Source organism: Desulfosporosinus sp. BICA1-9 (genome assembly GCF_000802135.1).
The window spans coordinates 1-57,671 of the sequence record NZ_JUEE01000145.1 but is presented as its reverse complement, the minus strand read 5'-3'; the positions used below and the strand labels follow the sequence as shown (position 1 = coordinate 57,671).

55 protein-coding genes and 10 pseudogenes (1 of these 65 running past the window's edge) are annotated in these 57,671 nt (G+C 43.0%); 57 read left to right on the top strand and 8 right to left on the bottom strand.

The features are described from left to right. The 9 genes and pseudogenes from JL57_RS34760 to JL57_RS17990 form a co-directional block, all read left to right on the top strand. On the top strand, positions 1 to 283 hold the 3' portion of the coding sequence (locus JL57_RS34760) for a hypothetical protein (RefSeq protein WP_291299651.1). It extends 53 nt beyond the left edge of the window; only the last 283 of its 336 coding nucleotides appear in the window; its start codon lies off the left edge, out of view; its stop codon occupies positions 281 to 283. 12 nt (positions 284 to 295) lie between these two features. Beyond that, positions 296 to 1,255 (top strand): annotated as a pseudogene (locus JL57_RS18025) (formylmethanofuran dehydrogenase subunit B); the annotation flags it as partial. Further along, positions 1,224 to 2,876 (top strand): formylmethanofuran dehydrogenase subunit A, encoded by a 1,653-nt coding sequence (locus tag JL57_RS18020; RefSeq protein WP_034140682.1) that lies wholly within the window; start codon positions 1,224 to 1,226, stop codon positions 2,874 to 2,876. The pseudogene JL57_RS18025 and the gene JL57_RS18020, both read left to right, overlap by 32 nt. Further along, a complete protein-coding gene (fhcD, locus tag JL57_RS18015) occupies positions 2,867 to 3,772 on the top strand; it encodes a formylmethanofuran--tetrahydromethanopterin N-formyltransferase (protein WP_034140681.1) in 906 nt (301 codons plus the stop codon). The genes JL57_RS18020 and fhcD overlap by 10 nt, the downstream gene beginning before the upstream one ends. Before the next feature lie 26 nt (positions 3,773 to 3,798). Further along, positions 3,799 to 4,683 (top strand): formylmethanofuran dehydrogenase subunit C, encoded by an 885-nt coding sequence (locus tag JL57_RS18010; protein ID WP_045691472.1) that lies wholly within the window; start codon positions 3,799 to 3,801, stop codon positions 4,681 to 4,683. Then, positions 4,668 to 5,657, top strand: a complete 990-nt coding sequence (mch, locus tag JL57_RS18005) for a methenyltetrahydromethanopterin cyclohydrolase (protein ID WP_034140680.1) — start codon at positions 4,668 to 4,670, stop codon at positions 5,655 to 5,657. The genes JL57_RS18010 and mch overlap by 16 nt, the downstream gene beginning before the upstream one ends. Positions 5,658 to 5,676: 19 nt before the next feature. Continuing rightward, the gene (locus JL57_RS18000; protein ID WP_291299650.1) at positions 5,677 to 6,585 is read left to right on the top strand and encodes a RimK family alpha-L-glutamate ligase; all 909 of its coding nucleotides are present in this window, start codon (positions 5,677 to 5,679) and stop codon (positions 6,583 to 6,585) included. A gap of 13 nt (positions 6,586 to 6,598) precedes the next feature. Beyond that, positions 6,599 to 7,558, top strand: a complete 960-nt coding sequence (locus tag JL57_RS17995; protein WP_045691473.1) for a triphosphoribosyl-dephospho-CoA synthase — start codon at positions 6,599 to 6,601, stop codon at positions 7,556 to 7,558. Positions 7,559 to 7,578: 20 nt separating this feature from the next. Beyond that, positions 7,579 to 8,334, top strand: a complete 756-nt coding sequence (locus JL57_RS17990; RefSeq protein WP_045691474.1) for a (5-formylfuran-3-yl)methyl phosphate synthase — start codon at positions 7,579 to 7,581, stop codon at positions 8,332 to 8,334. Here the strand turns inward: JL57_RS17990 and JL57_RS17985 are convergent. Further along, positions 8,282 to 8,959, bottom strand: coding sequence for a hypothetical protein (locus JL57_RS17985; protein WP_291299649.1), 678 nt, complete (start codon positions 8,957 to 8,959; stop codon positions 8,282 to 8,284). The two genes, JL57_RS17990 and JL57_RS17985, sit on opposite strands and share 53 nt — an antisense overlap. Before the next feature lie 127 nt (positions 8,960 to 9,086). On the opposite strand from JL57_RS17985, the gene JL57_RS17980 reads away from it, so the two are divergent. From JL57_RS17980 to folE, 7 genes are all read left to right on the top strand, one after another. Further along, positions 9,087 to 10,121 (top strand): ATP-grasp domain-containing protein, encoded by a 1,035-nt coding sequence (locus JL57_RS17980; RefSeq protein ID WP_034140679.1) that lies wholly within the window; start codon positions 9,087 to 9,089, stop codon positions 10,119 to 10,121. Positions 10,122 to 10,172: 51 nt separating this feature from the next. Beyond that, a complete protein-coding gene (locus JL57_RS17975; protein WP_291299648.1) occupies positions 10,173 to 11,234 on the top strand; it encodes a hydantoinase/oxoprolinase family protein in 1,062 nt (353 codons plus the stop codon). Between the two features lie 21 nt (positions 11,235 to 11,255). Then, on the top strand, positions 11,256 to 12,044 hold the full coding sequence (locus JL57_RS17970; protein ID WP_034140678.1) for a HisA/HisF-related TIM barrel protein: 789 nt from the start codon (positions 11,256 to 11,258) through the stop codon (positions 12,042 to 12,044). A 58-nt stretch (positions 12,045 to 12,102) separates the two neighbouring features. Continuing rightward, positions 12,103 to 14,139, top strand: a complete 2,037-nt coding sequence (pabB, locus tag JL57_RS17965) for an aminodeoxychorismate synthase component I (protein WP_034140677.1) — start codon at positions 12,103 to 12,105, stop codon at positions 14,137 to 14,139. A 24-nt stretch (positions 14,140 to 14,163) separates the two neighbouring features. Continuing rightward, on the top strand, positions 14,164 to 15,414 hold the full coding sequence (locus JL57_RS17960; protein WP_291299647.1) for a methyl-accepting chemotaxis protein: 1,251 nt from the start codon (positions 14,164 to 14,166) through the stop codon (positions 15,412 to 15,414). 21 nt (positions 15,415 to 15,435) lie between these two features. Further along, positions 15,436 to 16,284: a Cof-type HAD-IIB family hydrolase gene (locus JL57_RS17955; protein WP_034140676.1), complete on the top strand. Its 849-nt coding sequence runs from the start codon at positions 15,436 to 15,438 to the stop codon at positions 16,282 to 16,284. A 271-nt stretch (positions 16,285 to 16,555) separates the two neighbouring features. After that, positions 16,556 to 17,128, top strand: coding sequence for a GTP cyclohydrolase I FolE (folE, locus tag JL57_RS17950; RefSeq protein ID WP_291299646.1), 573 nt, complete (start codon positions 16,556 to 16,558; stop codon positions 17,126 to 17,128). A gap of 79 nt (positions 17,129 to 17,207) precedes the next feature. Here folE and JL57_RS17945 read toward each other — a convergent pair whose 3' ends face one another. Next, entirely contained in the window at positions 17,208 to 17,492 is a 285-nt protein-coding gene (locus tag JL57_RS17945; RefSeq protein WP_034140675.1) for a molecular chaperone TorD family protein, read from the bottom strand. Positions 17,493 to 17,526: 34 nt separating this feature from the next. On the opposite strand from JL57_RS17945, the pseudogene JL57_RS17940 reads away from it, so the two are divergent. The 10 genes and pseudogenes from JL57_RS17940 to JL57_RS17895 form a co-directional block, all read left to right on the top strand. Next, a pseudogene (locus JL57_RS17940) lies at positions 17,527 to 17,778 on the top strand (ABC transporter permease); the annotation flags it as partial. Continuing rightward, entirely contained in the window at positions 17,747 to 18,034 is a 288-nt protein-coding gene (locus JL57_RS36485; RefSeq protein ID WP_366556974.1) for a hypothetical protein, read from the top strand. The pseudogene JL57_RS17940 and the gene JL57_RS36485, both read left to right, overlap by 32 nt. Next, complete coding sequence (locus JL57_RS17935) at positions 17,965 to 18,162, top strand: hypothetical protein (RefSeq protein ID WP_034140673.1); 198 nt, start codon at positions 17,965 to 17,967, stop codon at positions 18,160 to 18,162. Before JL57_RS36485 ends, JL57_RS17935 begins: the two co-directional genes overlap by 70 nt. Continuing rightward, positions 18,149 to 18,700: a type II toxin-antitoxin system VapC family toxin gene (locus tag JL57_RS17930; protein WP_034140672.1), complete on the top strand. Its 552-nt coding sequence runs from the start codon at positions 18,149 to 18,151 to the stop codon at positions 18,698 to 18,700. Before JL57_RS17935 ends, JL57_RS17930 begins: the two co-directional genes overlap by 14 nt. A 485-nt stretch (positions 18,701 to 19,185) precedes the next feature. Then, positions 19,186 to 19,425, top strand: a pseudogene (locus JL57_RS17925) (DUF6144 family protein); the annotation flags it as partial. Positions 19,426 to 19,608: 183 nt separating this feature from the next. Beyond that, positions 19,609 to 19,851, top strand: a complete 243-nt coding sequence (locus JL57_RS17920) for a hypothetical protein (RefSeq protein WP_034140671.1) — start codon at positions 19,609 to 19,611, stop codon at positions 19,849 to 19,851. A gap of 413 nt (positions 19,852 to 20,264) precedes the next feature. Beyond that, positions 20,265 to 20,816 carry a TRAM domain-containing protein gene (locus JL57_RS17910; RefSeq protein ID WP_034140669.1) on the top strand — a complete coding sequence of 184 codons (552 nt, stop codon included), beginning with the start codon at positions 20,265 to 20,267 and terminating at the stop codon, positions 20,814 to 20,816. A 444-nt stretch (positions 20,817 to 21,260) separates the two neighbouring features. Next, complete coding sequence (locus JL57_RS17905) at positions 21,261 to 21,539, top strand: type II toxin-antitoxin system Phd/YefM family antitoxin (RefSeq protein ID WP_034140668.1); 279 nt, start codon at positions 21,261 to 21,263, stop codon at positions 21,537 to 21,539. Beyond that, positions 21,536 to 21,955, top strand: a complete 420-nt coding sequence (locus JL57_RS17900; protein ID WP_291300236.1) for a type II toxin-antitoxin system RelE/ParE family toxin — start codon at positions 21,536 to 21,538, stop codon at positions 21,953 to 21,955. Before JL57_RS17905 ends, JL57_RS17900 begins: the two co-directional genes overlap by 4 nt. Continuing rightward, the gene (locus JL57_RS17895; protein WP_291300237.1) at positions 21,843 to 22,709 is read left to right on the top strand and encodes a DMT family transporter; all 867 of its coding nucleotides are present in this window, start codon (positions 21,843 to 21,845) and stop codon (positions 22,707 to 22,709) included. The genes JL57_RS17900 and JL57_RS17895 overlap by 113 nt, the downstream gene beginning before the upstream one ends. 125 nt (positions 22,710 to 22,834) lie before the next feature. Here JL57_RS17895 and JL57_RS17890 read toward each other — a convergent pair. From JL57_RS17890 to JL57_RS17880, 3 genes and pseudogenes are all read right to left on the bottom strand, one after another. Next, positions 22,835 to 23,674, bottom strand: a pseudogene (locus JL57_RS17890) (hypothetical protein); the annotation flags it as partial. Positions 23,675 to 23,680: 6 nt separating this feature from the next. Continuing rightward, entirely contained in the window at positions 23,681 to 24,808 is a 1,128-nt protein-coding gene (locus tag JL57_RS17885; protein WP_034143372.1) for an ATP-binding protein, read from the bottom strand. Positions 24,809 to 24,820: 12 nt separating this feature from the next. After that, positions 24,821 to 25,738, bottom strand: a pseudogene (locus tag JL57_RS17880) (hypothetical protein). Positions 25,739 to 26,085: 347 nt separating this feature from the next. Here JL57_RS17880 and JL57_RS17875 point away from each other — a divergent pair. The 6 genes and pseudogenes from JL57_RS17875 to JL57_RS17855 all read left to right on the top strand — a co-directional run. Then, positions 26,086 to 26,376: pseudogene (locus tag JL57_RS17875) on the top strand (DUF3102 domain-containing protein); the annotation flags it as partial. A gap of 511 nt (positions 26,377 to 26,887) precedes the next feature. Beyond that, the gene (locus tag JL57_RS17870) at positions 26,888 to 27,067 is read left to right on the top strand and encodes a hypothetical protein (protein WP_034143371.1); all 180 of its coding nucleotides are present in this window, start codon (positions 26,888 to 26,890) and stop codon (positions 27,065 to 27,067) included. Positions 27,068 to 27,252: 185 nt separating this feature from the next. Then, positions 27,253 to 27,411: pseudogene (locus JL57_RS34755) on the top strand (molybdopterin biosynthesis protein); the annotation flags it as partial. Continuing rightward, a pseudogene (locus JL57_RS34750) lies at positions 27,408 to 27,560 on the top strand (AAA family ATPase); the annotation flags it as partial. The pseudogenes JL57_RS34755 and JL57_RS34750, both read left to right, overlap by 4 nt. Positions 27,561 to 28,034: 474 nt before the next feature. Beyond that, positions 28,035 to 28,670, top strand: a complete 636-nt coding sequence (locus JL57_RS17860) for a hypothetical protein (protein ID WP_034143369.1) — start codon at positions 28,035 to 28,037, stop codon at positions 28,668 to 28,670. An 8-nt stretch (positions 28,671 to 28,678) separates the two neighbouring features. After that, positions 28,679 to 30,514 carry a diguanylate cyclase gene (locus JL57_RS17855; RefSeq protein WP_034143368.1) on the top strand — a complete coding sequence of 612 codons (1,836 nt, stop codon included), beginning with the start codon at positions 28,679 to 28,681 and terminating at the stop codon, positions 30,512 to 30,514. A 116-nt stretch (positions 30,515 to 30,630) separates the two neighbouring features. Here JL57_RS17855 and JL57_RS17850 read toward each other — a convergent pair whose 3' ends face one another. Then, entirely contained in the window at positions 30,631 to 31,206 is a 576-nt protein-coding gene (locus tag JL57_RS17850) for a helix-turn-helix domain-containing protein (protein ID WP_291300235.1), read from the bottom strand. 148 nt (positions 31,207 to 31,354) lie between these two features. On the opposite strand from JL57_RS17850, the gene JL57_RS17845 reads away from it, so the two are divergent. Together JL57_RS17845 and JL57_RS17840 are read left to right on the top strand one after the other, a co-directional pair. After that, a complete protein-coding gene (locus JL57_RS17845) occupies positions 31,355 to 31,555 on the top strand; it encodes a helix-turn-helix transcriptional regulator (protein ID WP_034143366.1) in 201 nt (66 codons plus the stop codon). Positions 31,556 to 31,677: 122 nt separating this feature from the next. After that, on the top strand, positions 31,678 to 31,851 hold the full coding sequence (locus tag JL57_RS17840) for an aspartyl-phosphate phosphatase Spo0E family protein (protein WP_034143365.1): 174 nt from the start codon (positions 31,678 to 31,680) through the stop codon (positions 31,849 to 31,851). A gap of 172 nt (positions 31,852 to 32,023) precedes the next feature. Here JL57_RS17840 and JL57_RS17835 read toward each other — a convergent pair whose 3' ends face one another. Further along, entirely contained in the window at positions 32,024 to 32,296 is a 273-nt protein-coding gene (locus JL57_RS17835; RefSeq protein ID WP_034143364.1) for a hypothetical protein, read from the bottom strand. A 546-nt stretch (positions 32,297 to 32,842) separates the two neighbouring features. On the opposite strand from JL57_RS17835, the gene JL57_RS36480 reads away from it, so the two are divergent. The 21 genes and pseudogenes from JL57_RS36480 (at position 32,843) to JL57_RS34745 (ending at position 55,102) form a co-directional block, all read left to right on the top strand. Continuing rightward, complete coding sequence (locus JL57_RS36480) at positions 32,843 to 33,637, top strand: amidohydrolase family protein (protein WP_366557048.1); 795 nt, start codon at positions 32,843 to 32,845, stop codon at positions 33,635 to 33,637. Further along, positions 33,606 to 34,259, top strand: a complete 654-nt coding sequence (locus JL57_RS36475; RefSeq protein ID WP_366557047.1) for an amidohydrolase family protein — start codon at positions 33,606 to 33,608, stop codon at positions 34,257 to 34,259. Before JL57_RS36480 ends, JL57_RS36475 begins: the two co-directional genes overlap by 32 nt. Before the next feature lie 35 nt (positions 34,260 to 34,294). Beyond that, complete coding sequence (locus JL57_RS17825) at positions 34,295 to 35,302, top strand: BMP family protein (RefSeq protein WP_291300234.1); 1,008 nt, start codon at positions 34,295 to 34,297, stop codon at positions 35,300 to 35,302. 83 nt (positions 35,303 to 35,385) lie between these two features. Then, positions 35,386 to 36,284 (top strand): annotated as a pseudogene (locus JL57_RS17820) (ATP-binding cassette domain-containing protein). Further along, positions 36,281 to 37,303, top strand: coding sequence for an ABC transporter permease (locus JL57_RS17815; RefSeq protein WP_034143362.1), 1,023 nt, complete (start codon positions 36,281 to 36,283; stop codon positions 37,301 to 37,303). Before JL57_RS17820 ends, JL57_RS17815 begins: the two are co-directional and overlap by 4 nt. A gap of 12 nt (positions 37,304 to 37,315) precedes the next feature. Beyond that, the gene (locus tag JL57_RS17810; RefSeq protein WP_034143361.1) at positions 37,316 to 38,254 is read left to right on the top strand and encodes an ABC transporter permease; all 939 of its coding nucleotides are present in this window, start codon (positions 37,316 to 37,318) and stop codon (positions 38,252 to 38,254) included. Between the two features lie 460 nt (positions 38,255 to 38,714). Beyond that, on the top strand, positions 38,715 to 40,175 hold the full coding sequence (locus JL57_RS17805) for a sigma-54-dependent Fis family transcriptional regulator (protein ID WP_034143360.1): 1,461 nt from the start codon (positions 38,715 to 38,717) through the stop codon (positions 40,173 to 40,175). A 493-nt stretch (positions 40,176 to 40,668) separates the two neighbouring features. Beyond that, the gene (gene panB, locus JL57_RS17800; RefSeq protein WP_291300233.1) at positions 40,669 to 41,517 is read left to right on the top strand and encodes a 3-methyl-2-oxobutanoate hydroxymethyltransferase; all 849 of its coding nucleotides are present in this window, start codon (positions 40,669 to 40,671) and stop codon (positions 41,515 to 41,517) included. A gap of 111 nt (positions 41,518 to 41,628) precedes the next feature. Next, entirely contained in the window at positions 41,629 to 42,855 is a 1,227-nt protein-coding gene (locus tag JL57_RS17795; RefSeq protein WP_034143359.1) for an NAD/NADP octopine/nopaline dehydrogenase family protein, read from the top strand. A 100-nt stretch (positions 42,856 to 42,955) separates the two neighbouring features. Continuing rightward, on the top strand, positions 42,956 to 43,858 hold the full coding sequence (locus JL57_RS17790; RefSeq protein WP_034143358.1) for a branched-chain amino acid ABC transporter permease: 903 nt from the start codon (positions 42,956 to 42,958) through the stop codon (positions 43,856 to 43,858). A 30-nt stretch (positions 43,859 to 43,888) separates the two neighbouring features. After that, a complete protein-coding gene (locus JL57_RS17785) occupies positions 43,889 to 44,884 on the top strand; it encodes a branched-chain amino acid ABC transporter permease (protein ID WP_034143357.1) in 996 nt (331 codons plus the stop codon). 86 nt (positions 44,885 to 44,970) lie between these two features. Then, positions 44,971 to 46,290 (top strand): ABC transporter substrate-binding protein, encoded by a 1,320-nt coding sequence (locus tag JL57_RS17780; RefSeq protein ID WP_291300232.1) that lies wholly within the window; start codon positions 44,971 to 44,973, stop codon positions 46,288 to 46,290. 101 nt (positions 46,291 to 46,391) lie between these two features. After that, complete coding sequence (locus JL57_RS17775) at positions 46,392 to 47,114, top strand: ABC transporter ATP-binding protein (RefSeq protein ID WP_034143356.1); 723 nt, start codon at positions 46,392 to 46,394, stop codon at positions 47,112 to 47,114. A 47-nt stretch (positions 47,115 to 47,161) separates the two neighbouring features. Further along, on the top strand, positions 47,162 to 47,869 hold the full coding sequence (locus JL57_RS17770; RefSeq protein WP_034143355.1) for an ABC transporter ATP-binding protein: 708 nt from the start codon (positions 47,162 to 47,164) through the stop codon (positions 47,867 to 47,869). A gap of 262 nt (positions 47,870 to 48,131) precedes the next feature. Next, complete coding sequence (locus tag JL57_RS17765; protein WP_034143354.1) at positions 48,132 to 48,923, top strand: aspartate/glutamate racemase family protein; 792 nt, start codon at positions 48,132 to 48,134, stop codon at positions 48,921 to 48,923. A gap of 49 nt (positions 48,924 to 48,972) precedes the next feature. Next, positions 48,973 to 50,415, top strand: a complete 1,443-nt coding sequence (locus tag JL57_RS17760) for a trimethylamine methyltransferase family protein (protein WP_034143353.1) — start codon at positions 48,973 to 48,975, stop codon at positions 50,413 to 50,415. A 39-nt stretch (positions 50,416 to 50,454) separates the two neighbouring features. Then, positions 50,455 to 51,090 (top strand): B12-binding domain-containing protein, encoded by a 636-nt coding sequence (locus JL57_RS17755; protein ID WP_034143352.1) that lies wholly within the window; start codon positions 50,455 to 50,457, stop codon positions 51,088 to 51,090. Positions 51,091 to 51,195: 105 nt separating this feature from the next. Next, a complete protein-coding gene (locus JL57_RS17750) occupies positions 51,196 to 52,614 on the top strand; it encodes a trimethylamine methyltransferase family protein (protein ID WP_034143351.1) in 1,419 nt (472 codons plus the stop codon). Between the two features lie 90 nt (positions 52,615 to 52,704). Further along, positions 52,705 to 54,132 carry a trimethylamine methyltransferase family protein gene (locus JL57_RS17745; protein ID WP_034141661.1) on the top strand — a complete coding sequence of 476 codons (1,428 nt, stop codon included), beginning with the start codon at positions 52,705 to 52,707 and terminating at the stop codon, positions 54,130 to 54,132. A gap of 57 nt (positions 54,133 to 54,189) precedes the next feature. Beyond that, positions 54,190 to 54,702: pseudogene (locus tag JL57_RS17740) on the top strand (dihydropteroate synthase); the annotation flags it as partial. Between the two features lie 238 nt (positions 54,703 to 54,940). Further along, positions 54,941 to 55,102: a hypothetical protein gene (locus JL57_RS34745; RefSeq protein ID WP_291299866.1), complete on the top strand. Its 162-nt coding sequence runs from the start codon at positions 54,941 to 54,943 to the stop codon at positions 55,100 to 55,102. Positions 55,103 to 55,771: 669 nt separating this feature from the next. Here the strand turns inward: JL57_RS34745 and JL57_RS17730 are convergent. Next, positions 55,772 to 55,981 carry a type II toxin-antitoxin system RelE/ParE family toxin gene (locus tag JL57_RS17730; RefSeq protein WP_291299867.1) on the bottom strand — a complete coding sequence of 70 codons (210 nt, stop codon included), beginning with the start codon at positions 55,979 to 55,981 and terminating at the stop codon, positions 55,772 to 55,774. Between the two features lie 214 nt (positions 55,982 to 56,195). On the opposite strand from JL57_RS17730, the gene tdh reads away from it, so the two are divergent. Next, on the top strand, positions 56,196 to 57,227 hold the full coding sequence (gene tdh / locus JL57_RS17725) for an L-threonine 3-dehydrogenase (RefSeq protein WP_034141683.1): 1,032 nt from the start codon (positions 56,196 to 56,198) through the stop codon (positions 57,225 to 57,227). Between the two features lie 16 nt (positions 57,228 to 57,243). Next, on the top strand, positions 57,244 to 57,671 hold a 428-nt coding region (locus tag JL57_RS17720; protein WP_034143350.1), incomplete at its 3' end, for an aminotransferase class I/II-fold pyridoxal phosphate-dependent enzyme.

Sequence of the window (57,671 nt, the reverse complement as noted above, 5' to 3'; positions counted from 1 at the left end):
CCTTGAAGTCGAAGTGGCAAACAACAAAATTGTAAAAGTGAAACGGGCTTGCCTAATTGGTCGAAACAAACTTATGCACGCCCAATCAGATTTGGCTTCGGTCCGTATCAACGGTCAACCCGCTACCCTGGATGGAGCATTGAATGAAGCGGCACGGATATTATCAAAAGCCAAATCCCCGCTTGTCTACGGTTTATGTAGTACGACAACCGAAGCGCAGCGTGAGGCTGTCGTCTTGACCGAACTGATCGGGGGAATCGTGGATAACCCTTCGTCCTACTGACACGGTCCGGGCGTTGTTGCCCGCCAGTCAGTTGGACTGGCTTCATGTACGTTAGGCGAAGTAAAGAATCGGGCAGACCTCTTAATTTACTGGGGTTGCAATCCTATGGAAGCCCATATGCGCCATCTTAGCCGCTATTCTGCGTTATCAAAAGGGCTTTTCGTTCCGGAAGGCCGCAAAGGTCGGAAAGTGGTCGTGATTGATGTACGACCGACAGCAACATCAAAACAGGCCGATATATTTTTACAGGTCACTCCTGGACAAGACTTTGAGATTGCCACAGTCTTACGCGCCTTAATCAAAGGTTTACCTTTAGAGGGGCTTAGTGAATCCAGTACCGTCGCTGGTGTACCTTTGTCCAAGTGGCGGGAATTGGTTGCCTTAATGAAGGAGTGCCATTACGGGGTTGTCATGTTTGGAATTGGTCTTACGCAGAGCCGGGGGAAAGAGTTAAATTTGGAACAAATTAATACACTGGTCGGGGAAATGAATGAGTTCACTCGCTTCTATGCTATTCCAATGCGTGGTCACGGTAATGTCAATGGCAGCAATCAGGTTTTGACCTGGCAAACTGGGTATCCCTTTGCTGTGAATTTGAGCCGTGGGTATCCGCGTTACAATCCGGGAGAATTCAGTGTTATGGATCTGTTGGTTCGACGGGAGGTAGATGCCGCCCTAATCATTGCTACAGACCCTGGGGCTCATCTTCCTAAAGCTGCAGTTGAGCATCTTAAAAATATTCCCATCATTGTCTTGGAACCCCATGAAAATTGGACTACCTCATGGGCCAACGTAGTGATCCCTGTAGCACCTGCAGGGGTAGGGGCTGCAGGTACGTTTTACCGGATGGATAGCGTGGCTTTGCATGTTAAGAAGTTGGTGGATTTCCCGTTTCCTTCCGATCTAGAGGTGGTAAAATCCATAAAGGAGAGAATAACGGATGTTAAAGATTATCAACGGGCAAGTTTATGATCCAGCAAACGGGGTCAGAGGAGAGCTAAAAGACATCTGCATTGAGGGCGGTAAAATTATCGCAGAGCCTCACTTTCCTCAAAACCACAAGGGCGATATTGAGGTGATCGATGCCGCTGGATGTGCCGTGATGCCGGGTGGCGTCGAGATTCATAGCCACTTAGCGGGCCCGAAGGTAAATACCGCACGCATGATGTGTCCGGAAGACCACTATGATCATGTTCATTCCAAGACGCTCGCCACGCGCTCGGGAACGGGATACACAATTCCAAGTACATTTTTAACGGGCCAGTTATACTCGAGGCTTGGTTATACGACAGTCTTCGAAGCGGCTGTTCCGGCCTTGCTGGCCCGTCATGCGCACGAAGAACTTCAAGATACACCCTTACTTGACGCGGGTTTTTTTACGCTCATGGGCAATAACTACATGATGATGAAAGTCCTTGGTGAACCTGAGTCTGAGAAACGAAAAGAGCGACTAAGGGATCTTGTAGCTTGGCTTTTACGGAGCAGCAAAGGATATGCTGTGAAAATTGTGAACCCGGGTGGCATCGAAAGCTGGAAATGGAGCCAGGGTTCGGTCAATCTCGATACCCCCGTTCCTCCGTTTGGCGTGACGCCGCGACGGATGCTCTTGGAATTGGTTGACGTGGTGGAGGAGTTGCATCTGCCCCACCCCATACACCTTCATTCCAATCACCTCGGCGAAGCCGGAAATGTGCAGACGACGTTGGAAACCATGCGTACGCTTGAAGGCCGCCGCGTACATTTGACCCATATGCAGTTTCACTCGTATGGCGCAACAAAAAAAGGGGGCATTGCATCAGGAGCGCCCCAGATAGCGGAGTACCTAAACCAACACCCTGAATTTACGTGTGACGCTGGGCAGATTGTTTTCGGTCCAGTGACCACGATGACTGCGGATTCTCCCATGCAATTCCACCTTCACCAGTTAACCGGCAACAAGTGGGCGAATGCAGACGTTGAGATGGAGTCGGGGGCAGGCATCGTTCCCTTAATCTATCGCCCGAGCAATCTGGTAAATGCCATCCAATGGTCCATTGGCTTAGAACTTCTCCTGTTGGTCAAGAATCCGTGGCAGATTTTCCTGACGACTGATCATCCCAATGCGGGACCGTTTACAGCTTATCCACAAATCATCCGCTTACTTATGGATGCAGACTATCGCAGGGCACGGATGGCAGAACTAAACCCGAAAGCTGTTCGTTATACTTGCTTGGCGGAATTAGACCGAGAATACACGCTCGATGAAATCGCCATCATTACCCGTGCCGGTCCGGCAAAAGCTCTGGGACTTTACCGTAAAGGGCACTTGGGGGTTGACGCTGATGCGGACGTGGCCATTTATCGGCTTCAACAAGATAAGGAAGCGATGTTTTCTCGCCCAGCCTATGTCTTAAAAGATGGAGAGGTTATCGTTCGCGAGGGACAGGTGATCAAGAATGTTAGGGGCCGGACACTATTTGTCCAGCCTGAGGGCTCACAGAAATTGCCTCCAGATCTGGCTGATGATTTTGCGAAATTCTACTCGATTGCGCTCTCGAATTTCGCCGTCGAAGAAGAGTATGTTGAGCGCCCGGAGGTGATCCCATGTATTTAAATGGTGTAGAAATCGAAGAAACGTTCGCCGAGGCGTTTACGATGCGTGGCACAAGAGTGACAGTTACTGCGGTAAACGAACGATGGGCTCGCTACGCCGCCTTGGCAGCCACCGGCTTTGCGACGTCAGTTATCGGATGTGGGGTCGAAGCTGGGATTGAGGGACCTACAGCGAGTACGCCGGATGGCCGGTTCGGCTTGGATTGCCTCTTTTTTGCCTTCTCGAAAGAAGACATGGAAAAACACCTTATCAAACGTATCGGTCAGGCGATTATGACCACCCCGACTTCAGCCTGCTTCGACGGAGAATTACCGGAATTTCAGGGGCAAGGGGATACCTTGAACAAAGTCAATATCGGAGGAAAGCTGCGTTTTTTTGGAGATAGTTATCAAGCGAGTAAAGTTATTGGAAATCAGCGCTATTGGCGGATTCCAGTTATGGATGGCGAATTTTTAGTCCAAGAGGAGTTCACCGTAGCCAAAGCGATTGGCGGCGGGAATTTCCTTATCTTGGCTGAAAGCGCGGAGGCAGCCCTTCTGGCCGCGGAAGCTGCGGTAGAGGAGATGCGTACCATTCGTGGTGTTATCCTTCCCTTCCCGGGCGGTGTGGTCCGCAGTGGGAGTCAGGTTGGGTCAAACTACAAATTTCTTTCCGCCTCGACGAATACAGCCTATTGTCCAACGATTCGAGGACGCCTTGATAGCCTGCTTCCCGATGGAGTCAATGCCGTGCTGGAGATTGTCATCGATGGACTTACCTTCGAGGCTGTGAGCCGGGCGATGCAGGTGGGGATCAACGCAGCGACTCAAGTGCCGGGCGTCCAGAGGATTACCGCAGGCAATTACGGAGGACGTTTGGGTAAACATCATTTTCATCTCCAAGAGATCTTGATTTAAGAGTTAAAAGGGATAGGGGGTAAGGCATGAAAACGCAAGTGACACTGGTTCTGAAAAAAATCCCCTCTGTGCCGGTGGAAGCAGAAAGTATCAACCCCGAGAATGTCACCGAAAAAGGAATTCAGGAGATCGAAAGTATGCTCCTGTGGTGTGGAAATCGCCAAGCAAGGGTCGGCGACTACTTTGATGTCGAGATTGCATCGCTCGAAGAGACTAAGAACGGTGTTGCTGATCCTGTGTTTAATTCGTCTAACAAAGGCCAAAAGAATTTGGCAAAGCTTGTGTTACAGGGAGACCTTTCCAAATTCAAGCGGCTTGGGCAAGGCATGGCCGCAGGGGAAATGGTGATTCAGGGGTCGGTGGGTTTCCACGCCGGAGCGCTTATGCGTGGAGGAACCCTTGTGATTCAGGAAAATGCCGCTGATTGGCTGGGTGCCCATATGGAAGGCGGGCACATTCGGGTGAAAGGTTCAGTGGGTCATTTTGTCGGATCCGCTTATCGAGGTAAAACGAAAGGAATGACAGGTGGCACGATTCTGATTGGGGGTAATGCTGGGCAAATGCTTGGAGCGCGCATGGCCCGAGGGCTCATCGCGGTCGAAGGAGATTGCGGAGACGTGCCGGGATTTGGCATGATGGCGGGCACGATTCTCATTCAAGGAACTCCAGGGATTCGGGTCGGTGCGAAAATGCACCGCGGCACCGTGATTCTTTTTCAGCCGAAAGTTCTTCTGCCCACGTTTTATTACAATTGTACCTATAAGGTTCCCTTTTGGAGTTTATTGTATAATCAACTTATCCGGGAAGGCTTCTCGCTGCCAGCTTCATCTCAAGACGTGTCCTTTCGCCGCTACAGTGGTGACGCTAATGAAGGGGGAAAGGGGGAAATTTTAATATGTCTTTGTCATTAAAAACAGTGCCTGAACTTAGCCCCAATCAACAAGCGCTTCCGATCGTCCAAGACCTCATCGCTCGCCGTGAACAGCTTCAGGTGGCAGTCCACCTAGTCAGTGGGACCACGGTGATTGACTGCGGGATCAATGCTCCAGGGGGGTGGGAAGCAGGGGTCGCCTTCGCTTCGATATGCCTGGGGGGCCTCGCACAGGTGAAGATGCACTGGGCAGATTTTGGCGGGTTGCGCTGGCCTGCGGTCGAAGTAGTAACCGATCATCCCATCCGTGCTTGCCTGGCCTCCCAATATGCCGGCTGGTTTATTAAAAAAGACAAGTTTTCGGCTATGGGATCCGGGCCTGGGCGAGCTGTGGCTCATACAGAAGAGCTGTTTGCCAAGTTAGGCTATGAAGATCCCTCCCCGGTTGCCATCCTTTGCTTAGAAAACCGCAAACTTCCTACTGAAGCGGCTGTGGAGATGATCGTTGAGAAGTGCGGGTGCGAACCGTCTAATCTCTATATTTTAGTCGCGCCTACAGCGTCGCCGGTTGGTTCGGTCCAAATCGCGGCTCGTGCGGTGGAAACCGGTTTGCATAAGCTCATGGCGCTGGGGTATGACCTGGGAGCTATTGAAAGCGGATGGGGCATTTGCCCGATTCCGCCGGTTGCTGCCGATGATCTCAAAGCTTTGGGTCGAACAAACGATGCCGTGCTTTATGGCGCTACCGTTCATTATCATCTGCGCGATGACGACGAGAAGCTGGCCTCTCTAATTGGGCAGATCCCGTCACTGGCCTCGCGTGATTACGGCGAACTGTTTGGGAAACTGTTCGAGCGGTATGGCTCGTTCTATGACATCGATCCGCTCTTATTTAGTCCGGCGGAAGTGTGGTTGAGTAATCTGCAAAGCGGTCGTTCCTTCCATGCCGGTTCTGTCCGTTCAGACCTGCTAACCTCGTCTTTTGGGCTTGAAGCGCAGGACAAAGATAGTTAAAGCAAGAGGGGACAAAAATATGCGTCAAAGAGTGCGGATGGGGATCATGGGAACAGCAAAAGGACCTCACATACAAGCTTTAGCCACAGCCCTGCAAAACAGAGGTGCAGAAGTTAGCTTCGTTTCCCCTCAGCGCCTGACATCGTTTATCCCGGAGCCCGCAACCATCATCACGGGCTCGGATGGGTCTCGAAAAAACCTCGGGGATCTGGATGCCTTGCTTGTCCGTTCGCTGCCTGGCGGATCCCTGGAACAAGTGATTTACCGGGTCGATGTACTGCATCGGTTGGAAAAACTCGGCTTAAAAGTCATTAATCGGGCTGCAGTCTTGGAAAAAACAGTTGACAAGTTCTATACGTCTGCTTTGTTAGCCGATGCGGGCTTGCCGGTACCCAAAACCGTCGTGACCGAAAGCTTCGATCAGGGGATGGAAGCTGTGAGGAAGATGGGGGCAGTGGTTGTGAAACCCCTTTTTGGCTCCCTCGGAACAGGCATGGTCATGGTCGAGGATCCGGAGGTGGCTTACCGCGTTTTTCGAGCCCTGGAGATGGGGCGCTATGTATATTATTTACAAGAATTTCTACCGCATAATAATGAAGATTACCGACTCTTTGTTGTCGGTGGGGAAGTAATCAGTGCGATGCGTCGCCGTGGAGAAAATTGGAAGACTAATATCGCCTGCGGTGCGATTGCGGAATACGTAGAACCGGATCCCGTCCTGAGCCAGTTAGCCCTTAAAACGGCAGAGCTTTTAGGAGCAGATTACGTTGGTGTAGATATACTAATCAGTCACGGGCAACCCTATATTATTGAAGCCAATGGGATTCCAGGCTGGACTGGCCTGCAATCGGTGACTAATGTCGACATTGCCGGGGTTCTGGCAGAGTATGCCATTCGTCAGGTGCAATTGGTGATTAATAAAGATTAGAAGGCGAGAAAGAATGCCAAAGGATGATTTTTGTTGGGATATTGCTTGGGCTGCGCAAGCGGCCTGCATCTTAGAAGCCAATGCGCCTAAAGTGGGGAATGTAAACCGTTTGAATGATTTTGCGGACTGTTCCCTGGAAGATTTCCAGATGAGTGCGGTGGCTATTGCCGAGCCGTTGGGTCGGGTTAAAGCGCTTGGGGTTGGACAAACCATCCGAGCGGCGATCCAGGCAACGCGCCAGGCGGTTCCGACGAATACAAATTTAGGGATGGTCTTACTTCTGGTTCCTTTGGCGATGGCCTGGAGCCTGATGGAACAAAGTTGCGAGGAAAAGAATGGCGCTGGGGAGAAAAAAGAGCCGCAGCGTGAGGGCTGGGCGAAGGAGATAGCCAATGTCCTCACGGGGCTTACGGCGGAAGATACCCGCTGCGTCTATGAAGCCATTCGCCTAGCTACCCCTTCAGGCATGGGGCACTCGGAAAGCCAGGATGTTTACCAGGAAAATTCCCCGGATATTACATTATTGGAAGCCATGCGTTTAGCTGCTGGCTGGGACATGGTTGCCCTAGAATATGTGAACCAGTTTCATACGGTCTTAGAGGTGGGGCTTCCGGCCTTGGAACGGGCTCTGAACGCCGGTCTATCTTTACCCCATGCGACTGCCCATACACACCTCTTCCTTTTGAGCCAATTCCCGGATACACTAATTGCCCGCAAAGTGGGTTTAAGCTTAAGTGAGACAGTTCAAGCGAGGGCTCAAATGATTTGGGAAGAAGGAGGGTGGCGGACAGATGCCGGACGGGCGCAGGCCGCAGAGTTTGATGCCTGGTTAAGAGAAGATGGGCATCACCTGAATCCTGGCTCGACAGCGGACCTAATTGCAGCCATCCTTTTTGTTTTATTTCTAGAAAATGGGCTCGGGCTTTGGAAGAAAAACCGCCGGGGCAAGGTGAACTTGCAAACGAGTGAATAAATAACAAGGAGTGGGTTCCTATGGGCATATTTTTAGACTCTCCTTTTTTGGCATCGGCCCCTTTGCTCTTGGTCAGTGTGGTTAATCTGGCGGAGGCGAAGGTTGCGTTCGAGGGAGGTACGGATGTCCTTGATATCAAGAATCCGGCAGAAGGAGCTTTGGGTGCTCCACGTCCCGGGGTTATTGCAGACATATGTCGAGTATACAAAGGTAAAAAGCCAATTAGTGTAGCCCTAGGCGAATTTCCGGGAAAACCCAGTGCAGCGGCTTTGGTCGCTATGGGAGCCGCCCAGTTCCAACCGGATTACCTGAAAATAGCATTTCTCGCTGATGCAACGCGCGCGGAGATCGTTACAACCCTTCAGGAAATAAGGCTGGGGGTGGCGTATGTTCAGCCGGAAGAGATACCCGTGGTTGCCGTGGCTTATGCGGACACCCTGCCTTCCGCGTCTTGGACTTTAGAGGAATTTACTACTTTCGCTCAAGATGGCGGTGCTCAGGGCTGTCTTGTGGATACCTGGGAGAAAAACGGAACGTCTCTGCCGAATTTTTTATCCAGGCAACAAAGCGCAGAATTTATCGCTAACTGTCACGATCGCCAGCTTTTCTGCGGTTTGGCCGGATCTTTAAAGCCTGAAGAAATAGGTTCTTTGCTCACCTTAGGTCCGGATATTATTGGGGTGCGTTCGGCTGCGTGTGGAGGAGATCGCTTGCGGGGGGAGGTTACTTCTCAACGGGTGACTGGACTAAAGGCACTTTTTTCCCAAAAGAAGTAGGGGTCTTTGGCCCCAGATAGACGCCCTGCGTGTGACCGGTCTCTAAAAGTTCAGCAAGTCGTTCCGGATAAAGACCATTCAGAAACCAAACCGGAAGATTGGGCGAGAGAGCTTCATGAAAATAAGCGTCGACGTCCGGTTCTTTGACCTCTGGATCAATATCAACGCTCTTTAACAAGACGAGGAGCGCAGCATCCAGCCGTTTGGCAAGATAGGCCGCGATGGAATCTGAGGTGACGCTCCATGACCGGGGTAGGTCCTCCGGTGGTACGAGGCTTATGTAACGGGAGCACAGGAGGATCTGGGGGCTAGAGGGGAAGCTCGATTGCTGAAAAGACACTGGAGCGGCGAGGTCAGTTAATCTGCTGCCGGGAATAAACGACTGAAGGAGGTAAGCAAACTGATCCATGGCTAACAAGGCCATAAAATGACAGGTCGGCTCACTGAGGTTTAATCGTTCTCCATAGTCGCGGACACTGTCTGCAAAGGGTCCTCCGCCGGGTACGATGAGCAAAGGGTGTTTTGCGGAAAAACATTGCAGGATGTTTCCGAGTGGCTTGAGGGCTTGGCCGTCTTCCTGGTAAACCAAACTTCCCCCCAGTTTGATGATGATGGGTTTTTGCAATAAAATCATCCTCCTGTCATTTTTTTTAAGAGATGCGTTATTATTAAATATGTTTAAATCTTTTACTTATTGTAAAGGAATTCGTGTGTTTTGCCAAAGCCAAGAGTTTTTGAGGAGGTAGGGATTTTTGCGAGTCTTAATCTATGAGTTTTTTTCTGCTGGTGCAATGGACGATAACGAAGATTTGTTTTTATTGGGATTTTCTATGCTCAATGCGGTTCTGAGCGATTTTATTGAGCTCCCTGGCTTGGAAATTTCCACGGTCCTTCAGTCTCGCGTCAAGGATCTCATGGTCCAAGTCCCTTATGCCAGTCGGATACACATTTCTTGGACTGGGGAGGGGACTGGAACATGGCTTGATCAATATGAGGAAATGTTGGAATGGTGTGATATTGTTTTAGTGATTGCTCCTGAGACCGACGGGCTTTTGGCCAGGCTCATCGGTGCAGCCGAAAGGAAAGGAAAGAAGGTGCTGGGTTCAACCGCCAAAGCGGTGGCCCTGGTCAGTGATAAAGCGGAAACCATAAAATTATTGGCAAGCCAGGGCTTACCCGTTCCGTACACTGAGAGGTTGACATGGCCTTTGCCTTCTCACTGGCAGGCCAGGATTGTCGAACGTTTTCCCATGCCGATCGTGCTTAAACCAGTGACCGGGGCCGGAGGGCAGGGGGTTATGGTTATCAAAGATCCTGTTCGCCTAGACCGAGCCGTGAAACAATTTGAAGGGGTATCAGGCCCCACACCTTTTCTGGTACAAGAGTATATCTCAGGAGAGGCGGTGAGCGTCAGTTGCTTCGTCACGGCCGGCCAGGTGCTGCCATTAAGCTTGAATCGTCAACACATAGCTCAGGATGAAGAGCTTTATTTCCAAGGGATTACGATTCCCTATCAGCATCCACAGGCCCAGGATGCCCTTGACATTGCCAAGCGTGCCTGCGAGGCGGTAGATGGACTTGCGGGATTTGTTGGGGTTGACCTTGTCCTCGGCGTAACGGGGCCTGTGATCATGGAGATCAATTCCCGAATTTCTGTGGCCTATGTCGCGTTGAGAGAAGTTGTTAAACGGAATTTAGCCCAGGATCTTTGGCTTACCTGTCTGGAGCAGCGCTTACCGGCTCCACCTGAGCTAAGCGGAACATTTACATATCGAGTGGGTTCATAAGGCGAAACGTACGCAAATCTGAAAACCCATTGTGAAGGTGAGGGGTAAAGAGTGTCTATTTTTATGGGTTTGGACATTGGCGGAGCCAATACCAAGGTGTGTTGGTTGGAGATGGAGAGTGGTCGGGTTGTGCGAGCCAAAGGCGATTCTGTTTACCATGAGGTGTGGAGAGACCCAGAAGGATTGCGAGGCGTATTAGAGGACTTCAAGTACAACTGGAAAATGGGAGATGGCCAGACGCTTCAGGGCGTTGCTCTAACTATGACGGCAGAACTGTGTGATATTTTCAAGTCCAAAGCGGAAGGCGTTATCACAATTCTTCGTTTGGTTGAGCAAGTTTTTACCGATGTACCCATCTACGTTTGGACAACACGCGGGGTTTTTGTTAGCCCGTCTCAAACGAGAGAGAAACCACTGGAGGTGGCGGCAGCGAATTGGCTGGCCAGTGCAACCGCCTTGGCCCGAAGCCCACTGGTCAACGATGAAGCTACGTTACTTGTCGATATGGGCAGCACGACGACAGATATTCTGCCGCTGGTTCGAGGGGAGGTTGTGGCCAAAGGGCGTACAGATCTCGAACGTTTATTATATGGGGAACTGGTCTACACAGGGGTGCTGCGAACCCAAGTCCAAGCGATCGTTGATTATGTACATGTAAATGGCATGCCATGCAAAGTGACTAGTGAATATTTTTCGATTACCGCGGATGTGTATCGATTGTTGGGCTTGATTAGGGAGGAGGATTATGATGTCGCTACCCCAGATGGCGGGGGACGGGATCTTACAGCCTGTGCCCAACGTCTTGCGCGTGTGGTTGCTGCCGACCCCGAGGAATTCGGTCGAAATGGCGTTTATGCGCTGGCTCGATTTATTCAAGAAAAACAGATCCAGCAAGTGCTGGATGGGATCTGGCAACTCCTTTCACGAATGGAGCAACCATGGCCAAAACGGTTAATCATGGCCAGTCAGGGCGCATTTCTTCTGAAAGAAGTAGCCAGACGTTTAGAGTGGGAAGCGATTCCCTGGTGGGAGTGTATCCCGGGTGCACAGGAAAGCTATGCGTTGACAGCCTTTGCGGTGGCTCGGCTATTGGCTACCCAACTGGCAGCTTAATTCAAAAAAAGGATGTTGAATATGAATAAAAAGCCATTCCGAATCATTCCCGCTTTGGACCTCAAGGCTGGAGTGGTTGTGCACGGGGTTCGGGGCGAGCGGGAAAAATATCAACCAATAGAGAGTGTTTTGAGCAGATCGTCGGAGTTCTCTCCCCTTGTGGACGCATTTGTTCAGCAGTTGGGGCTTCGAGAGTTTTACGTTGCAGATCTTGACGCAATCATGTCTTCCCTGAAGAAGGATCATTTGCATTTTGTGGCGCGGAAAAATGCTGAAAGGGTAAATCCTCTCGAACAGCTTTCGTTTATGGTGGATGCGGGAGTTTATGACGTTGACGGGGTTGGAAAAGTATTAGAAGCCGGAGTTGACTATGTCATTATTGGCACGGAGACTTTGCCTTCGCTTGAGATATTACATGAGATCATTAACCGCTATGGAGCAGAGCGACTTGTGGTTAGCCTGGATATTAAGGATACCAAAATTATGAGTGCTGCCTTGGAAATTACCCGTCTTACCCCTCCACAAGCTTTAAGGGAACTTAGGGAGTTAGGCATTCAAAATTTTATATTATTAGAACTAAGTAAGGTGGGCACGGGTACGGGGCTAAACAAAAGGCTAATTAAAGAATGCTTAACCGTCTTGGGTGCACAGCCCCATAAAACGATAGGTTCTTTAATCCTGGGCGGAGGAGTTTCCGGATCTGAGGATTTGCGCTGGTTAGCACAGGTGGGCGTTGCGGGAGCGATTGTGGCGACCGCTCTGCATGATGGCCGACTTACAAGAGAAAAACTAAACCAACTAATTAATTAATTGTAAACATAACCCAAAAGTATTAATGAAACTGTCCGGGTTTAAAGGGGAAACAACGATGATATTTTTGCTGGACAATCATGATTCTTTTACCTATAACCTCTACCAATACTTCGGGGAACTTGGAGAGGATATCATTGTCAAACGCCAAGACGCAATTACGATAACAAATATCGAAGCTATGCATCCTGATTTGATTGTGATCTCGCCTGGGCCCTGTACTCCGAGTGAATCCCCACTTTCCTTAGCCATCATCGAACACTTCAGGGGGCAAATTCCTATTTTGGGAGTATGTCTCGGTCATCAAGCTATCGGACAATTTTTCGGAGGAAAAGTGGTTCAGGCCAAAAGGCCTATCCACGGAAAAACTGCACCCATCCTTCATGATCAGCAGGGGGTCTTCACTGACCTTGTTAATCCATTGGAAGTGACCCGCTATCACTCACTGGTCATAGAGCGATCTACCCTTCCGGAGGAATTACTAATTACTGCCGAGTCAGCTGATGGAGAGATCATGGGCATACGTCATAAAACCCTCCCCATTGAAGGAATTCAATTTCATCCGGAAGCGATCTTAACCCAATCCGGACATCATCTGTTAAAAAACGCCCTCCAAAATGCCAAAATGTGGCGACTGCAGCATGCTGCAGCTCCATGGATTGTCAAGCCACTCTTCGTTTCAATTCCCCCTTATCTCTTATTTTCAGTCTTTAAAGAAAAATCATCTCCATTTTTTTTGGATAGTGGAAACGATTACAAAGAGCTTGGCCGTTATTCCTATCTGGGATCATCCCCTTTTTTAGAAGCGACAGCCTATCCCGATCAGCTTGAGCTATTTTGGACGAACCGCTCACACCGGGAAATAATTCCACTTCATAAATTCGAAAGTTTGAACTTTCTTAACGATGCACAGAGTAAATACCACGTGCGTCGTTCCCCTTTTCCCTTCTCCGGTGGCGCCGTAGGTTTTTTAAGCTACGATCTTAAAGACGAGCTTGAATCGCTTCCCAATGATACCGCCGATGACCTAACCCTACCCCTTTGGCGTTTTGCCTGGTATGATGGAATTGTGATTTATGATCACTTTCAGGATAAATATTGGATCACAGCCTGCGGTATTGACGAAGACGGGACATGTCATGCCGATTTAGCGCAGGAACGTGTCGAAAGCTTAGAACAGCTCCTCTACCCATTTGTTCCAGAGCAACTTGGCGAACCAGAGGACCTCATGAAGATGACAAACTCTTCCCTCTCACCCTTTTCCCCCATTACCCCCAGCGTCTCCCATGCCCAGTATCTAAATGATTTGAAACGCCTCATTGACTACATCTATGCTGGGGATATTTATCAAGCCAATCTAACCCAACGTTTTTCCATGACTTGGACAGGGGATCCTTGGGATCTTTATTCCCAACTTCATAGACAAAACCCCGCTCCCTTTGCTGCATTTCTGCCTTACTCGGATTTTCAAATACTTTGCAGTTCTCCCGAGCGCTTTATCCGAATTCAACCGGACGGACAAATCGAAACGCGCCCGATTAAAGGGACTCGCCCCCGCGGAAAATCAGAGGCAGACGATCAGGCTCAAGCCTTTGAGCTTCAAAATAGTCCAAAGGATCGTGCGGAGCTGACCATGATTATTGATCTGGAACGAAACGACCTCGGGCGAATTTGCGAATTCGGAACCGTTAAAGTTCCCGATTTAATAAAACTTGAAAAATATCCGACCGTCTGGCATCTAGCCTCGACCATTACCGGGCAACTAAGGCGTGGTCTCGAGCCCAGTGATATTATCCAGGCTGTTTTCCCCGGTGGGTCGATCACCGGAGCTCCCAAAATTAGGGCGATGGAGATTATTGAAGAATTAGAGTTATACAAACGGGGGCTGTATACAGGAAGCATCGGTTATATGGGCTTTGATGGCGCGTGGGACTTTAATATTGTCATCCGAACGATTTTGTTAAAAAACGGCAAGGCTTATATTCAGGTTGGGGGAGGGATTGTGGCAGACTCGATCCCCGAAAGTGAGTATAACGAAACGCTTGATAAAGCTAAAGCCCTGTTCAGGGTTCTGAAAGGACGATTAGATAGTTAAAGTTAAAAGGGGGAAATATAAGTTGTGAAAATAACAGTAGAAAGGCGGTTAATGCTGTTTGTGGCTTTAATTGCAGTATTAAACGTCGGAATCACGAGTGTAATTTTTTACTATAAATCCAATGAACTTTTTCTGTTAATACTGATCGTGTTTTCCTGTCTCTTGGGGTTTGTCTTTGCCAAAATGATTTCTAGGCCTTTAAACTCTTTAACAAATCTTGTTATTCAAACGGCCAGTTTGGATTTTACGACAGAAGAAAGTTTGTTTAAAAAATTAAATAAAAGAAAAGACGAAATAGGCTCAATGTCCAGCGCCTTATATGAAATGGGCGGTGTATTACTGGACATGATTGATCAATTGTTAACATCATCCAATAGCATTAATGAAAATGCCCGGTTATTGCATGTTTCGGCAGAACAAGTAGTAGAGCATGCCAATGAAAATTCTGCGACGACGCAGGAACTCTCAGCCGGATTGGAGCAGTCGGCTGCATCTGCAGAAGAGATTTCGGCCGCTTCAGAGGACGTTAAACAAAAAATGGATTCCATCACGGATAAGGCTAAAAATGGAGCCGACATTTCGAAAGAAATAACCATTAAAGCATCTATACTGAAACAAGATGCTTTAAATTCCAACGAAACAGCTCAAACCTTGTACCAAGATGTTAAAACAAAAATGGAGGCTGCTCTCCAACAAGCTCAGACAGTTTCTAAAATCAATCTTCTTACTGAGACAATTCTGAGAATTGCGGAGCAGACGAATTTGCTTTCGCTTAATGCGGCTATTGAAGCTGCACGGGCAGGGGAGGCCGGACGAGGTTTTTCGGTAGTCGCTGATGAAATCAGGAAATTAGCCGGACAATCATCGCAAACGGTTGTGGATATTCAGAAAATGATTGAATTGGTTACGACTTCTATAGATAGTATGACGCTTGGTTCCCAAAAACTACTCGAATTTGTTGACAAGAATGTAAAAAGCGATTACCAAAAGTTCATTGATGTTAGTGAACAATATAATCACGATGCGGTAGTTATTAACGACCTCATGGCAGATATCAATGTAACTGCTGAACAATTGGATCTTATTGTTACCGGAATTACGATGACAATCGCCGAAGTCGCCCGGACCATCAATGAGGGAGCGAGCGGTGTGCAGGAAATTGCCGGAAAAACGGGCGAAATTGTTTACCAAATTAATGATGTAAAAACAGCCGCGAATAAAAATCTTGAAAATGCTATGATCCTAAAGGGAATTCTAAACAAATTTAAGATTTAATAACCTCGGAGGTGTTACATCTTGTTTCGATTGGTCTGTCTCGATGTCGACGGTACATTAGTTGATACAAATATGAGGATTCCTCCTCAGGTTGTTAAAACATTAATACGTCTTCAAACGCGTGGAACTATAATAACCCTTGCTTCAGGAAGACATATTCCTTCTCTACAAGAATATGCCCGTCTCATTGGGACAAAAGCGCCGCTCATCGCGTTCAATGGAGCCTGGATCCAATGTTATAAGCAAGATGGACAAAAGAATAGGCGATACTGGCCACTCAACAGGTATCGTATTCTATCCATTATTGAATGCGCAGAACAAATGGGAATGGAGGTAACTCTCTACTATGCCAATGGCATAGTCTTAAAAAGGAATCGTAAAAGCAAAGAACAAAACCTATGGGCAGAGTTCCTCCGACGGATGGAAAAAGTTCCTGTTCAGGTAGTACAATCGTGGCCATTGATTTCTTCAATCTCTAGCAACGAAACAGACGGGTTGGGATCCCTCATGAAAATACTAATTGCGGGTCAGCCAGAAAGTGTTATTGAGTTATTGGGATACTATAAAGAGCATTATCCGGCAGATTATCAATTTGTTCTAAGCGGGGATCGATATCTTGAAGTCGTCGACAAGCATGCCACCAAAGGACTGGCATTGCAAACCGTTGCCCAGCATCTCGGAATTTCAAGGAGTGACATTATGGCCGTCGGTGACCATTATAATGATGTGTCCATGCTGGAGTATGCCGGCTTTGGGGTTGCTATGGGCAATGCGCCAGTGGTTGTTCAGCAGAAGGCTGATTGGGTTACTGCCAAGAACACAGAGATGGGTATTCTTAATGCATTGGCCTGTGCCTTTGGTCAGATCTGAAGCATAACTTTTCATCCGCTTAACATCAGGGTGTAAAGTTTCTTTAAAAAACTTTTACTCAACTCCGATCATCTGTGAATTAAAGGTTTTAGGACCGATCCATTTAGAAATTGCGAGAGCGGGTATAGACCTAAAGCACTGGAGACGATATGTTAGCGAGTATCACATGTTCGGCGATAAACAAGTCTTTGGTTCTCGCTTAGCCTATTTTATCTCATACTAAAAAACAGAAATTCGTTACTGGAGGACCATAGTAAAGGAGAAAGAGATTATGGGGATGGATTTAGAAAAGATTGAGCAAGCAGTTTACATGATTTTGGAGGCTATAGGAGAAGACCCTGACCGCGAAGGGTTAAGGGATACACCGAAAAGAGTAGCCAGAATGTATGCCGAAGTTTTTAGTGGGTTACAAGAAGACCCTAGTCGGCATTTGAAAGTGCAATTTTCAGAAGTACATGAAGAGATGGTCATTGTTAAGGATATACCGGTTTATTCCATGTGTGAACATCATCTGGTACCATTTTATGGCAAGGCACATGTCGCCTATATCCCGCGCAAAGGAAAAATAACCGGCTTGTCAAAATTCGCTCGTGTCGTTGAAGGGTTTGCGCGTAGACCACAGCTGCAGGAACGCTTGACGTCACAAATCGCGGATGCAATTATGGGCGAACTTGTTCCACTAGGGGTTTTGGTGGTTATTGAAGCAGAGCATATGTGTATGACCATGCGTGGGGTCAAGAAAGCGGGATCACAAACATTAACCTCAGCAGTACGGGGGGTATTTAATACTAATCCCATTACAAGATCAGAAGCTTTTTCACTGATTCAAGGTCATAGACGCTAAGAAAGAGGAGATCATGGTGGATGATGATTAAAGCCGTCGGTGTCATAAAGCCAAATACTATCTGCATAGTTTATCCCTTCTACGAGAGTTCAGCTTGTCTAAACAATTCGGGGCTCCTGGCTTGATCCAATTTTACATAACTCTCAGTCAGTAGCGCGAGGGCTTGATAATACATGCTCTGAGCGTGGGTTCTGACATCTTGACAAAAGGCCGGAACCCAATGCGCCAAATGTTCCTCAAGCAAGCGCTGTTCGAATTGCTGAGCGGCTAATACAGAAGATTTGTTTTCCTTCCCCCAGGCCTCAACTTCCATACTGGTAAAAAGAGCCATGCCTTCCGGTTCTGCACTAATATGATCCGGCATTTGGTAATTCCAGACCCCGAAGTCGTATTTTTAGATAGCAAGTGTCTTAGCCAGTGTATTGTACTTTCCAATGCTCATCTTCTCAGGTGCTACTTTGCCTTACGAGGTTATGCCTGGGGCTCTTCAAAAAGCAGCCGATATATTACCGCTGACCCAGGGCATTAAACTGCTGAAAGCCGCTTCACTTGGCTTGCCGATCGATAGTGTTTTACTGCCCGTCATTGTGATGATTGCACTTGTAGTGACATGTATTGGTGTTTCCATTCACTTTTTCAGATGGGAGTAATCCAAGCGCGCAGATCTTCGCTACCAGCATTGCCCCCTATTCCCTGAGAGCAAGGAACGGGGCCGGGGTGTCCATGCCCATCGCCTCGGCTGAACTGGACACGGTGGCTCCCGACGTGTTGAATCCAAACATATTAGCCTCATTTGGGCATACTATATTGAACAACCAAATGGAGGGTGGTATAATATGGACAAGAAGATCAGTCGTGATAAAGAATGTACGAAGGGGGAGAAAGATATGTCTCCTATTGTATTAAATAAACTTGAAAATAAAGGTTTAAATGAATCTAAAAAAGCCATATTAAAACAACTTATGGGTTCCTATTCGGGAAAAGTTGATTTTAATAAGGTGCGTGACGAGTGGAAAAAGGATGAAAAGCGTTAATTTTAATGATCACTTTTTAGGTTTCGAAGAAGATGAGGATATCTTATTAGATACCAATATTATTTATGCGTTTCTAAACCCATTTGATGCTTGGCACACTACAATCAAAAACTTGTTTAATACCCATATCCTTACAAGTAATGTTAAATTATATCTTTATACTCATTCGAGTATTGTAAATGAAGTGACTTATTTATCTAGAGATCCTCTTAATAATTATTCTAAACATTACGGGACGATTTTTTCTGAACAAGATATTACTCAATCTGTGAATGATATTTTAGATAAAACGAAACAATTGATTGAACAGGATGTAGTTTTACTTTTAGAGAGCAATAAGGAAAGTATATATCAACAAGTAGATTATGCTATGTATTTTGGCGCGATGGATTCTCTTATTATATCTTTGGTAAATGAATATGGAATAAGTTTGCTAACAACTGACACTAGGTTGCTCAATAATCTTACGAGTAAACAAAATGAGTTTCCAAACATACGAAATGTTTATTACACAAATGGTTATCATAGGTCTTACTGAGGCTTCCCTTTTTGGAGGCCTTTTATTTTATAGTGTTTTATTTAGCCGTAATTAAACTGAAACCTAACGTTAAAATGATGCTAGAAGTTTTCATAGTGATTTGGCAAATATTTCTGTATAATGAAATAGAAAGTTCTAGAACTGAAAGTCAACCTTTCAGTTCTTTTATTATAGGGGGTCAACATTGACGAAGGCCAAACAGATTAAAATGTATAGCTTTGGAAGCGATAAAAGTCTATTTGCGCAGAGCATGGGACAAACCTTTTAAATGGATGAAAGATATGGATTAGATATTTATCGGACAGTTGACAGAGAAAAAATGCAGGTCGTAATGGATCTATGCATACCGATTAAATAGAGCAAGAATTCAGAAGTAAATAAACAGACTTCTTACTATAATGAGAACTGTTCCAGGGATATAGTTCGATTTGAAAGGAGTCTGTTTTGTGTTTTTAGAAGTAATAGAAAAAATGGAGGGTGTTAAAATGTTTGATATAAGAAAAATTCAGGAGCAGGTAATCTATGGAGCTGTCAAAAGGGCGAGCAATGCTGAAACAGCAAGAGAAATAGTCTATGGAAAAGATGAGTTGGCTAGAACAGAGAATAATCCGACTTGGGTGAACTCTACAATGAAGAGATTAGAAAACCATTTTGATAAGTCGGCTGTTAATCAGATTAGAATGAACTGTCAGTGTGGATATGGAATGGATGAGAAATTAGCGCTGTAGCTATCCCCATGGGGTAGTTTTTTTGTTATAATCAAAACAGCTTAGAAATATAAGGTTGAAAATAGTCGCAACAGAGAATATAGTGGAAAATTTTGTACTATATTAACCAGATAAATAATTAGGTTCGTTCTAACAAATCATGGTATGATTTGATTAATCCTTTGTTTAGGAGTGATTATTATGAAGGCAATTAAAATTCAAAATAAAGATGTCCTAGAAGCAGTTAATTCAGGTTTACCATATATCGAAATTGGTAACCGGAAGTTTTTATTATTCGAAGTTGAACAATATCCTGATACTAATGTTTATGAGGTGACTGATACCGAAGAAGAACAATTGTTATTAGAGGCTTTAGAAGGAGATAACCCAATCCTTTCTGATTTAGAAATAGACAAAATTTTGGGTTATACTAGAGAAGCATGAGAATACATTGGAGAAGATCGGCAGTTGATTCACTTATATCCCTTGATAAATGGAGAAGAGAAATAGAACTTAAACCTATAGCATCATTCTTGAGGGAGCACATCAATAATTATTTCCAAGGACAGGACTTTTCCGTATATGTCCCTGGAAAAGCCGTTGTTCTTAAAGGTTACCCCGTTAATTTAAGGATGCTGCTCATATCTGTTGGAAAATCTGATCCATATAAGGTTTTTTATCGTATTACAAAAGATGACATTGAGATATTCCTGGTTCGTCATCCACGGCAAAATCAAATGTTTTAACGCTAAGCGCATATTATAAATATTGGGTATGGATTTAACAATATATAAAAAAGGCAGAACAGGAGGGTTACTCATAGGCTAATCCAAGCTAGAGAAGGGGATTCATGCCCTATGCTTATGCAATGGGAAGCTGTTGGACAGGAGGGAGGCCTTGGTTACAATGAACTGAAATATTTTTGGGAGGAAAAAGCGGTACAATTAAAGTATCCGGCCAATGGGAAAAAAAACACTGCCGGCGTTATTAATAGGGTTAGTAATTTGGAAGGACTCCGTCTTACCTCGGAGGGAATGGCTATGGGATATCATGAGGGCAAAGCCACCTTTGTACCCGGCTTGCTGCATGGGGAAATTGGTCAGGTTAAGACTGTGGAAGTGAAAAAGAACTGGCAAAGAGGAAAACTGCTGGGAATTCTGAAAGCATCTGCAGACCGGGTCAACTCGCCTTGCAGTATATTTCCTGTTTGCGGCGGCTGCCAGCTGCAACACCTGAAATATGAGCAGACCTTGGTTAGGAAAGAAGCAGTGGGTGACAGCCACAGCCCTCGACCCATTGAAGCATCCGACGCGGGGTCCTATGTCAAGTCTCGACACAAGAGTATCTCTCTACCCATAGGCCATTCACGTAGTATGATTCGCTTAATGATGCTCCAGATTTCCATATGACTTTTGTCTAAAATTTGGAGGTCAATTCAAACAGTGGCTCAACCTGGTCCGAATTATTCAATAGAGGCTTAGCTAATATGTATTCGCAAATATCTTTTCGTTCCAGGCCGTTTGGTCTGGCTTTTTTGTTGTTCAGGAAAGTATAAAATTTTTGATTTGTGGATAACTGATTTGAAGCGCGTGCGACAGCACGCTTTTTCTATATACCCGATGGGTACATATGATTATTTCATCAGTCTCAAATTGGTTTTGCGATGGACTAATCTAGATTAGTCCATCGCAAAACCGGCAATTTTTTAATTTTTTTCGCTGGGAACTCATTCCCTTAATCTATAGTGTAATAAACCGTCCATAGTGAATCTGTCTGGAATTATCTGGTTGATGACGTAGTCGTATTATGATATAATATGACTATTAGAAAGTATATTGGAAAGAGGTGATACCATGGAGAAAATAATCCGGCCGTCAGCAGATTTAAGAAATCATTACAGTGAAATATCAAAACAGTGCAAAGAAACGAGAGAAGCTGTTATTATTACGGTAAATGGAAGAGGAGATACGGTAGTTCTTGGATTACAGGATTACTATCAGCTGAAATCAGAGTTAGAGCTGTTGAAAACGTTAGCTGAAGCAGATGATGATGTGAAATCTGGACGAGTGGCACCGATGAAGGATTCGTTTGACGAACTTCGGGCATCTTTATTGGAAAGGAAGAATGTATGAAGTATAAACTACTGAGAACGGATAAGGCAGAGGAGCAACTCCGTGAAATCATATTTTATATAGCAGATGATTCAGGAGACGTCGATATTGCACTGGGATATCTGGACAAAATTAAAACAGCAGTCAATCGTCTGCAAGATTTTCCGGAGTCAGGAAATATACCAAGATATTCAATTTTGAAAAAGCAGGGTTATAGAGTAATTATTGTTGAAAGGCATCTGATATTTTATAAATTCAATAAAGATGAGAAGACAGTTATTATATATGCCATTGTGGATGGAAGTTATGATTATATGGGGAAGTCTGGGGGTATTTACAAGATCCATCCCCTTGTCCGCTTTAAGCTTAGCTTTTCTGAGGGCCTTAATTGCACTGCCGGTCCTTTTTGTAGTAATGAAAATGAAAAAATCGGATAAGGTGAAATGGACGCTTTTAAAACCCTATCTTATTTCAGGTGTACTCCTAGGTTTTGGCTGGTTAACTTTGTTCTATGGGTTTAAACATACCAGTATTTCATCTGCCGTTATGATCTACAATATGTGCCCGGTATATGTCATGATAGCTGCACCGCTGTTATTGAAAGAGACTATCTCAAAGATTCAAATTGCAGTGATTTTCGTCTCTTTTCTAGGTCTCTTACTAATTGTTGGTCATGATTTATTAGAAGGTTATGGATCCATGGGGCTGGCACTTAGTGCCATTTCAGGGATGCTTTACGCAACCATTGTGCTTATTAACCGCAGTATTAAAGTCAGGGTGGATAATCAAACGGCCACCTTTGTGCAAATATTTACAGCGATGATTGTTTTACTGCCCTTTGTCTTGATTGATGGAACTATTTTAACGGTTGTAGACTTGGATTCTAGGGCAGTTACTTATACCATTCTATTGGGTATATTACATACAAGTGTGGCCTATACCATGTTCTTTTCCCTCTATACACATATGAAATCTGTTGAAATAGTGTCCTACAGTTATTTAGAGCCTTTATTTGGTATTTTATTCAGTGTGATCTTTGTCGGAGAGACATTAACACTCCCTCAGATTATTGGCGGGATTTTAATATTGGGTTCAACCTATCTTGGGGAAATGCTTAAGGATAGAAAATTATTTAAAGAAAAAAGATCCTACTCAAATGTAAGCGTCAACGCGCCTGATAATAGGTATTAAACCGGAGGTATTTCCGGAATTGTGTGCAGTTGGACAGTACAATTGATCGGAGCCGTGGCGGGCTAGGGTTAGGCTTGGCTATTGCACTGCTCGTTTTTGTCACTTATGCATCATATAAAAAAAGAAGGCAATTCACCCTTGCTGTTTTTAAGGGATGAGATCATACTTTCTAAATAATTTGGAATGCTGCCTTTTTGAGCATTATTAATAAACTTCTCAGTAAATTCTTGAAGTGTTTTTTCATCGATATCACTGGAATCGTCCCAAATGTCATGGGTTTTTTCAGGATTAAAAGCTGTTTCTATTTTTTCGTCTTGATTACGACCATCATCTTTATTATTGTCTGCTTCATCTTCATTATCATCGGCCGCATCCTCATCCGCTTCCAGCAAGTCCAGGGCAGTTTGAATCTCTTCTAGATAATATTCAAAAGGTTTAAAGGGCAGGAGTTTTAAAGAATAATTTAGATTTACCCATTCTAAAGTAATAGAATAGGGGGGCAGATGATCCAAATAGGTATTGACGACGATATTCATTGCCATATTGATAGCTAATCTGCTGTAGTCAGCCTTAAATTCCTTTGCTCTTATTAAATGCATGGATAATACATGGAGTATTTCGTGTTTAATGGTACTTTCCATTTGTTTTAGATTAAGATTTAAAAAAATGATGGGGTTAAAATATATAACATACTTTGCCCCTTTAAAATTCACAGCAGTAGGACTGCTGATATCAAAGCGTATTTCTCTGGACATTTGCATCAGAAAATAGCCATAGAAATTATCTTTGTCTTCCATAAGGCTTAGATTAACTTGATCGACAAGGCTGAAAAACTCTTCTGTAAACGCTTTGGGTATATTTAGCTTGGCATGTTCATCGTTGCGTTTTGCTTTTAAATAATTATTGAGAATGATATCTGCTTTTTCATAAAGCCCTTGAACCTGGTTATCAAAAAAAGTTTCCATAGCTTATCACCTGATTAAACGATAAGATTCAAAATAGGATTCGAAAAAAGCTTCATTTTCTATGGCGTGTTTGTATACTTCTGGATAACTGTTTTTAATATCCTTCATGAGTCCTATCTTTAAATCGACAGGATATAGTTTCAAAAACTCAATCAGCCTGTCTATATAAAAACTTGAATCATCACGATCATTTAAGATGGTTGCTTCTAAGCTTTTGAGAATATTCTTGGCGGCTAGATAAAGTCTGGTATGGCTTTCGTTTTTTACTCTTTCTCTGATCGATTCAGGAAGAGAATTTTTTGAAAAAACCTCTTCATAAGATATGAGTGAAGGATAATCGGATTCCACAAAACTCACAAACTCTTCGGCTATTAATCGCCCGACATTTCCTTTGACAACATTTAAAAACACGGATCTGGGTATGGAATCTTTTTTCTCCTTATAAATTCTATAGCTGCTGGAAATTCGCTCATAGCTTCTGGGAGTTGCTCTTAGATCGTCTTCGTTGATCTTATGCAAATAATCGGGGAAGGTGGAGATAAACTCGACAACCTTTTGCTCAATTCCGGCCTCTATGGCCCAATCTAACCACTGATTATAATCAGGCTCCATAGATAGCCAGACAAATCTATTTTCTTGGGCGGCATCCATATCGACAACCTGGTAATCAAAATCCGAACCATATTTACTGGAAGGATTCATGGCGGCTAAGATTTTGACACCTTCAGGTAACTTATAGCCGTTGATTTCCCGATTTAAAATTAAATTCATAAGTTCCTGTTGGACTGTATGTTCACAGCGATTGATCTCGTCTATAAATAACAGAACGATTTTTCCTTGAGATATTTCTTCATCAATTTCCCTGAGCTTATGATGAACAGCATATACTGTCGCTTTCTTTTCATCCTGATCTTCTTGATTATTGACGCCTGCATAAGATTCTACCGTTGGCAGACCGCCTATTTCACCTTCTTTAAGGAGATTCCCATTAATCACGATTAAACTCCACTTATTTTCTTGAGCAATTTCCTGGGCTAACGCTGTTTTGCCGATGCCGCTTTCCCCAACGATTAAGGGGACTTCCCCAGTCGATAGTACTAAGTCAACACTTTTTAAGGTGTCTGTAAAATTCATGATGTCTCACTCCTATAGCATCTTCAGCTTTTCATCGACAGCTATTTTTTTCGCCTTTTTACTGCCATATTTATAAATAAACATGATCTTGTCCATGGGCATAAGGTCGCTGTTTTGATGGATATAACTGCAATTTAAAAAGTCTCTGACATATTTTTCTTCAACATCTTCATTGGCTAAGGATGCCTTTAACACTTGTTCTAATTCATCTTTAGAGATTTCGTTCATAACATAGTTAATCACTAAACTATTGACTTGCAAAAATTCTAAGATTTTATGTTGATCTAAATCATTGATAAAGGTAATAGCCCTCTCATTATTCTTGATCGCTGTAAGCTCTGCCTGATGGGTAGGAGAATTGATATATCTTAAGGCATCATAATTGATTTTTACAGCCTCTTCCTGGACACTTGCGCAAGGTTCTTGGATAAATTTTATCCAATCGTAAGACTCCCACTTCTACAAGTGGGAGTGGTACCCCCGGCTCCGCTTCGGTGGGGGTAGAGTCCCCCACCGAAGACTCGATGTTCAACTTTAGTTGAACGAGTTCACTGAATCGTAATTTTTTCCTACAGCTAATAATTGCAATTCCTCACTTGGATTCTTAACATATTTAATAGCCCAGCCTGCTTGATTGATCGCTAATTTGATTAACTGATCGTTGGGATTTTTAAGATACTCTAAGTTAACCCAGCCATCATTGATCGCTTTGATCATCATATCTTCTGTAGGGTCATCTATAAATTGAATAGCTCGGACATTATTGTCTAGAGCTAATTCTTGCATCTCTCTGGTTGGATTATCAATATATTTTAACGTAAGTCCATTTTTTTGAACAGCCAATAACTTGATCTCATCGGTGGGATTAGTTATATAGGCTATGGCATTAGGATTATTCTTGATCATTTTAATCAGCTTTGCTTTTTCCATAAGGCTACGTTCCTTCTGTGATTATTTTTAGTATTACTTCGGATAATTGATATATTTTCTAAGTTAATTTAAACAGTATGATTATACCACCGGATAATAAAAGGGTCTATAAATGTACGGTCTCCACCCCATAAGCATATGGAAGCAGGCGGGTCCGTAAAGACAAATATAACGCTACCGGCTTGGTTAAAGGAGCTTGCTGAAAAACAAGGAGTGAACTTTTCACAGATTACCCAAGCAGCCCTTAAGGAGTACCTTGGAGTGGATAGACCTTAAAATTAAATGCTTTCAAAGCGAAAGGGGACGAAACTGCTGCTTCCCCCGACAGTGACGGCAATCCAAATTCGACACTGGTGACGAATTTGACCTACACCCAGGCGCTCATCCTTCTTGGGATCCCGGAAGAGGAGCGGGATGAGTTTATCGCGGAGCATGATGTCGAGAGCATGACCAAATTGGAATTGCAGCAGGCTGTCAAGGACAGAGAACAGGCCATTCAGGAGAGAAAAGACCTCCTAAAAGACCTGGACTTGAAAAGCAGCGAAATCACCCAATTAACCACTCAGGCCAAAAGCCTGGAGAAACAGGTAAAAGACTACAGTCGAAATACTCGGCCGAGCAGGAAAAAGTCACGTTAAAGCAAAGGGAGCTGGAGGCGGCCAAAGAAGAGATCCCGTCCGCCAGGAAAATTGCCGAACTGGAAAAAAGCTCAAAACCGCGGAAACCAAATCCTCCCTCATGACGGTCGACGCACCATTCACCATTCACCATTCACCGCGATAACCTGATACGGCATGGCTATAACGTATTAAATATTACCGGTGCATTCTGCCAAGGGTTTAGAATGGGAATAGGTTTACCTAATTGATCTTTTCGAGGAATCATTCCTGAATGGGAGACCATCAGGGCTGAACAAGGTGGAAAGAACAAATTATTAGAAGAGGAAAGACGTCTTTTCTGGGCGCCATCCAGCACATAACACGGGTTAGCGACATCGAAGTATTATATCTTGGGTAATAACTCGACGTCGCTAACCCCCAGACGTTAGGCGAAAGCTTTGCTTAATGACATTTTTTGGGGATGATATGTAGAAAGTCGGTTTTTAGTGATATACTAATATTAGAAGTGCTTTGTGAGAGGTGAAAATATATGAGCCAAGTAAAAGAAGCTGCAATTAAAATAATCAATAATTTGCCTGATCAAGCTACCTGGGATGATATAATGTACCAGTTTTATGTAAAGAAGAAAATAGAGCTATCTCTAAAAATAGCCGAAGAAGGTAAAGTGTACTCACATGAAGAAGTTAAGAAAAGGATATTAAATAAATGAGAATCGATTGGTCTGAGTTGGCCATTCTTGACTTAGAAGGCATAAATGAATTCATACAACGTGATTCAGAATACTTATGCTCTAGAATTTACAAGTAGAATTATTGAGATGATAGAGAAGCTATCTTCGTTTTCAAACATGGGAAGAAAGGTTTCTGAAGTTGATTGATGAGAGTATCCGTGAGGTATGTCAGGGTTTGGCTTAATGAAGGCCAACTTGAACTTGGCGACGACATAATGTATGTACTGATAGGCGGCGACATAAGACCACATGTTGTTGATGCACTGCAATTTCTGGTTGAAAAGATCAAAAGCGAATGTGTTACCGAAATTGAACAAAAATAGTATCAACACATTCGCCATTTCTGCTTGCCCTGCGTGGAGCAAAAATCTATTCTCTTGAAGAGAATCCAGTTGATGTGAAGCAGTGGGCAAAGCTGGAAAACGTGCGAACATATTATGAATTTTTCAAAAGATATGAAAATGAGTTCTAAGCCAAATCGCTGTGCTTGAGCAGCAGGATCAGATGCTTAAATACCGCGAGATTGAAAAACTGCGTAAACTTTTTGAAAAGCAGGAGAAAGTATCAGAAAATCGCAAGATTTTGTTGAGTAAAATCTTGCGATTAAGGTTATAACAACATATTCTATCAAGAGATTGATATTGAATCAAGAGTACACCTCTGGTAGGTATTGCCCAACGGTGTGGAATGTTCTGATGCCAAGTGCGTGGAAGACTAGGTCTTTTTTTTTGCTTTTTGCCAATATCCTGGAAGGGAATAAACAAATCACGCGGAAATATTAAAGGATAACTCGAATAATAAAGATTAGTGTCTAAAATGAAAGGTAAATTTGACAATATACCAAGGATCAAACACAAAGAGAAATGTGACAAGGCATGTGGAGACGGTGGTAAGGTTGGAACGGGCAAGGGTATTTCGCTAAAAAATTAAAAGGATGATTAAGATTATGATTAGAGAGATAGCTTACAATGATGTAAAAGACAGCCTCAAAACCGGGGATCTGTTTTTATTCCATGGTGTTCAAACGACAAGTAAGCTGATCGAATTGATTGAATGGTCATACTGGTCACACGTTGGTATGGTTGTTTTACCCAAGGACATCGGCATAACGGTTGAAGAACCTCTTTTTTGGGAGTCGACAGCCTCCGGTGACGGCCTGACGGATTACCTGACAGGCAAGCCCAAAGAAAACGGCCCCATGCTCGTATCACTGCAGGATCGTATCCAGGTGGATATAAATCAACATTACGATACGCATTTTCTGGTGAAATATTTAAATCCTTCGTTGAAGCAACGGGAGCTGGAACAGCTTAAGGATTTCATAGACAAAGTTCATGATCGTGGATTTCCAACGGCTGAAAATGCCTTGAAATACTACATAGAAGGCAGGTCTTTTAATAAACCAGCGCCCGATAGGGAAGTGTTTTGCAGTGAATTAACGGCAGAGACCTTCATGGCGATGGGATTCATCTCTACAGAATACGTACCAAACGGGTATTGCCCGGATGACTTTAACAAAGGCGACAATATGCCCTCCCTGCAGCCTTTTCACTTTATTGACGGGGCCAGATTGAATAAGTAGAGGATATTATGAGAAAGAAAATCGCTCCGATATTTGCAATTATTGCGCTAATTATCCTTTTATCAGCTACATTATTTTTAAATAAACCAACTGTCGCGCAACCACCAAAACCAATCAACGGTCTTCTAAATTTAAGCAACTGGTCATTTGAGAACCATGGAATTGTAAGCTTAGAAGGTGCGTGGTCATTCTACTTCAATCGGTTTCTGATTCATGAAGACTTTGAGCAGGGCATTGACGTTATGCCAACACCTATTGAAATACCCAACACCAAAGAGAGCATGGCGCGCTTTAAGCCCTTTGCGGGAAACAAATTCTACGGTACGATGAGGCTCGTTATAAAACTGCCTGAGGGTACGAGGACCTATGGACTACGGACAGATATCATACTGACATCCTTTAAACTCTACATTGACGGCAATCTACACGGTGAAGTGGGAAAAGTCGGAACGAGCCGGGAGAATAGCGTTCCTTACTACAATATACTCGCCACCTACTTTAACCCGGAAAGTCATGAAGTGGAGCTAATTTATCATACATCAGATTTTATAGCGGAAGATTGTACCATCGTGGCGCCTAAAATCGGATTAGCCTCCCAGATTTCCCGAGAAGTACAGTTGGGTTTAGGCAGGGATTTGTTCCTTTTTGGTATGCTGCTCATTATGGGAATCTATCATTTTGGTCTGTATATTATGAGGACAAAGGATCGTGCACCGCTTTATTTCGGGTTTTTTTGCCTCTTGTTTGCACTCCGTATGTTATTGGTAGGAGAACGCTTCTTACCAAGTCATTTGAATCTCAGTTTTTTTGTTTACGGACGAATGGCTTATCTATCTGTGTTTATCGGTTTTGCAGCTTTGTGTGGATTCTTATACTATGCTTTGGATGGCCTATTCGCCAAATGGTTTGTCAAGATCAGCATCGCTCTGGGATCATTGTTTGGTTTTCTCATCCTATTGATTCCCTATAGTTCAGCGGACAGGCTATTGATGATTTATGCTGTCTTTGCATTTATATTATTGGGCTATGCAATGATTCGCTTGGTGATTGGCGTATGGAAAGGAGTTCCTTTTGCAAATATCGTATTGCTGGGTTTCGCTTTTTTAGGGATAACATTGATCAATGATTTTATTTATCAAATCACACTTGCCAATACACCTTCACTCATTCCGTTCGGTGTTTCAGTCTTTACCTTTACCCAGGCCTATACCTTGTCTGCCAGATTTTCCAATGCTTTTACAAGAGCTGAGCAGCTCTCTGTAGAGAATAAAGCTATTTTGTCAGAGCTTAAGCTTATGAACAGTAATCTTGAATCCCTGGTTAAGGAACGGACTTCCGATTTACAGAAGGCTCTGGAGGAAATGGAAGTCATGTCTAAAACGGATTATCTGACAAAATTGCCCAACAGACGGTTGGTGTTTGCCAAAATTAAGGAACTTATTGAGCAGAAAAAGGGCTTTTACATTGGCTTAGCTGATATTGATCATTTTAAAGAGATTAATGATCAGTTCGGGCATGTTAAAGGTGACGAAATCCTTGTGCTTTTATCAGAAATATTAAGGGCAGCTATTGGCGGCTGTGGTTTTGTTGGCCGGTGGGGCGGCGAGGAATTCTTAATAGTACTGGAGACGGAGCAATTGGATACGATTCATGGCAAGGCCAATGAGATACGCAGGGCAGTAGCGGAATACTGTCACGCAGACATCGGCAAGAGCGTTACGATTACCCTTGGATTATGTCAATACCGGGAAAACACCTCCTTGGACATACTAATAGCCAGCGCAGATGAGGCTCTTTATCGGGGCAAATTAGCTGGAAGAAACCAGTGTATGATTTCCGCGTAAGGCTATTATCACAATATCAAATGGTTGGAATATAGACATCGCCAAGGGGCCACCAGGTTCAAGCGGAGATAACATTGATCAGATGAGTCTTTTTGATGTAGTGACGTCTACGCGCCCTAATTGTCTTTACGGTATTTATTAAGAATAAATTCTTTGAATTCTTCAAGGGATTTTCTCGCTTCCTCTGGCAGATCCTCCATTGGGTCGTCTGAACGGTGGGCGGCTGAAGTACTGTAACCTTGTTGGCTTTCAAGTAAATAAGGTCTTGGGTCAGTGATTCGTCCGAGAAGAAAGTCAACAGAACAACTCAGACTTTCTGCCAAAACTTTCAAAGTAGAGGGGTCGGGATATTTTTCGCCTGTTTCAAATTGTGATACGTCGGTTGGAGATATGTTAAGATTTTCGGCTAATTGTTTTAGTGAGATACCATTTAGTTCACGAATCATCTTTAGCCTGCTTGGAAAATTACATTCTTCAATTACAGAATGTTCTGTCCGTCCTAATAAGAAATCAGTAGAGACTTTAAAATAATCCGCAATTCTTTGTAGAGTATCATAATCAGGTTTACGCCTATCTACTTCATACTGTGCATACGTACTTCGGGACATACAAAGTATTTTTGCTAGTTCCTCTTGTGTGAGTTCGAGCTTGTTTCTTAGATATAGTAGCCTTTTCCCTAACATTACAAACATACCTCCTCTCCTATCTAGTATAGTCGCAATAAGCGACATTTAAAATAAGTGTTGCGAATCTCAACAAAATCATTGACAGTCGCGAATTGCGACTGTATTATTAAGATAAATTAAGTCGCGTTACGCAACGAGATAAAGGGGGGGAATTGTGGCTGAATTTGGCAAGACGAGGCTGTGGCTAATAAACTATCGGGGGGATTTAACACAGCAACAAGTTGCAAATAAAGCAGGAATAAGTAGATCATATTATGCAGAAATAGAGTCAGGCAACAAAAATCCTGGTGTTAAAACCGCTAAAAGACTTAGCAGCGTTTTAATGTTTGATTGGACTATTTTTTATAAATCATGAGAATTATGTTTCAAAGTGAAGGTTCTCATCAATCATAAGACATAATATAGAGTCCTCGGTATTGCCGGGGACTTGATTTTTGGGCGCACTAATCCCCAAAATAAAAATTAACGGAGGATAGTATGTCTGAGATCAACGAATTAATAAAGCGAATTGAAGAATTACGCCTGAACGTGATTAAGACAAAAGAGGGAAGAGCTTATACGGATCCGGTAGTTGTAGCTGCAAGTCAAGAGTTGGATGATGTTTTAGACAGGTATCAAGAGATGCTAATGAGAAAAGCGGAGAAGGGTTAGGATAGGATTGCGGTTATCTTTCGTGCTACAAACCCGCGTGGCATTCGGAGAATAAAAAAGATGAGAGGCAAAGAACGGCCTCTCATCATGTCGTACATGATACTGTTTGCAAATACGATCGTTGTATTATCTCAAGGCTAAGACGTTTAATACAGGACGTCTTTTGTCATAATTACATGTTAACTGCCTTAGTGTAGGGTGAGTTCATGGATGCCCTGCAAATAATATGGTTGACTACTTTGACAACGGTGGCTGGTGAACAGGTTAGTTTGACAACTCGAAATTCTCTAGAAGTTTCACCGTATAATACTTTTAGAATATCTAGGACCCTTCCTTTAGTGGCTAAGAACTTAGTCTCATTGCTAGCACCACGTAGTTCTGGTACCCAAAGTTGCTCAAGTTCATGGGATAACTGTAATAGTTCTGTACGAAAACGCAAATACATAAGAACCTCCTTAGATTTTGTATAATTCATTTTATTGAAAAAGTTTGATCCAAATTATCCACTTGTAAAGTGTTTGTAAAAAAATAATACACACTTTGCTATTATATGTAGGAAGCTTTTTTATGTGTTAGAAAAAAAGCCATCAATCAGTAAAACGGAAAGCATTACCATATTCCTTCTTTTGCACAATTAGCATGATATAATGGGACAGGGGGAAATGTCAATGCAAATTCTCAAATATTTGAGTGATAATAATTGGTAGCAAATTTCTTTTAGCATCTGCTGACATGAGTAGAGTCCTTCAAGTTCAACGTTTGAGCTGAAGGGCTCTTTTTAATATGAAAATCCCTAGATGACTAGAAGTTCAGTCGGCATAAATGAAACGTGAAAACGTGAAAACCCAAGCGTTTTAACAACACTAATAGTTTATGTATACACTTTCTTGTTAAAAAAGGTACTTGACCCTATAGTAACTATAGGGTATAAAATACGAAATATATACAACAGGGTGTAAACAAACCCGTTGCCGATATAAAGAAATCAACATTGACAAATAGAAAGGCAATGAAGACAACGATGGAAAAAAGAATCCTAATTAAAAATGCACGGGCAATTGTGACGTGTGACGCTGCAGATCAAGTGTTTTATGATACCGATATGCTTATCGAAGGACCACAGATTATCCAGATGGGTAAGAATTTATCGTCGCAGGACGCTGAAGTGATCGATGGGCGTGACAAATTCGTTTATCCCGGCCTGATCAACACGCATCACCACTTTTTTCAAACCTTTGTTCGCAACCTGATGACCATAGATTATCCCAATATGCTGGTGGTCGAGTGGCTGGACAAGATTTACCGTATTTTTCAAAAAGTTGATTCTGAGGTTATTTATTATTCTTCATTGGCTGCCATGGGAGACTTACTCAAGCACGGATGTACCTGCGCTTTCGACCACCAGTATTGCTATACGAGTGCATCGGGCAAGTTGTTGGTCGACCGGCAGATGGAAGCGGCTGCCCAACTGGGTATTAGGTATCATGCAGGTAGAGGGACTAATACACTCCCCCGCAGCAAAGGGAGCACGATCCCTGACGAAATGCTGGAAACAACCGATGAATTCATTTCCGATTGTGAGCGTCTGATTGATTTGTATCATGATCCAGCACCCTTTTCCATGCACCAAATCGTGGTGGCACCCTGTCAACCGATTAACAGCTACATAGAAACCTTCCAAGAATCCGTCGCTCTGGCCAAGGGCAAAAGGTGTACGCCTGCATACCCATCTTGGCGAGGGAGAAAACATCATTATGCAGGAGCGCTGGAAGAAGCGAACGCTTGAATGGTGCGAGGGAATCGGCTTTGTCGGCTCGGATGTCTGGATTGCCCATGGATGGGAGCTACAACCCTATGAATTCAAGGTGATGGGACAAACAGGCACTGGGGTTTCCCATTGTCCGGCGCCTGCGGTCTTGGGCGGTTTCCCGATTCTTAATATGAAAGCCCTCCAGAAGGATAACGTGATTGTTAGTCTCGGATGCGACGGTTCCGCAACCAATGACAGTTCCAGTCTGCTTGATTCCCTCAGGATGGCTTATCTTATGCAAGCTTACCATAGCAAAGAGCGAGGGGGTTGCGTTTCACCTTACGAGTTACTGAAAATAGCAACGGTTAATGGTGCAAAAACGTTAGGACGAGACAAACTGGGATCGTTGGAGGTTGGAAAAGCCGCTGACTTGTTCATGATTAACACTGGGGTGTTGGAATTGACGGGTACCCTCCATGACCCTAAAAACATTCTGGCGCGAGTTGGCGTAACTGGCCCGGTCTGGCTGACGATGGTCAACGGTAAGGTTGTGTTCCGGCACGGCCAGCTGTTGGGTGTCGACGAACAGGCACTGGCCGAACAAGGGGAGCAGGTTTGTACGCGGGTGCTTCGCAATGAATGTGAGGCATTCCGCTAAAAATAAAACGATACAAATAACCAAGAGGAGGAATTATGATGAAACTTATTAAAGGGATCGCAATTCTTATGTGTATGTTAGTGTTGTTAACCGGTTGCGCCAGTGGCGGCGCACAACAGACCACGTCAAAAGAGGAAAAGATGAAAGTGGCTCTGCTCTTATCCGGTCCTGCCAATGATCAGGGTTGGAATGCGACAGCTTTGGAGGGACTTAAGGCCGCTGAATCGAAATTCGGGTTAGAGACCACCTATTCAGAAAATGTAGGTGTCGCCGACACCGAATCAGCGTACAACGATTATGCTGCACGGGGATATAATTTAATTATCGGGCACGGTTTCCAGTTTGGAGATCCAGCAGTCCGTGTGGCCCAAAAATTTCCTAAGCTCAACTTCATGGCAACTGAGTCCAATTCACAGGCTTCGAATATGGCTTCCTATGTAATGAGCTGCGAGCAGGGCGGATATTTGATGGGTATCCTGTCTGGTTCGATGTCCAAAACCGGTAAAATCGGGGTAATTGGCGGTATAGAGCAACCCTCTATTGTCAAGGAGCTTGAGGCCTTTAAGTTAGGTGCAAAAAAAGTAAACCCCGACATCATTGTTTATGATATTTACGTCAATTCATTTACCGACGTTTCTGCCGGTAAAGATGCGGCGCTGTCCATGATCGGCAAGGGTGCAGATGTTCTCTACCATGTTGCAAACCAGGCGGGTACCGGCGCAATTAAGGCGGCAGAGGAAAAAGGTATCCTGGCTTGCGGCAATTCATACGACCAGAGTTCAATCGCGCCTAATACGGTTATGTGTTCGACGGTGTACAATATGCCAACAGTTATACTAACCGCTGTCGATGCGGTTAAAAATGGTTCGTTTAAAGGCGGAATTTCTCACTTGGGTATGAAAGAGAACGTCGTCGATATTTCCCCGTACCATTCTTTCGAGAGTAAGATTCCCGAGGCTACCAAGAAACTGATAGAAGATACCAAGAAACAGATTATTGATGGGACTTTTACCGTCCCAGTCATCGAGAAATCCACAAAATAGACATAAACATTTAGAAGATGTCTCGATGGATCATGTTGCGAACTGTCCAGAGACATCTTTTTCTTTTTAGGGAGGTTGAATCTATGGCTTTGCTTTCCATGAAGAACATCAACAAATCGTTTTTTGGGAAAATGGCCAATAACCAGGTATGTTTCGATCTGGAGCCCGGAGAGATCCATGCGCTCTTAGGAGAAAACGGTGCCGGGAAAACTACATTGATGAACATTTTGTACGGCATCTATGCAAGGGATTCCGGGGATATTTTCTGGAAAGGGCAAGAGGTTGCCTTTACATCACCCAGAGACGCTATTGCTTTCCATATCGGCATGGTGCATCAGCATTTTATGCTGGTACCCACCCTAACCGTGTCGCAGAACATAACCCTCGGGCTTAGAGAAAAAGGATATCCTTTTCCTAACCGTAAGGCACTTAAGGCAACGATTACGGACGTTTCGAAAAAATACGGGTTGCAGATCGATGTGGGTGCTTACCTCTCCACCTTGTCCGTAGGCGAACAGCAAAGAGTTGAGATTATTAAACTTCTCTATCGAGATGCAGAGCTGCTTATTCTGGATGAGCCTACTGCAGTGCTTACTCCCCAGTGGAAGAATACGCCATCAAAACCCCAGGTTTGAACACTCCCCTGCGCTACCTGTCTGGCGGAAACCAGCAAAAGCTAATCCTGGCACGAGAAATGGCGGGTGACCCGAAAGCTATCGTGGCACATCAACCGACACGCGGGCTTGATATTGGTGCCACAGAGTTCGTCCAACAGCAGCTTCTCCAGCATCGAGGAAAAGGGTGCAGTATTCTCCTCATCTCAGCGGACTTAGAGGAAGTCCTCTTACTGAGTGATAGGATCGCCGTGATTTATAAAGGGCGTTTCATGGGAATTTTCCCTAACACTAAAGAACTGAATCTCTCCCAGGTCGGTCTTATGATGGCTGGGAAAACGTCTGAAGCAAGGAAGGAATCACTATGAAACAGTTTGGAAAATCTCTGTCTTTTCTTGGTATTGCCGTTCTGACGTTATCCATTACGATTGTACTGATCCTTATGGTTGGCAGCAACGTAGACCAGGCATTCTCCAGCTTTTTATCCGGAATTTTCGGCTCCTTCTATTCAGTTTCCGAGGTTTTGGTGAAAGCAACTCCGTTAATCCTAACTGGATTGGGCGTGGCAGTAGGGTCCCGAAGCGGGTTTATCAACATTGGTGCCGAAGGGCAGCTTTACATGGGTGCCATTGCCGTTACCTGCATTGCTTTCTGGCTTCACGATCTACCGGCAATGGTTATGATTCCGCTGGTGATCTTGGGAGGGTTCGTTTTTGGAGGGGTTTGGTCCGCTGTTCCGGGGTTTTTAAAGGTACGGTTCGGGATCTCGGAGGTGATTACCACGCTCATGTTTAATTATATTGCTATAAGTATTGTAGGTATTTTGGTGCGTACTTCCCTCAAGGATCCCTCCAATTCTTTACCTATGTCGGCATTTCTGCCGGACGGAGCGACACTCCCGACCCTTATGAGCTCTACACGGTTGCACGCAGGTCTCTTGGTCGCTCTAATCAGTGTAGTCCTTGTCTGGCTTTTGGTATGGAAGACTCCTACGGGCTATCAAATGCGGGCTGTTGGTCTAAATCCCAGGGCCTGTAAGTGCTCCGGTATTTCCGTGTATAAAAACATTATTCTCTCCTCTTTGATAAGCGGCGGCCTTGCCGGAATTGCAGGTGTGTGTGAGGTGTCCGGACTGCATCACAAGCTGCTTGAAGGTATCTCCCCAGGCTATGGATATATCGCCATTATCGTCGCGCTGTTGGGGAAAAACCACCCCGTAGGTGTAGTCATCTCTGCTCTGGGCATCGCGGCGCTTCAGATTGGTTCATTGGGAATGCAGCGTATGGCTGATGTACCCACCTCTATTTCATCCATTATCTTGGGGGTTGTCGTCTTATTAATTCTGGCCCGTAAAAGTATATTTCGCCGACTCTTAACGGACGAATAGGAGGATCGAACAATGGATTCTGGTTTTATTACCCTTGTTACAATGTATTTGATCGCCTCTGTTAGGATGGCAACCCCTCTTATCTTAGCGGGACTGGGAGAGGCTGTTTCCGAGAAGGCCGGGATCCTTAATATCGGTGTTGAGGCTATCATGCTTTCCGGAGCTTTTTTCAGCTTTATCGTCTCGTTTTTTACTGGAAACCTATACTTGGGTCTCTTAGCGGGTATCGGGGGCGGCATTTTTGTCAGTATGATCCATGCCGTATTAAGCATCCATTGTAAAGCTAACCAGACCATTGCGGGTTTGGCGCTCAACTTTATGGTGATGGGACTGACAAGCTTCCTGTTTTTGATCGTCTTCGGGCAGACTACTACCCTCCCATCATGCAGTGTATTCAGTGCGGTGAAAATTCCTTTGCTGTCGCATATTCCGATCATTGGCCCGGCCTTGTTCAATCAGAATGTGTTTGTCTATATCGCTCTGATCTGCATTGTACTGACCGCGATTTTCTTTTATAAGACGGAGTGGGGGGTTAATCTGCATGCCGTTGGGAAACATCCGCAGGCGGCGAACTCTGCCGGCCTTAATGTCTTCGCAATCCGCTACTTCGCTTGTTTTGTCAACGGTATACTGGGCGGGTTGGGGGGAGCAAGTATAACGCTGGGACAGCTCGGTTTCTTCATGGAGAATGTTACCTCCGGAAGAGGCTATATTGCTTTGGTGGCTGTCATCCTGGGACGGCGTAATCCCGTCGGGATTTTTGCGGCAGCTATGGTGATCGGCTTTTCTCAAGCACTGCAGTACAACCTTCAAACCTTGGGCTTCGCGATTCCCACGCAGGTATTCAGCATGTTCCCCTATGTCGTTGCCGTCATCGTACTCTTCTTATCGATTGGCAAAAGTATTGACCCTTCTGCACTGGGTGTCCCCTTCGAACGCAACAAACGGTAATAAGATCTTGGATGAGTTTCGCCACCTGACAATAATTCATAAAAATATACCTGGCAAAGCAAAAGATACTGGTAGAAAGATGCCTTTGTTTTACATTATTTCAACGTGGCATCCGGAGAACTAAAAAGATGAGAGGCAATGAACTACCTCTCATTTGTTGTATATTATCCATGATACTGTTTGCAAATACGATCCTTGTATTATTTTTAAGTCAACAACTACATGTTAACTACCTTAGTGCGACGGTAAGTGATGTTAGGGAACTCTTCGGAGCTTTGAATTGACTAAGCCTTTTCTCATGAAGAAAGATGTGCTATTATCCAAGAAAGTAGAGAAAAAACGATTCTGTCTTCCCCGACAACTTCCAGCATAGTTGAAACCCCTATGGGCTAGATTGGCATTATTCTACTTTAGAAGTCTAATGAGAATATCTATATATCAAAAGGATGGTGTTGTATTTATGGGGGAATATGAGAATAATCTAGACTCACACATCCTTGAGGATAATCTAGTTGAATTACCACTTAGAATTATTGAAATATTAGAAGATATTTGTATACATGTTGTGGATATAAGAGGCTGCACTACTTATTACTCAAAGGGGTGTGAAAAAATAGAGCAATATAAGAGGGAAGATATATTAGGTAAGAATATATGTGAAACTTATAGGATAGATGAAAATACAGAACTAAATGCTGATAACAGTGTTATACTCGGAGTACTACAAACAGGAAAGCCAGTTATAAATAGAGTAATGAAATTTATTACCCTAAAAGGCAAACTTGTAAATGTTGTTACGAGTGCCTACCCAATATTTTCAAACAATAAATTATTGGGTGCTATTGCCGTTTTTAAAGATTTATCTCAAATAATTGAAATGTCATCTGCTATAACACAATTACAGAATGATCTACTCTTGCTGAGGAAGATACAATCTAAAAATGGAACACAATTTCATTTTAGCGATATCATTGGATCGAGCGCTGTTATTAAATCTACCATTGCCTTGGCTAAAAAGATTTCAGTTTGTTCTTCTTCAATACTTATTGTTGGTGCAACCGGAACTGGTAAAGAATTATTTGCCCAAAGCATACACAACTATGGTCCTGTATCTAATGGGCCCTTTGTGGCTATTAACTGTAGTTCTATTCCTGAGACACTGCTTGAAAGCATACTCTTTGGAATAACTAAAGGTGCTTTTACCGGCGCTAATGATACCATCGGTCTTTTTGAACAAGCTAATAATGGGACGTTATTTTTGGATGAACTGAATTCTACTAGTTTAGCATTCCAAGCATCGCTTCTTAGAGTATTGGAAACAAATAAGATCCGTAAAGTTGGGGGTAATAAAGAGATCGCAGTAAATGGACGAATAATAAGTGCAACGAATATTAATCCTATTGAAGCAATTAAAAAAAACCAATTGAGGTTAGATCTTTACTATAGACTTTCAGCTGTAACATTAGAAATCCCTACTTTGGGCATGCGACTTGATGATATAGATGAGTTGGTAAATAGTTTTATTAAAACGAACAATAAAATTATGAGGAAAAACATCCATGGAATTTCGGATGAAGTCGCCATTATCTTAAAAAAATTTAACTGGCCTGGAAATGTACGCCAGCTAAAACATTGTATTGATTATGCAATGAATATGACTGAAATAAATGATATCTTAATAACTCCCAAACACCTGCCAAAATACATAGTAAATAATTCGAATACTAAAGAAAATCATAGAATTATCAAAGATAATAATTTGAAAGAAACATTAAAAGATATTGAGCGAGAAATAATTATTGAAGAAATTAAAAATAATAATGGTAATTTTAGTAGAGCAGCTAAAAACTTAAGTATTTCAAGACAAAACCTTCAGTATCGCTTAAAAGTTTTAAATATTTTGGACCGTGAGTTACAGTGATCTGATGCTTGACAGTCTAGGTGTCTGGTGAAGCATCATAAAACAACTCAAAAAGTTTAATTAAGAATGGAGGCAACAAAAAAGTTGTTTCTCATTCTTTTTTTTGCACAATTTTGGCTGCCTTTAGATCGGAGTGACAGTGTAGGAGCAGTTAGAAGAACCGGTAATTTAGCAAACGTAAAGAATTTTTGCATGCAAGAATTCTTTACGTTTGCTAAATATTTGATTTTTTCGAATATTTGAAACCATTTTTATAGAATTGTAAAAAAATTTATACATGCTTATTAAAATATTTTAAATTTTTTTAATTATTTTACTTTGTGAGCTTTTCTTTTTTCACTTCATGGGGAAATAATTTAAATTGAAGTGGCTCTGTTTACAGCCTTTATAGACTTACTCAATAAAGAAGAATATAGATTAATTAAAAAATTTCGAAGAATGGCACGAAGTTTGCAAATATATAAAGTTGTAATAAATAAAGGAGGTTTTCAAGTTGGCTCGTAAAAAAGGTATTCTTGATTTTATGAAAATGAAGAAAGATGGGGAACAAGCCGCATGGGTAACTGCTTATGACTATCCTACGGCTTCCTTTGCGGAGCAGGCGGGTATGGATTTAATACTTGTGGGAGATTCCTTAGGTATGGTTGTTCTCGGTTATGAGAGCACGATTCCAGTAACTATGGCGGATTGTATTTCGCACTGTCAGGCTGTTCGCAGGGGGGCACCGAATACTTGGATCGTTGGGGATATGCCATTTTTATCCTACCAAGTATCGGATCAAGATGCTGTAGAAAATGCCGGTCGCTTTCATAAAGAGGCAAGTGTTGATTGCATTAAGCTCGAAGGTGGAAGGCGGGTTTGTAGCAAAATTAAGGCGATTACTGATGCCGGTATGTTGGTCATGGGCCACATTGGCTTGACTCCTCAAAGTTCAGGACAATTAGGTGGATTTAAAGCCCAGGGTAGAGACGTTAATAGTGCAAGGGATCTCATTATCGATGCAATCGCAATTCAAGAAGCAGGAGCATATGCCCTTTTGTTAGAAGCAGTTCCACCAGAACTTACTGGATTTATTGCACAGAAACTAAAGATTCCTGTTTATTCGATCGGTGCAGGACAACCATGTGATGGTCAGCTGTTAATATGTGGGGATATGCTGGGCATGTTTGAGACGTTTACTCCAAAGTTTGTTAAAAAATATGCAAATATTGCTGAAATTGAAGTTAATGCATTTAAACAGTACATCAATGATGTAAAAAGTGGACAATTTCCGACAGATGAGCATGTTTACCATATCTTAGATGGTAAGGAGGAATTCGAAAAGCTATTTAAGGAGTTTTGACTTTCTCAATGTTGAATAACTGACGACTATCTCTATAAACAAGAACATCAATGACAGAAAGTTAATATAAAGCTGGTTACAAACCAAATTTGATATTGGAGGACGAAATATATGAGTAACATGGAGTATCTAAAAAACAAACCAATAGCAATCCTTGGAGCTGGAGCCTGCGGTAAGGCGCAAGCTGGAGATTGTGCCTTAGGTGGCGCAATCACTCGTATTTGTGATTTGCCTCCCTTTGCCGAAAAAACATTATTTGGTATTAAAGAACAGGGTTTAAAGTTCTTTGGGGAACAGTTGAACCTCTACGGGTTTGAACGCTCAGGTGTCGCTCAGTTTGACAAAGTTACCACAAATGTTGCAGACGCTGTAAAAGGTGCAGGAATCGTCATCGTAACGACTCCGTCTATCGGACACATGCCCTTTTTTGAACAGTTAGTTCCTGCCTTAGAAGATGGCATGGTCATCCATATCTTCCCGGATAACTACGGCTCTTTATTACTAAGAAAAATGATGCGTGAGGCAGGCTGTACTAAGAAGGTTATTATTGGTGGATGGTCTAGTGCACCTTATGGCTCTAGAGTTGAAATTAAAGGTGGAGTCGTCTTACCGAAGGTTCGAGCCTACTATCGAGCAATCACCCTAAGGGGAGCAGCACTTCCGACAACGGATCAGGATGATTTCCTGGAAAGCACAAAATATATTCCGAGCATGGATGCAATAACTAAGGGTGATGGCGTCGTTGGAGGAGAAACTGTCATGGACACCGGATTTAGTAATGTAAATCCAGTTCTGCATTGCCCAGGTACCATCTTAGGAGTCGGAGTCATGGAAAACTGGGGCGTAATTTATGGAGAGAACAAATACGACTTCTCCATCTACTCCCATGCTTATTGTCCATCAATATCTCAAGTTCAATACACCTTGTACCAAGAACAATGTAAATTAGCAGCAGCAATGGGTGTCGGCATTCAGGCATTTGACAAGAAACAATTCTTCTCAAGAGAAAATATCTTAGGGCCTGAATATATGGGGCCGGATTATGAGATTCCCTTTGACCAGCAGGATTATATCCAGTTTGGAACAGGCCCACATACCATTAACAATCGATATATCACTGAGGATATTCCGGTAGGATGCCATGTTTATCATGAACTTGGTAAGAAATTCGGAGTAAAAACTCCTGTTGTAGATTCGATGATCAACCTTGCGAATGCTATGCTCGAAACGGATTTCTACGAATCAGGTTACAGTTTGGAGTATCTGGGCATCGGTCATATGGATAAGGATGAAATGTTACAGTATCTCCACGAAGGAGTTTATAAAGAAGAGGTATAAGCGTTTAAAATCCCTTACCATTCTCTTCACTTAATTGGGGAGGAATGGTAAGGCTTAATATGATCTATCTCGATAGATCGTTAAAGGAGGTGCACTAATAATGGATATGGATGCAATGCAATTATTCAACATTGTATTGACCGGAGTCCTAAGAGGGGGATTATACGCGCTAATGGCAGTGGGGCTTTCCTTAGTTTTCGGGGTAATGAATATCCCAAACTTTGCTCATGGAGAGTTCTACATGCTAGGTGCATATTTTTCTTATTTTGCCTACTCATATTTTCACTTCGGCCCGATCTCCAGTATTCTATTGGCTGCAGTTGGAACGTTTATTTTAGGGGCTATCACAGAAAAGACGTTGTTCTACCCGTTACGTAAACGGTCCAAGAAAAACTGGATAATGAACACATTTCTTTTGACCTTAGGGATTTCAATTGTTCTTCAAAACAGTGCCAAAATGCTTTGGGGTAACACATATCGAGGGATTACTCAGTATTGGCCCGGAAAAGTAAGTATTGCCAGTTTTAATATTTCTAATGATCGTATTGTAGGGTTTTGTATAGCCATGGTTACTATTGCTATCTTCTGGATTTTCTTAAATAAAACTACTATGGGACGAGCTATCCGCGCCGTTTCTCAGGATGAAACTGGAGCGAGTATAGTTGGTGTTAATTTAAACGTTATCCATACGCTGACCTTTGCGTTAAGTTGTCTGCTTGCTGGTTTGGCAGGAGCAATACTGCTTTCTATTTCACCCGCTTATCCGTTTATGGGCATACAACCGCTCTACAAGTCTTGGTTTGTACTGATACTAGTTGGAATGGGGAACATAGGGGCGAGTATCTACGGTGGATTGCTAGTTGGGTTGCTTGAAACCTTCGCCTACATGAAATTCGGCTCTGGCTGGCAGGATGTCGTGAGTCTAGTCATAATAATCATGATTTTAATATTTAAGCCACGGGGATTGTTTGCCAAAAAAGGGGTCAAGAGCGTTTCGGAATAATGCAGATTATCAATGATTGGAGGGATGAGCGTGGAAAAGGCAGAGAGTAGTTTTACAAAAGGTGTCCGATTCACAGGGAAGTTTGGGTTTACACCTTTAGGACTGGCTATGCTTTTTGTTCTTGCTATTTTCCCACTGGTTCTACAGGATGAAGTGATTACCCGTCTACTAATTTCAGCACTTATGCTGGGGGCACTGGCTATGGCTTTTGACTTCACCGCGGGTTTTATTAATATCAACAACTTTGGTTACGCGGCTTTTTGGGGAGTAGGTGCATATACTTCAGCACTTCTTGCGGTTAAATTAGGTGTCTCACCGTGGCTTGGAATGTTAGCCGGCGGGATTTTGGCTGGATTGTTGGGTCTTGGTTTAGGTTTTCTTACTCTGCGGTTGGCCGGGATCTTTGCTTCTTGTATGACGTGGTTTGTTGCATTAGCAATGTTTGCGGTGACGGCTAACTGGGTTGAGTTAACACGAGGAACATCGGGGCTCAGTGTTCCACCGCTTTTTAACACTACTGGAAATATCGAGTATTTTTACACAATACTAATAATGACAGTTTTAACCTATGTGGGATTAAAAGTTATTATCAAATCTCATATAGGAACAGCATTTCGGGCTATTGGACAAGATCTGCAGGCTGCCCAGGCCTCGGGGATCAATGTAACTAAATATAAGATCATGAATTTCACGATCTCATGTGCCATTGCGGGGGTACTCGGAGGGTTTTACGCTCATTTCGTCGGCATTATTACTCCAACTGTTATGAACACTAGTCATACAGTTGAAGTAATGGTACTTTCTTTTGTCGGCGGTAGAGGAACAATTTGGGGTGGATTGATTGCGGGATTAGTCATGATTCCAGGTATGGAATATTTAAAAGGCCTAATGGAATTGCGATTATTAATCTATGGGGTATTAATGATAACTGTTATGATATTTTTCCCTAGTGGCTTGGCCGGTCTTTATTACAAAGTCGTCCAATTTATTAGGAAAAATGCAACCCTGACAAAGTTCAAAAAGTAAGAAAAGGATGTAAGGAGGGCAGGCCTGTAGCAAATGAGTTAGGATTGTGAACCAATATGAATTAAAAACAAGGGGAGGCTTTAAAATTGAATTCATTTTTATTCAAAAAATCACGCAATTTTGTGGTTGCCTTGACGACGGCATTAGTCCTTAGTCTTACTCTGACAGGATGTGGTGGTGCAAAGCCATCGAGTGAGACTACACCAGCGGCATCAGCCGCGCCAAACAGTGTTATTAAGATTGGTATAATTGCACCTTTAACTGGACCTGCGGCTCGGACAGGGCAAGAATTCAAGGATTCGATAAATATGGCCTTTGGTGAAATTAATAATAAAGTAGGAGAACATCCGATTGAATTCAAATGGATTGACAGTGAATCAGATGCAGAAAAAGGAGCACGGGCTTACGAAAGTGCGATTGTTAATGACAAGATTACAGTAGGCTTTATGGATTGGCACAGTTGGGTTTCTGTTTCCTGTATGGAAGTAGCAGCTAAGTATAAAATGCCTCACTTTTTTTCATACGGAGCGACGGATGTGGTCAATCAAAAGTACAAATCTGATCCGGAAAAATATGCCTATTGGATGGGCAAGGCATGGCCTACCCCAGAAAAGTTAAGTATAGGCTATGTTAGTGCGGTGGAGGAAGCAATTACCAAAGGTATTTGGAAACCAGAGAATAAGAAGGTTGCATTGTTTGGTGTTGATAATGATTGGGGCAGAGGATTTTGTGCAGCACTGGGTGAGCAGTATAAAGCGGCTGGTTGGGAGGTTGTTGCTACCGAATGGGTGGGCCTCGGAGAGACGGAATTTTATCCTTTGTTAAATAAATTAAAAGGCTTAAATGTTTCCTTGGTAGCCGGTACGATGTCTGATCCTTCCTCGGTTTCCTCACTCATTAAACAATCAAGAGAAGTTGGATTAAAAAGCTTGATAGCAAGTGATGGATTAGGCTGGGTAGGAGAATGGTATAAGCTAACTGGTGACTCATCAGATTACGTTATCGATCAAATACCACAATGGACGACACCTGAAGCTAAAAAGTTCCAAGCTGATTTTATGGCTAAGTATAAATATGAACCAGGAGCCGCTGTAGCGGGTATGTCATATGATTACACTAAATTCTTGATTAAAGTATTGGAAACAACTGAAAAAGACTACGGATCGATCACTACAGAAAATCTATTTAAAACGGGCAAAGAAAAAGTTATGACAGGCCAATTAAGTTACAAGGATGGAATCCTAATGAAAGAATACAAATATACTCCGCAGACCTTCCCCGATCCAGTAATTGATGGAGACCATTACATGTTTCCTGTAGTTCAGTATTTTGGAGGAAAGCCCAATGTAATTTGGCCTGAAGCTTTTAAAGATGCAGACTTGAAAATTCCCGATAATCTAAAATAATTACTGTTTAGAATGGGCGGAGCGTAACATGCTACTTATCGAACGCTCCTCCATTCTAACTCATAAGTATATGGAAAATTATAAAGAAGCTGGTGGTAGCTATGATATTGAAAACGAAGGACGTTTGTAAAAGATTTGGTGGATTAAAGGCAGTTAATAACGTTAGTCTACAGGTTGAAGAGGGGCAAATCTACGGATTGATTGGTCCTAACGGGGCTGGGAAGACAACGTTGCTAAATACCATCGCGGGAGTGCATCCGCCAGAAGCCGGAAAGGTTTTTTTTAGAGGTCAGGATATTACGGGGTTTAGAGCAGATAAAATTTGTCATACCGGGCTGGCTAGAACATTTCAAATTGTCCATTCGTTCCAGAACATGAGCGTATTGGAGAATGTAATGGTAGGTTCTGTGTTTGGAAATCGACGACCCCATTCTAAGCCAGCAGAAATGGCCACAGAGATGCTAAACTTTGTCGAGTTTCCTCTGTCGCACAATACATTAGCTGGGAATTTGAACACTATACAACTCAAGAGATTAGAGTTAGCCCGGGCTTTAGCAACAAACTGTAAGCTTCTCTTGTTAGACGAAGTAGCAGCAGGTTTAACTCCTGGGGAATTGATAGATCTAACGCTATTGATTAGAAAAATACGAGAGAACGGAACCACTATTATCATGGTTGAGCACTTGATGAAACTAATTATGGATGTATGTGACAGAATTGCTGTTCTTTGCTTTGGGGAGAAGATTGCTGAAGGTACACCCAATGAAATTATGGAGAACGAAAAAGTTTTAGAGGCTTACTTGGGGGCAAAATATGTACTCTAAAATATTTAAGGTCATTTCCTTGATTAAGCTTGATTGGAGGTAAGGAAATGTTAGAAATTAGTGGGATTGATGCTTCATATGGCAACCTTCAAGTATTGTGGGATGTTTCGCTGAATATTGGAGAAGGAGAAATTGTAGCAGTGTTAGGTCCTAATGGATCAGGGAAAACGACAATGCTGAAAAGCATTATGAACCTAGTCTCAGTTAAAAAAGGAAAGATCATGTTTCTGGGACAAGACATAACAGGCAAACCCATACATGAATTGACCAAAGTGGGATTAGCCTTCGTTCCAGAGGAGCGAAATTTATTTCCTGCAATGACAGTGATGGAAAATCTCTTATTAGGGGCTTATACAATCCGAAATAAAAAGATCATTAAGGAAACTTTTAATCGTGTCTTTGAACTATTTCCACGTTTAGCTGAAAGAAAGAAACAATATGCTGGCACCATGAGTGGTGGTGAACGACAGATGCTTGCCATCGCTCGGGGAATTATGTCAAATCCTAAAATGTTGATTCTGGATGAACCTTCTATGGGATTAGCTCCACAGAATGTACTCGCGGTATTCGAGACTATCAAGAAATTAAGTGCAGAGAAGGTTACGGTCTTAATCGTAGAGCAGAATGTAAACACAACTTTGACAGTTGCAGATCGTGCCTATGTAATGGAACAGGGGCGAATCGTAATGGAGGGTTCAAGCAGCCAGCTGCAAGGGGATGATCACATAAGAAAGATGTACACGGGTATAGCCTAAACTCCATTATTAAAAAGGAATAGGCATCCTTGGAGCAAGGGCCAGTGACTAGCTAGGCATTGGTCATATGGATAAGGATGAAATGTTACGGTATCTCCACGAAAGAGTTTAGAAAGAAAAAGCATAGAATTGCAATTTGAGTTAAGGGACAAAAAGCTCCTTAAGAGCGCATACCGAAGCGAATTTGTTACTTATTTCACTAAAAACGCGAACCGTATTGACAATTGTGTAGTGTTTAAATCAACACGTGGAGGTATCAAAAATGATTCTCGGACAAAATCGGGATATGGGTATTAACCATATTAAAACACGGAAAAGTCATGTTTGTTATGGTATGGGGCTTGGAATGATTCTATTAAATGATGCATATCCAGGATTTCCGGGTGACAATCGCAATGCCAGTGCTTTTCCATACCCTATACAGTATGAAGTTGCAGAAGGTGTTACGAACAAGACACTCGTTTATGATAAGGATCCGGGTAAATGTCGAGAAGCAGTGATCAATGCCGCACAAAAGTTAGAACGGATGGGTTGTAGGGCGATTGCGGCAGAATGTGGGTACTTTGCCTTTTTCCAGAAGGATGTGGCAGCAGCAGTTAACATTCCGGTATTTATGTCAAGCTTATTACAAGTTCCGTTTGCGCAACTTGTTATTGGGCCTAATAAACAGGTCGGTATAATATGCGCCCAGAAGAAGTTCCTAGATGCGGAACATTTAGGGAATGTCGGAATTAGAAGTGACAGCAATTATGTTATTGGAGGGGCTCAGGATGAGTATGGTTGTACTGAGTTCGACAATTTATGGAACCCTGATAAGCGGCCTGCATGCCCCAACGCATATTACGATAGGGCAGAGCAGCAAATGATTGAGGCTGCCAAAAAGTTTAAGGAAAAACATATGGATGTCGGAGCAATCGTCTTAGAATGTACAGGTATGCAGCCTTTTGCTCGAGCAATTCAAAGAGAGGTAGAACTACCGGTTTTTAGTTGGGGAACATTATTGGACTATGCTTACTCCGTGGTTGTGCATCGTGACTACTATGGACATGTCTAAATAGTACACAAAGTGCAACTTGTAATAAATCTTATGGGGAGGTAAATAAATGAGCACTTCAACGAAACGCAACTTGTCGCTTACCATCATCGACCAAGAGAAGTTTGATCAAATTCATGAGGCAAGTTTGCAGCTGATGGAAAATGTGGGCATGAAAATTGGAGGTACACGGGCGCTTAAGTTGTTACACGACAACGGCGCTGTAACGAACGGCGAAGGGCTTACTATAATTCCCAGGGGTCTGGTGGAGAGAGCCTTGAAAAGTGTCCCTAAGGAACTGGTACTTTATACACGCGATGGTGAACCTTCTATGAAGATTAACAATGATAATCCAGTTTACTTTGGCACACATGCTGATCAATTGGAACTCGTTGATCCATTGTCTGGAAGTGTTCGGAAATTCCTGAGAAAAGATACGGCAATGATGTGCAAATTGGCCGACTACCTGCCGAACATCCACTTTATCTTGTCTGTGGGTATGTCGTCGGATGTAAGACCTGAAGTGCAGTCTCAAATTACGTTTTTGGAGACAGTTAAGCATTTCAGTAAAACTATAAACTTTTCTACCAATGATATTGAAGGCCTAAAGGATATTATTGAGATCGCCGCTATTGTGGCTGGTGGATTAAAGAACCTTCAAGAAAAACCCTTTATTTTCAACTATTGTGAACCAATTCCACCCCTTGCTCATCCTAATGAGAGTACGGAAAAGCTCTATATTAGTGCGGAAAATCGTATTCCAGTAGTATATATGCCCTATTGTATGATGGGCGGAACCTCTCCCATGAGCTTTGCAGGGACTCTAGCTCAGTGTAACGCTGATATGTTAACTGGGTTGGTTATTACGCAGTTGGTTTCTGAAGGAACTCCATTTATTTATGGTTCTATGCCTTCAGTGTTTGATATGCGGACAACAATCGGAAGTTATGGGGCACCCGAGTTTCACTTGTTAGTGGCAGCGTCCTCCGATTTGGCAGCGCATTATGGTATACCCTTCTTTGGAACTGCTGGATGCACGGATGCTAAAGTGCTTGATGAACAGGCAGTAGCAGAAACGACCATGGAACTTTTCTCCACAATGATCAGTAAAGCCAACATTGTCCATGATGTTGGAGTAATGGATCACTGTAACAGTGTCTCCCCAGAATTAGTTGTTTTGGCTGATGAGATCATTGAAGGATTAAAACACTATACACAAGGTGTTCAGGTAAATACAGAGGAACTTGCCTTAGATGTGATAAAGGAAGTAGGGCCTGGAGGACATTTTCTGACGAACATGCATACTCTACGTAATTTCAAAAAAGTTTGGTATCCGAGTTTATTTAGCCGGGATATGCAGAACAGTAACGAATCTCTAGTTAGGGGAAAAGTGACGGAAAAGATCAAAAATATTATGGAGAGCCATCAGGTCCCTCAACTTGATAAAACTATTCTCATGGAACTCGAAAAATGGAATGCAAAATTGGAATCGTTAAAACCAACTGCCAAATGAAGCAATGATAAACGATTAATAATTTAGGAGGTACTCTCTATGTCAAATTATACAGATCTCGCTCAATATGTAATTGAAGGTGCAGAAAGCCAAATTCGGGAGCAAGTCAAGTCGTTACTTGCTCAAGGGATAGACCCGTTAGAAATCATTAACCAGGGCTTAATTGCAGGCATGAGTGTTGTTGGAACTCGTTTCAAAGCTGGGGATATGTATGTTCCTGAAGTGCTGATGTCAGCACGGGCTATGAGCGCAGGAATCGAAATCGTTAGACCTTTGATTGCTGAAACTGATATGCCTAGCTTTGGAAAAGTAGTATTAGGTACGGTGAAAGGTGACCTTCACGATATCGGCAAAAATTTAGTAGGAATGCTGTTAGAAAGTTCCGGTTTCAAGGTCATTAATATCGGCGTGGATATTTCACCTGAACAATTTGTTCAGGCAGTAAAAGAGCATAACCCAGACATTGTAGCTTTATCTGCGTTACTTACGACAACGATGACTGCGATGAAAGAGACGATTGAGCTCCTACAGGAGGAAGGACTAAAAGGTAAACTGAAGATTATTATTGGCGGCGCACCTGTTTCCATGGAATTTGCTGATCAAATTGGTGCTGATGGGTATGCACCTGACGCTGGATCTGCAGCTGAACTGTGTAAAAAAATACTCAGTATATAAAAACTATTTTTACTACTACTGTGTCGTGGGTGGGTGTGGTTGTCGAGTTGACTAATACTCATTGATCGTCAGTCAATCGGCAACCACCTAAAGGGAGGAAATTAAATGAATACATCAACACGCAATTTGTCTCTAACCATCATCGATCAAGAGAAGTTTGATCAACTTCATGACGCAAGTCTATATCTCATGGAAAACGTGGGCATGAAAATTGAGGGGGCAAGGGCTCTTAAGCTTCTACAAGACAACGGCGCTCTAACGACCAGCGATGGGCTGACCACAATTCCTAGGGGTCTTGTGGAAAGAGCCTTGAAAAGTGTCCCCAAGGAACTGGTGCTTTATACACGTGATGGTGAACCTTCTATGAAGATTAACAATGTAAATCCAGTTTACTTTGGCACCCATGCGGATCAATTGGAACTCGTTGATCCGTTGTCGGGAAACGTTCGGAAATTCCTCAGACAAGACACTGCAATGATGTGCAAATTGGCCGACTACCTACCGAACATTCACTTTATTTTGTCAGTGGGTATGTCATCGGATATGAGACCTAAAGTACAGTCTCAAATCACGTTCTTGGAGACAGTTAAGCATTTCAGTAAAACCATTAATTTTTCTACCAATAATATTGAAGCCTTGAACGATATCATCGAGATCGCTGCTATTGTGGCTGATGGATTAAAAAACCTTCAAGAAAGGCCGTTTATTTTTTACCTTTGTGATCCAATTCCACCCCTTGCTCATCCCAAGGAGAGTACGGAAAAGCTCTATATTTGCGCAGAAAATCGTATTCCGATGGTATATATGCCCTATTGTATGATGGGCGGAACGTCTCCCATGAGCTTTGCAGGGACTCTAGCTCAGTGTAATGCCGATGTATTAACTGGTTTGGTTATTACCCAGTTGGTTTCTGAAGGAACTCCATTTATCTATGGTTCTATGCCTTCAGTTTTTGACATGCGCTCAACAATTGGCAGTTATGGAGCACCAGAATTTCATCTGTTAGTCGCAGCGTCTTCCGATTTGGCAGCGTATTATGGTATACCCTTCTTTGGAACCGCAGGATGCACAGATGCTAAAGTGCTTGATGAACAGGCAGTAGCAGAAACGACCATGGAACTTTTCTCTACAATGCTTAGTAAAGCCAATATTGTCCATGATGTTGGAGTAATGGATCACTGTAACAGCGTCTCACCAGAATTAGTTGTATTGGCTGATGAGATCATTGAAGGATTAAAACACTATATACAAGGTGTTCAGGTGAATACGGAGGAACTTGCCTTAGATGTGATAATGGAAGTAGGGCCTGGAGGACATTTTCTAACGAACCTGCATACTCTGAGTAATTTTAAAAAAGTTTGGTATCCAAGTTTATTTAGCCGGAATATGCAGAACAATAACCAATCTCAAGTTAAGGGAAAAGTGAAAGAAAAGATAAGTAATATTATGGAGAGCCATCTAGTGCCTCAACTAGATAAAACTATTCTCATGGAACTTGAAAAATGGTCAGCAAAATTAGAATAACACTGGCACATTGTTAGGAGGTTCCTATCTTGCGCTATAGAATATAAGGTTAGTGATTTGCACCTAATAAATGGACTGGAGGGTTCTCACATGATTGAATTGGACGAAATGGACGATGATCTGAGGAAAATCCATGAAGCATCAATGGCTGTTTTGGAACAAACAGGCATGAGGTTTCATCATCCTAAAGTATTAGAAATTATGCGACAAAATAGGATCCGTATTGAAGGACAGACTGCCTTCTTTACTCGCGCACAGGTTATTGATTGGGTCAGTAAGGCCCCGACTCATTTTAAGATGCATGCCAGAAATCCGAACTATGATTTTGTAGTTGGGGGTGACCACGTTGAAGTTTGCCCAGGGTCAGGCTCCTCCTTCGTATGCGAAGTTGATGGAACAAAACATGCAGCTTTGATGAGTGATTACATAAATTTTCTAAAACTTTATCACCAGTCAAGCTATTACAAGGTAAATGGTGGCATCGTCGTTCAGCCTACAGATATCGGTCGGTCAACGATTGCTATGATGCTTTATGCAACAATGGTCTATTCCGATAAGGTTATCATAACAGGTACAGGCACAGCTGAAGAAGTCGAACAATTGATGGACATGTTAGGAATAGTGTTTGGTGGTAAGATCTCTCTGGCGGAAAAGCCAAGATGTCTGACGATTGTTAATACAAATACACCGCTTCAGTTTGATACAAACATGTTGGACACAATGATGGTGTTCAATAAATACAAGCAACCTGTAGTCATTGCCGCCGCTTCAATGGCCGGGACAACAGCGCCGATGACCCTTGCAGGTACAATTGCATTGGCCAATGCGGAGGTACTGGCAGGTATTGCTGTCGCTCAAATGATAAACAAAGGTACGCCTGTAATTTACGGTTCCCAGTCAACCACCTCCGACATGAAGACAGGAAGTATTGCAATAGGTTCACCTGAAGGAGCCCTAGCCTATCAATATGCTGCTCGTTTGGCGAAGTCCTATGGGCTTCCCTGCCGGGGCGGAGGTACCCTGACTGATGCAAAGACCTTGTCTGTGCAAGCGGGGTACGAAAGCATGTTAACCTTACTAGCTAGCTACTCAGCAAAAACAAATCTTATTTTCCAAAGTTCGGGTATCATGGATAGTTATAACTCCATGTGCTATGAGAAATTTATAGCTGACTTAGAAATCATCGGAATGGTTAAACGTTATGTTAACGGTGTGAAAGTCAATACCGAAACTCTCGCAGTCGATGAGATTACAGAGATAGGCATAGCGGGGCAGTTTTTGACCTCGGACCATACCATGAAACATTTTAGGAAAGAACCATTTCTACCTGATATCAGCTTAAGGGGGGCGGTAACCGGCGATCCTTCCGATAAGCTAATGGATAATATTAAGACTAAGAAAGACAAGCTTCTAGCGAGTTATTGCAAGCCTGAACTGTCCACAGAAGTACAGGGAAAGTTAGTTGAGTATCTACTTGAATGTGGTTATGATAGTCAATTAATTGAAAGTTTGACTTGAATATCTACGTATGAATTGGTTTAGACCCGTAACTATCTAAAAAATAGGGTAATAGTTATGATAATTGTAGGAGAATTAATTAACGCAAGCCGTAAGACCATTGGAGGGGCTATCAAAGCCCAAGATGCAGCTTATATTCAAAAGGTGGCTAAGGACGAATTCGACGCTGGGGCGAATTATATTGATGTTAACGTTGGTATCTTTGTGGGTAAGGAACCAGAATACCTGAGATGGCTGGTCAATACTGTTCAGGAAGCCGTAGATTGCCCTTGCTGCATTGACAGCCCCGATCCAAAAGCCATAAAAGAAGCCTTGTCAGTGCACAAAGGAATTGCGATGATTAACTCTATCTCCCTGGAAAAGGCGCGCTATGAGGCGTTGATTCCTCTCGTTGCTGGCACAGATTTAAAAGTTGTTGCACTTTGTATGAGCGATGATGGAATGCCTGAAACCATGGATGACCGCTTAAAAATTGCTGACAAACTTATAAATGGGCTCGTCCAGAACAATGTGCCGCTGGATAATATTTATGTAGATCCTCTAGTTCAACCAATCTCAACAAACAGTTCGAGATCTAAAACAAAAATATTAGTAAGGTCTGTCTCCAAATGATGTCAAAGGGCATTCATGAAAAGGATTGTAAAAAACCTTGCCTCTTACCTTGTTCCAATACAAACCTCGACCCAGGATTTACTCATTCTTTAGTTTTATTAGCAATTTCAATTACTTATTAGTATTTTATTAGCTATTTTAATAATCCGTTCGATTAAGCAATCGATTGCCAAAGGAATGGTTGTCGCCGAAGCTTTTGCGGAAAGGTAATTTAGCTATTGATGCTCAAGGTGGTAAAGATGAAATAGGCGTTCTTATCGGGGATTTGGGCAAAGCAGCGTGTAAGTTGAGAGAGATGGTATCTACTTCAGTTCATGTTACAAAGGAAGTCAATGAGACTACAGTTGAGTCTACTTGAGCCGTTAATATTAGTACAAACCGGTAATTAATACGAACATGATGCCAAAACAGTATTTACACTGACCGAAGGATTGGTTGCAGCTGCCTCCGGAAAAAACCGCCAAACTGTTTGGTCTGCTGAATCTTTCACTTGGATTCGGCTCAATGGTCGGGAATTATGCAGGCGGATATATAAAAGCTATCTTCGACAGTTTTATAATGGCTTAAGTTCTGATGGGTTATTGAATATATCGCACGCTTTACCTTCGTTTAGAAATAGAGCAAAGGTGTCGATTGTATTTCTAAGAAATGATAGATCGTCAATTTCGCTAGGAAGTATTGTAAAATCTAGTTTTTGAAAGATTTGGCATTCAAGGAAGGAAAAACAAGATATTCGGCGAAAAAGAAAGGTGCGAGTTATATCAAAAACGGCGATACAGCTATCCTCCTCGTCGAAAATCTCACGACCTATCATGAAGTGATTCAACATCCAGTTCTTCTTCCTCCTACGATACTAGTCATCGAAGAGGGGGTCGTTATTTACGACACCCTCGAAGGGAAAACAAATTGGAAATGGCAGCAAATTATAATGGCTATCCAGCATTGGATAGCCATTATAATTTGCTAAAGTGACTGTAAAGGTCGGAGTTTGTCCATAACACGAAAGGTATAAATTACTGGCTCAAATTTAGAGGATACGGGGGGAATCCTGTTTGTAGTGAAGCACACGATGAACTTCCACGGTACTATCCTCCATAACCAGGATGTAGAACACTAGATAGGGATCAACAACGATCATGCGATAGTCCTGTTCAGCGACCTTCCTGTCCAACGGAATCGTACCCATGAGTGGAAAGTCCGCCAGCTTGCTTATGGACACTTTTATATTTTCATACATTAACTATTCAACTTGTGCAGATCCGTGCTTCCAAGGCTTACTGGTATAATATTCGAGAGAATTACGACTGAAAGGGTTGAATTAGTGGTATGATTTTATCAACGTATTAAATAAGCAGGAGGAGGGACAAACTGAACGCTGAGATGAGAACGTAATGGTTCTTTTACCTATTGTAAATAAACGAAAGGGTGCGAAGAGATTGAATAATAAAGAAATGTTCGCCTTGGTCAAGAGCAAAGCTGAAAAAGGATTATGGCTGGAGAAGGTTCCTGTTCCACAAATTGGACATAACGATGTTTTAGTAAAAATTAAGAAAACCTCCATTTGCGGTACTGATGTTCACATATATAATTGGGATTCTTGGTCCCAAAAGACCATACCCGTACCCATAACTATTGGACATGAATTTGTGGGGGAGATCGCAGATATTGGGGATAATGTCCTGGGCTTAGAAATTGGGGAGCGAGTATCCGGTGAAGGTCATTTGGTTTGCGGAGCCTGCCGTAATTGCCTGGCGGGTAAAAGGCATTTGTGTAAAAACACAAAAGGTGTGGGAGTCAACCGCGATGGTGCCTTCGCGGAATATTTAGCAATACCTGCCACCAATGTTTGGCGGTGTAGTCCGGATCTTGAGGATGATATACTCTCGTGCTTTGACCCACTGGGAAATGCGGTGCATACGGCCCTATCCTTTGACTTAATAGGGGAAGATGTTTTGATCACGGGTGCTGGTCCCATTGGCATTATGGCGGCAGCTATTTGTAAGCATGTTGGTGCCCGCCACGTTGTCGTGACTGATATTAATGACTATCGGTTACAGTTAGCCAAAAAAATGGGTGCTACTATGGTGGTAAATACGAAAGACGTAACCTTATCAGAGGTTATGCAGCAATTGGGGATGAAGGAAGGGTTTGATGTAGGGTTGGAAATGTCTGGAAATCCCCAGGCTTTTGCAGAAATGGTCAAGAGTATGTATCATGGAGGAAAGATTGCCATGCTGGGTATTCAGCAACCAAACACGATCATCGATTGGGATAAGGTTGTTTTTGGCTGTTTAACGATTAAAGGAATTTATGGTCGTGAAATGTTTGAGACCTGGTATAAAATGACCACTATGTTGCAAAGTGGTTTGGATATTTCCGGTATTATAACCCATAGATTTGATTTTCGAGATTATGAAAAAGGATTTGAAGCCATGAATTCTGGAATGTCGGGTAAGGTTGTTTTGGATTGGTCTAAAATCTAGTTGGTGGAGGGAAATCATGAAAACAGCTGTTAAGTATATAAAGCAAGAAATTGAAACTATAAATGAAGCAGGTACTTATAAGGAAGAGCGGATCATTACCACACCACAAAGTAGCAGAATAGATACTCAAGACAAAAAACAAGTACTTAATATGTGTGCTAACAATTATTTAGGATTATCTAACAATCCGGACTTAATTTCTGCGGCAAAAGAGGGTATAGATACGTGGGGTTTCGGTCTTTCCTCCGTTCGTTTTATTTGCGGTACTCAAGAAGTGCATAAAAACTTAGAGAGCGCGGTCAGCGATTTTTTGGGGATGGAGGACACCATTTTATATTCCTCTTGTTTTGATGCCAACGGTGGCTTATTTGAAACTTTATTAGGAGCAGAAGATGCTGTTATCAGCGACGAACTTAACCATGCTAGCATTATCGATGGAGTTCG

Bases quoted from the DNA above. Each gene is read 5' to 3' on its own strand.
- JL57_RS18020 (WP_034140682.1), top strand. From the start codon at position 1,224: ATGTTAAAGATTATCAACGGGCAAGTTTATGATCCAGCAAACGGGGTC.
- fhcD (WP_034140681.1), top strand. From the start codon at position 2,867: ATGTATTTAAATGGTGTAGAAATCGAAGAAACGTTCGCCGAGGCGTTT.
- JL57_RS18010 (WP_045691472.1), top strand. From the start codon at position 3,799: ATGAAAACGCAAGTGACACTGGTTCTGAAAAAAATCCCCTCTGTGCCG.
- mch (WP_034140680.1), top strand. From the start codon at position 4,668: ATGTCTTTGTCATTAAAAACAGTGCCTGAACTTAGCCCCAATCAACAA.
- JL57_RS18000 (WP_291299650.1), top strand. From the start codon at position 5,677: ATGCGTCAAAGAGTGCGGATGGGGATCATGGGAACAGCAAAAGGACCT.
- JL57_RS17995 (WP_045691473.1), top strand. From the start codon at position 6,599: ATGCCAAAGGATGATTTTTGTTGGGATATTGCTTGGGCTGCGCAAGCG.
- JL57_RS17990 (WP_045691474.1), top strand. From the start codon at position 7,579: ATGGGCATATTTTTAGACTCTCCTTTTTTGGCATCGGCCCCTTTGCTC.
- JL57_RS17970 (WP_034140678.1), top strand. From the start codon at position 11,256: ATGAATAAAAAGCCATTCCGAATCATTCCCGCTTTGGACCTCAAGGCT.
- pabB (WP_034140677.1), top strand. From the start codon at position 12,103: ATGATATTTTTGCTGGACAATCATGATTCTTTTACCTATAACCTCTAC.
- folE (WP_291299646.1), top strand. From the start codon at position 16,556: ATGGGGATGGATTTAGAAAAGATTGAGCAAGCAGTTTACATGATTTTG.
- JL57_RS17945 (WP_034140675.1), bottom strand. From the start codon at position 17,492: ATGCCGGATCATATTAGTGCAGAACCGGAAGGCATGGCTCTTTTTACC.
- JL57_RS17935 (WP_034140673.1), top strand. From the start codon at position 17,965: ATGGACAAGAAGATCAGTCGTGATAAAGAATGTACGAAGGGGGAGAAA.
- JL57_RS17930 (WP_034140672.1), top strand. From the start codon at position 18,149: ATGAAAAGCGTTAATTTTAATGATCACTTTTTAGGTTTCGAAGAAGAT.
- JL57_RS17920 (WP_034140671.1), top strand. From the start codon at position 19,609: ATGAAGGCAATTAAAATTCAAAATAAAGATGTCCTAGAAGCAGTTAAT.
- JL57_RS17910 (WP_034140669.1), top strand. From the start codon at position 20,265: ATGCTTATGCAATGGGAAGCTGTTGGACAGGAGGGAGGCCTTGGTTAC.
- JL57_RS17905 (WP_034140668.1), top strand. From the start codon at position 21,261: ATGGAGAAAATAATCCGGCCGTCAGCAGATTTAAGAAATCATTACAGT.
- JL57_RS17900 (WP_291300236.1), top strand. From the start codon at position 21,536: ATGAAGTATAAACTACTGAGAACGGATAAGGCAGAGGAGCAACTCCGT.
- JL57_RS17885 (WP_034143372.1), bottom strand. From the start codon at position 24,808: ATGAATTTTACAGACACCTTAAAAAGTGTTGACTTAGTACTATCGACT.
- JL57_RS17870 (WP_034143371.1), top strand. From the start codon at position 26,888: ATGAGCCAAGTAAAAGAAGCTGCAATTAAAATAATCAATAATTTGCCT.
- JL57_RS17860 (WP_034143369.1), top strand. From the start codon at position 28,035: ATGATTAGAGAGATAGCTTACAATGATGTAAAAGACAGCCTCAAAACC.
- JL57_RS17855 (WP_034143368.1), top strand. From the start codon at position 28,679: ATGAGAAAGAAAATCGCTCCGATATTTGCAATTATTGCGCTAATTATC.
- JL57_RS17850 (WP_291300235.1), bottom strand. From the start codon at position 31,206: ATGTTTGTAATGTTAGGGAAAAGGCTACTATATCTAAGAAACAAGCTC.
- JL57_RS17840 (WP_034143365.1), top strand. From the start codon at position 31,678: ATGTCTGAGATCAACGAATTAATAAAGCGAATTGAAGAATTACGCCTG.
- JL57_RS17835 (WP_034143364.1), bottom strand. From the start codon at position 32,296: ATGTATTTGCGTTTTCGTACAGAACTATTACAGTTATCCCATGAACTT.
- JL57_RS36475 (WP_366557047.1), top strand. From the start codon at position 33,606: ATGCAGGAGCGCTGGAAGAAGCGAACGCTTGAATGGTGCGAGGGAATC.
- JL57_RS17825 (WP_291300234.1), top strand. From the start codon at position 34,295: ATGATGAAACTTATTAAAGGGATCGCAATTCTTATGTGTATGTTAGTG.
- JL57_RS17815 (WP_034143362.1), top strand. From the start codon at position 36,281: ATGAAACAGTTTGGAAAATCTCTGTCTTTTCTTGGTATTGCCGTTCTG.
- JL57_RS17810 (WP_034143361.1), top strand. From the start codon at position 37,316: ATGGATTCTGGTTTTATTACCCTTGTTACAATGTATTTGATCGCCTCT.
- JL57_RS17805 (WP_034143360.1), top strand. From the start codon at position 38,715: ATGGGGGAATATGAGAATAATCTAGACTCACACATCCTTGAGGATAAT.
- JL57_RS17795 (WP_034143359.1), top strand. From the start codon at position 41,629: ATGAGTAACATGGAGTATCTAAAAAACAAACCAATAGCAATCCTTGGA.
- JL57_RS17790 (WP_034143358.1), top strand. From the start codon at position 42,956: ATGGATATGGATGCAATGCAATTATTCAACATTGTATTGACCGGAGTC.
- JL57_RS17775 (WP_034143356.1), top strand. From the start codon at position 46,392: ATGATATTGAAAACGAAGGACGTTTGTAAAAGATTTGGTGGATTAAAG.
- JL57_RS17770 (WP_034143355.1), top strand. From the start codon at position 47,162: ATGTTAGAAATTAGTGGGATTGATGCTTCATATGGCAACCTTCAAGTA.
- JL57_RS17765 (WP_034143354.1), top strand. From the start codon at position 48,132: ATGATTCTCGGACAAAATCGGGATATGGGTATTAACCATATTAAAACA.
- JL57_RS17760 (WP_034143353.1), top strand. From the start codon at position 48,973: ATGAGCACTTCAACGAAACGCAACTTGTCGCTTACCATCATCGACCAA.
- JL57_RS17755 (WP_034143352.1), top strand. From the start codon at position 50,455: ATGTCAAATTATACAGATCTCGCTCAATATGTAATTGAAGGTGCAGAA.
- JL57_RS17750 (WP_034143351.1), top strand. From the start codon at position 51,196: ATGAATACATCAACACGCAATTTGTCTCTAACCATCATCGATCAAGAG.
- JL57_RS17745 (WP_034141661.1), top strand. From the start codon at position 52,705: ATGATTGAATTGGACGAAATGGACGATGATCTGAGGAAAATCCATGAA.
- JL57_RS17730 (WP_291299867.1), bottom strand. From the start codon at position 55,981: ATGTATGAAAATATAAAAGTGTCCATAAGCAAGCTGGCGGACTTTCCA.
- tdh (WP_034141683.1), top strand. From the start codon at position 56,196: ATGTTCGCCTTGGTCAAGAGCAAAGCTGAAAAAGGATTATGGCTGGAG.